The following is a 57,413-nucleotide window of genomic DNA, read 5'->3' as shown; positions in this document are numbered from 1 at the left end:
TACGATAGGGTAAAGAATCATGTGGCCTTTCAAGAAGGGGGTACGAATGAGCATTCGGTCTCTGATGTGGATACTGTGGCCTTCATTCCTGGCGGCGGGCGCGATCAGCGCCGTCGTCTTCGCCCTGGTGGATCCCTTGGATATCGTATTTCTTGGGCATTTGCAGGCCGATCGCCTGTCGGTCTATACCGCGTCCTTCTTCCTGTTCTGGCTGGCCGCCGCCGGCTCCAGCGCGCTGAGCCTGTTCATGTCTCCGGGCGGCAAGGCGGACTTGCCGGAACCGGCCGACAGCCTGGACTGAGGCGCTGCGCCCGAACCACAAAAAAAAGCACACGCATCGCTGCGTGTGCTTTTTTTGTGTACCGCGGCGCGCCGGGCGGAAACCGGGCCCTATTGCGGGCGCGCGTTCATTCGCATTCAGTGCCGGCCAGGCTCTGCAGGGCGGGCAGGTCCAGCAGGTGGACTTCGCGCTGCGATATCTTGAGCAGGCCTTCGCGCGCGAAACGCGAGAACAGGCGGCTGACGGTCTCCAGGGTCAGGCCCAGGAAATTGCCGATTTCTTCGCGGCTCATGCGCAGGATGAATTCGTAAGGGGAATAACCCAGCAGGGAAAGGCGCTGCGACAGGTTCAGCAGGAAGGCGGCCAGGCGCTGTTCGGAACGCAGGCCCGCCAGAGTCAGCATCAACTGGTGGGCGCGGTTGATCTCCTTGCTCATCAGGCGGCGGAACTGCTGCTGCAGGATGGGCAATTGAGCCGAGAGGCGATCCAGGTCGTCCAGGCGGATCACGCAGACTTCGCTGTCCTCCAGCGCGATGGCGTGCGAGACATGGCGGTTCTCGACCAGGCTGTCCATGCCCAGAATCTCGCCGGGCAGCAGAAAGCCCGTGATCTGGATGTGTCCGGTGGAGTCCTCCAGCTGCATCTTGATCGATCCCGAACGCAGGCCATAGATGCCTTCGACCGGATCGGCCAGGCGGAACAGGGCCCCGCCCTTGGGGATGCGAATACGCTCCTTGACCAGGTCGTCGAGCCTCTCCATTTCATGCTTGGGCATGCCCAGAGGAAGACACACCTCGTTCAGCATACAACTGGAGCAGCGTATGGAATCAGAGGTAACCGAGATACGTTTTTGCATAAAGATAGAGTCGGACTGCGAAACGCGGAATCCTTGAGTCAAATCAAGATCAATTGTAGCTTTTTATTGATGACTATTCTGTTGAATCCCCGAATATGTTCAGGCGCTGATTTCCGCGGGCCTGCCGTGAGCGGCATTCACGGCCCCGTTCAGCTGTCAGGCGCCTGATTTTCCCTTGTTGTATAAAAGCGATGGAAGGGCTTGAATTCGGTGCCTTCGTCCTTATCTGCATTCCATCCTGTTATTTGTTGCGAGACCCGGGCGGGCAGTGATCGGTAACTGTTGGCAGTGGGTTTCCGCATTTGTTCATAAGTGAATAATCCATGCGAATCGATAAACTGACAACGAAGTTTCAGCAGGCCCTGGCCGATGCGCAAAGCCTCGCTGTTCGCGAAGACAATCCCTACCTGGAACCGGCCCACGTGCTGGTGGCCCTGCTGGCCGACTCCGAGTCCGGCACCGGCAGCCTGCTGGCGCGCGCCGGCGTGGCCATACCGCGCCTGGACACCGAGCTGACCCGCCTGATCAACAACCTGCCCAAGGTGCACGGCGTGGAAGGCCAGCAGCAGCTCAGCTCCGCCCTGCAGGCGGCCTTGGCGCGCACGGAAAAGGAAGCCGCAAACCGCGGCGACACCTATATCGCCAGCGAACTCTTCCTGCTGGCGCTTGCCGACGACAAGGGCGAGACCGGCCGCGCACTGCGTGACAGCGGCTTGCAGCGCAAGGCGCTGGAGGCGGCCATCGACGCGGTGCGAGGCGGGGCCAATGTATCCGATCCCGAAGGCGAGAGCAATCGGGAAGCCCTGGACAAGTACACCACCGACCTGACCGAGCGCGCCCGCCAGGGCAAGCTGGATCCGGTCATCGGCCGTGACGACGAGATCCGCCGCACCATACAGATCCTGCAGCGCCGCACCAAGAACAATCCCGTACTGATAGGCGAGCCCGGCGTGGGCAAGACCGCCATCGTGGAAGGCCTGGCCCAGCGCATCGTCAACAATGAAGTGCCTGAAACCCTCAAGGGCAAGCGCCTGCTGGTACTGGACCTGGCCGCCTTGCTGGCCGGCGCCAAGTACCGGGGCGAGTTCGAGGAGCGCCTGAAGGCCGTGCTCAAGGAACTGTCCAAGGACGACGGCAAGACCATCGTCTTCATCGACGAGCTGCACACCATGGTGGGCGCGGGCAAGGCCGAAGGCGCCATGGACGCCGGCAACATGCTCAAGCCGGCTCTGTCGCGCGGCGAACTGCACTGCATAGGCGCCACCACCCTGAACGAGTACCGCCAGTACATCGAGAAGGACGCCGCGCTGGAGCGCCGCTTCCAGAAGGTGCTGGTCAACGAACCCGATGTGGAGTCCACCATCGCCATCCTGCGCGGCCTGCAGGAGCGCTATGAGCTGCACCACGGCGTGGCCATCACCGACCCGGCCATCGTGGCGGCGGCCGAGCTCTCGCAGCGCTACATCACCGACCGCTTCCTGCCGGACAAGGCCATCGACCTGATCGACGAGGCCGCGGCCCGCATCCGCATGGAGATCGACTCCAAGCCCGAGGTCATGGACAAGCTGGACCGACGCATCATCCAGTTGAAGATCGAGCGCGAAGCCGTGATCAAGGACACGGACGAAGCCTCGCAGCGTCGCCTGCAGGCCATCAATGACGAGATGGAAAAGCTGCAGCGCGAGTACAACGACTACGAGGAAATCTGGAAGGCCGAGAAAGCCTCGGTCCAGGGTTCGCAGGTGATCAAGGAAGAAATCGAGCAGGTGCGCGCCGAGATGGCCGAGCTGCAGCGCAAGGGCCAGTTCGACAAGCTGGCCGAGCTCCAGTACGGCAAGCTGCCCGAGCTGGAGGGGCGCCTGAAGGCGGCCGAGAAGGCCATGGACAGCGCCGACCAGGACAAGCCGCGGCTGCTGCGCACGCAGGTCGGCGCCGAAGAGATCGCCGAGGTGGTCTCGCGCGCCACCGGCATTCCGGTGGCCAAGATGATGCAGGGCGAGCGCGAGAAGCTGCTGCAGATGGAAGGCTACCTGCACAAGCGCGTGGTGGGCCAGGACGAGGCCGTGCGCCTGGTGTCCGACGCCATCCGCCGTTCGCGCGCCGGGCTGTCCGATCCGTCCCGCCCCTATGGCTCATTCCTGTTCCTGGGGCCCACCGGCGTGGGCAAGACCGAGCTGACCAAGGCGCTGGCCAACTTCCTGTTCGATTCGGAGGACCACATGGTCCGAATCGACATGAGCGAGTTCATGGAGAAGCATTCGGTGGCCCGCCTGATCGGCGCGCCTCCCGGCTATGTGGGCTATGAAGAGGGCGGCTACCTGACCGAGGCCGTGCGTCGCAAGCCGTACTCCGTCATTCTGCTGGACGAGGTGGAGAAGGCGCATCCGGACGTGTTCAACATCCTTTTGCAGGTGCTGGACGACGGCCGGCTGACCGACGGCCAGGGACGCACGGTGGACTTCCGCAATACGGTGATCATCATGACCTCCAACCTGGGTTCGCAGCACATCCAGCGTCTGGCCGGGGAATCCTACGATGTGGTCAAGGAAGTGGTGTGGGAAGAAGTGAAGCAGCATTTCCGCCCCGAGTTCCTGAACCGGATCGACGAGGTGGTGGTGTTCCACGGCCTGGAGTCCGAGCACATCGAGTCCATCGCCCGGATCCAGTTGCAGCGCCTGGACGAGCGCCTGGCGCAACGAGACATGCATCTGGATGTCAGCGACGCCGCGTTGGAGCAGTTGGCCAAGGCCGGCTTCGATCCGGTGTTCGGCGCCCGGCCCCTGAAGCGGGCCATCCAGCAGCACATCGAGAATCCGGTGGCGCGCCTGATTCTGGAAGGCCGCTTCGGTCCCAAGGATGTGGTGCCGGTGGACTGGAAGGACGGCCAGTTCGTGTTCGAGCGCACCATCCAGTAACACGCCTGCCGGGAAGGTGCGCCCTCCCGGCGGCCGCCGAAAAAAAAGCGCCTGGAAAAAACCAGGCGCTTTTTTGTCGTCCTTCGGTAGAGCGTCCGTTCGCCTCCGAGGGCTATGGAGCGCGTACGCGTGTCGCCAGCGGCTGGCGAGTCTCAGGCCGGGGGCGACGGGACGATCATGGCGTGCCGGCAGGCGCTGGCGGCGGATTGAGCTCCAGTTCGTCCTTGCCGTAGAACTTGACGCCGATCTGGATGCGTTCGCGGCCGTTGGCGCGGCGGTGGCGGTTGGTGTCGCGCAGCGAATAGACGCAGCCGCAGTATTCCTGCTGGTAGAAGTTCTCGCGCTTGCTGATCTCCAGCATGCGTTGCGAGCCGCCGCCCTTGCGCCAGTTGTAGGTCCAGTACTTCAGTTCGGGGTACCGGGCGGCGGCGCGTTCGCCGCAGTCATTGATCTGGTTCATGTCCTTCCAGCGCGAAATGCCCAGGACGCTGGAGATGATGTCGAAGCCGTGCTCGTGGGCATACAGCGCCGTGCGTTCGAAACGCATGTCGAAGCACACGGTGCAGCGTTCGCCCCGTTCGGGCGCATGTTCCAGGCCGCGCACCCGCTCGAACCAGTTGTCCACGTCGTAGTCGGCGTCGATGAATTCGATGCCGTGCTTTTGGGCGAAGCGGATGTTCTCCTGCTTGCGCAGCTCGTATTCGCGCACCGGATGGATGTTGGGGTTGTAGAAGAAGATGGTGTATTGGATGCCCGACGCGTGCAGCGCTTCCATGACTTCGCCCGAGCAGGGCGCGCAACAGGAGTGCAGCAGCAGCTTTTGCCGTTGGTCCGGCATGGTCAGGGGTTTGCGATCTACCGTGGTGGACATGAGCGTGAATCCGTGAAAAGGGCGCCCGCATTGGGACGCGCATGGAACTTATGAGCTTATTTTACCGCCGGGCCGCTCCAAGGTAAAAAGCGCCCCCTTGGGGGGCAGCAAGCCGAAGGCGCAGCGTGGGGGCACTCTTTTACCGCCGGGCCGTCGGAATGCCGCATCATCCAAGGTAAAAAGCGTAGACTCAGTACCCCAGCACCTGGTCCCAGAGCCGTGTGACGGCCTGGCGCTCGGCTACGAGCTCGGTGGGCGGCACGCGGGCCTTTTCGGCGCCTTCCAGCCGCAGCGCGTGCTGGCGGCGGCGCAGGCTGCGATAGGCGTCGGCCACTTCCTGCGCCAGCGTTGCGGGAATGAGCCCGGCCTGGGCGGCGATGCCCAGCAGCGCGATGTTGCCCAGATTCTCCAGCAGGCGCGGGTGGGCGCGGCTGTGGCACAGCACCAGGTACTGGGTGACGAACTCCACGTCCACCATGCCGCCGCGGTCGTGCTTCAGGTCGAAGAGATCGCTGCGGTTCGGGTGGCCGGCGCTGATCTTGTCGCGCATGTCCAGGATGTCGGCGCGCAGCTTGCGCGGGTCGCGTTCCATCAGCAGGATGGTGCGGCGGATCTGGTCGAAGCGCTCCTGTATGCCGGGGTCGCCGGTGACGAAGCGCGCCCGCGTGATGGCCTGGTGCTCCCAGGACCAGGCGCTGCGGGTCTGGTATTGCTCGAAGGCGTCCACGCTGACGGCCAGCAGGCCCGCGTCGCCGTCCGGGCGCAGGCGCAGGTCGATCTCGTATAGCCGGCCCGAGGACGTCATGGCGGACAGCCAGCTGGTCATGCGCCTTGCCAGCTTGATGTAGCGTTCCACGCTATCCTGGTCCGGGTCGTCGTAGAGAAACACCAGGTCCAGGTCGGAGGCGTAGCCGATTTCCTTGCCGCCCAGCTTGCCATAGGCGATCACGGCGAAGCGGGGCGGAGCGTCCTGCGATTCTTCCATCGTCCTGGGCCGGGTCAGGGGCCAGGTACGCCTTACGGTCTCGGCCAGCATCATGTCGGCCAGGGCGGAGAGCTGGTCCGCCAGGGCTTCCACGGTCAGGACGCCTTCCAGGTCCTGGGCCAGCAGCTGGAAGGTGATCTGGTGCTGCCAGTCGCGCATCAGATTCATCTGCTGTTCCACATCGGCGCGTCCGTCCGGCAGCAGGCAGGCGTCCAGGTCGCGCCGCATCTGGGCCGACAGCGTGCCGAAGTCGGGCATCTCCATCAGGGAGCGCCATTCGATCAGACTGTCCAGCAGCAGGGGGTACTGGGCAAGGTACTGGGCCGCCCAGGGGCTGGCGGCCACGATGCGGGCCACGCGGGCGAGCGTGTCGGGGTATTCGGCCAGCAGCGCCAGGTAGGCGCTGCGCTGGGCGATGAGCTCGATCAGCGTGAAGAGGCGGGCGGCCGTGCTTTCGGGATCTTCCGAGCGCCGCGCGCAGTCCTCGGCCAGCGGCAGCAGCCGCTGCACCCTGTCCAGGCTGACGTTGGGCAGACTGCGGATGCGGTGACTGTCCAGCAGGGCCTGGCGCCGCCGCGCGATGCGCTCCTCCAGATCCTGGTCTGGCGCCTGCGTCGGGGCGGCGGCCGGCTGCGGCGCGGGCTCGGCAGCCGATTCCTCGCCCATGCCCGCCAGGCGGAAGGCGTTGCGGAAGGTGTCGGCCACGAAGGCGCGGTGTTCGCCCAGCTGCCGGTCGAAATCGGCCAGGGACAAGCCGAGCGTACCGGCCAGGGCGGCGCGCTGTTCCTCGTCCTGGGGCAGCAGATGGGTCTGTTCGTCCTCCCGGTACTGGAGGCGATGCTCCACCTGGCGCAAAAAGGTATAGGCAGCCAGCAGCCGGTCGCAGAAGTCCTGCTCCAGCAGGCCCGCCGCGCACTGGCGCTGCAGGGCCAGGTGCAGGCTGGGTGTTTGCAGAGAGGGCTGACGGCCGCCGCGGATGAGCTGGTTCAACTGGACCACGAACTCTATTTCGCGGATGCCTCCGTCGCCCAGCTTGATGTTCTGCCAGGCTTCCACGCCGCTGCGGTTCAGGACACGGCGGTTCCAGTCCTGGCGGATGCGTTCGCGCAGGCCGCGCAGGGCCGACAGCGCGTCGAAGTCGAAGTACTTGCGATAGACGAAGGGCGTGCGCAGGGCTTCGAACTGGCGTATGTCGGCGCGGCACTGGCTGCCCTGGAAGGCGCGCGCCGTGATCGGCCTGGCCTTGATCCAGGCATAGCGCTCCCATTCGCGGCCCTGGTTGACCAGGTAGTTCTCCAGCGCCTGCATGCTCCAGGCCAGGGGGCCGACATCGCCGTCGGGACGCAGGCGCAGGTCGGTGCGAAAGACCTGCCCGTAGGCGTCGCTGTCGGAGAGCACGGGCATCATGCGCTGGGTCAGCTTGCCGTAGAACTCGTGGTGACTGATGGGCCGGCGCTCGTCGGTTTCGCCGTCCTCGTCGTAGAGCATGATCAGGTCGATGTCGGAGGAGACATTCAGCTCGCGGCCGCCCAGCTTGCCCATGCCCAGGATGATCATTTCCTGAGGCAGGCCGGTCTCGGGGTGACGGGGAATGCCGTGCACCGAGGCCAGCTGGGCCGCGACGGTTTCGTAGGCCTGCGCCACGGCCAGATCGGCCAGGGAGGACATGGCCCGCATGACCTCGTCCAGGCCCGCGCTGCCGTTGATGTCGCGCACCATGAGCAGCAGGAAGACCCGCTCGCGCAATTGCCGCAGGGCTTGCCGGACCTCGGCCAGGCGGTCGCCGCCGGGGGCGGGCAGCAAGTCCTGGTACCATTGGCGGATGAGCTCGGGCGTGACGGCCTGGCCGGCTTGCTGCTCCAGCCATTGCCCCAGTTGCGGATGGGAGTTTACTTTTCGACGCAAGGGGCCGGACCATTGCATTGCCGGCTTCAATATAATGGACGGGCTCATACGATAAGAGGCTGTTCGGAAATGGTGGGCAGGCGCGCCGGCCTGGCCCGGCGAAGCCGGAAATGGCCGAATCTAACTATACTCGGGAATTGACTGCATGGTGGTACGACGGGTCCTGCGACTGGCGCTGCTGCTCTACTTTGCGCTGATGCTGGGCCTGATCGGGGTTCGTTACCTGCTGGTCCCCCATCTCGATTACTTCCGCCCCTACATCACTCAGCAACTGAGCCAGCGCAGCGGCCTGCAGGTGAACATAGCCGAACTGCAGGGCGACTGGCAGGGCTGGAATCCCCGCCTGCTGCTCAGGGGCCTGTCGATTGCCGAAGCGGGACAGCCGCCGCTGCTGGAGCTGCCCAGGCTGGAAGCCAGCATCAGCTGGAAATCCTTGTTTCAGGCGTCGCTGCAACTGCGGCATCTGGATGTGCAGGGCCTGAATATTCCACTAAGGCGCGATGCCCGCGGCCACTTCTGGGTGATGGGCCAGTCCTTCCATCCCGACGACGACCCCGCGCCCGACGATCCGGATGCCTGGCAGGGGCCCGCGCGCTGGCTCCTGCAGCAGCGGGGCATACGCATCCAGGGCGCGTCCCTGGTCTGGGTCGACGAATGGCGCGGTGCGCCCGAGCTGCGCCTTCCCGATATCGAATTGCAGATGCGTTATGCGGACGGCTGGCACGAACTGGGTCTTCAGGCCCAGCTGCCGGCGGGTCTGGGCGAGTCCTTGCGGTTCGATGCGCGGGTGCAGGGCGAGCGCCGCCTGCCGGCCGGACTGGATCTGCGCAGCCTTCCCTGGGAAGCGGTCGTGCAGGGGCAGGGCGTGGACGTGGCGGGCTTGCGTCCCTGGGTGGACGTGCCGCAAGCCCTCTACCGCGGTTGGGCCGATCTGCGGGCCACGGCGCGGCAGGGCGGCGAAGCGGCGCCCATGCGCGTGCAGGCGTCGGCTTCGCTGCGCGACCTGGGCGTACAGACCGAGCAGGGCGAGCGTCTGCAGCTGCGGCAGGCCGCGGTGAAAGCGGGCGGTACGCTGGAGGACATCCGACGCGTGGCGCAGGGCGAGCCCAGCGGCCCGCTGGACTGGTCCGTGACCTTGGCGCAGATGAGCCTGCGGGTGCCGCAGGTCTTCGCCCGGAGCCTGGATCTGGCCCAATTCAGCGGCCGGGGACATATGCGGCGCGATGAACAGGGACGCCTGGCGCTGGAGGAAATGAATGTCGTCGTGCGCAATCGGGACCTGGAGGCGACGCTGGGCGGGCGCTGGCGGCAGGACAGCCGCTTCGAGGCCGGCGTGGCGGACTGGAGCGGCCGGCTGGACAGGCTGAACCTGGGGGCGCTGGTCCATTATCTGCCGCTGACCGTCAATCCGGACGCGCGCGACTGGATGGCGGCCGGTCTGGTGCAGGGCGAAGTCAGCCAGGGTTCGCTGATGCTGAGCGGCGGCCTGGATACCTTTCCCTATGGCCTGGCGCCCGAGGACGGGCGGTTCGAGATCAGCGGTCAACTGCACGACGCCATCATCGACTACCAGCCGGCTCGCCCCGACCGGCCGGCCTGGCCGCGGCTGGAGCAGGTCGAGGGCGCGATACGCATGCGAAACGACAACCTGGAGGTGGACGCCAGCCAGGCCCGCATGCGCATCCCGGAGCGGGACGACATCGTCATGCAGGACATCGCCACCCGCATCGAAAGTATGGAAAACCACGCTCTGCTGACGCTGGAAGGCCGCTCGCAGGCGCCTGCCGCCAGCTATCTGGGGCTGCTGCGGCATTCCCCGCTGGACCGCTTGCTGGACGGCGTGCTGTCCGAGAGTCAGGCGCAGGGAGACTGGATCGTGCCCCTGCGCTTGCAAATCCCCTTGAATGATGTGGACCAGGCCAGCGTGCAGGGCCGCATCCAGATGGAGCGCGGAACGTTCCAGTACATGCCCGATGCGCCGCCTGTGACGGCTTTGAAAGGCGAGCTGGCCTTCAGCGAGAAAGGCGTGAGCGCGCAAGCCCTGACCGGGCAGCTGCTGGGCGGCCCGGCGCGCATCAGGGGCGTGCTTGAACCCGGCAAGCCGGGCTTGCGGATCGAGGGGGAAATCACCTCCCAGGGGCTAGAGCACTACTTGAACTTGAAAGGCGCGCAGCGCCTGCAGGGTCGGACCGGCTACAGCCTGCTGCTGACCCTGGATCCCAAGGCAGCCTTCGGCATGACGCTGGAGTCCGACCTCCAGGGCCTGGCGCTGGATTTCCCGGAGCCCCTGGCCAAGCCGGCGGACCAGGCGGCGGCCCTGACGGCGCGCTGGAGCTCGGATCCGGCGGCCAAGTCCGACCTGCTGCAGCTCAGTCTGGCCGGGCGCCAGACGCTGCTGGTCGATATGCTGCGCCGCCAGGGCGTGGGCAGCGGTCCTTACTTCCAGGGCGTGGCCATGGGAACGCCCGGCCTGGTGGCCTCGCCGGAGCGCGGCACGCAGGTGCATGCGCAGTACGACAGGCTGGACATCGACGCCTGGGAGCGGGTGTTGCTGGAGTTCGAACAGACGCCGGACGGCAAGCCTGCGCCGCCGCGCGAGCGTCCCTTGTTTCCGGAACTGGAGCGGGTGCGCCTCAAGGCGGGTCAGGCTTTCTTCATCGGCATGCTGCTCGACGGGCTGGACCTGGACAGCACCCAGGATGCCGCCGGGCGCATGCGCCTGCGGCTCCAGGCCAGGCAGGTCGACGGGCTTCTGGAGGTCCAGCGCCAGCAGCGCAGCTACGTGGGCCTGATGACGGCGAAATTCTCCCGCCTGTATGTGGACAAGACTCGCGCCGACTGGGTGCAGCCCGAACCCGAGGGCCAGACGGTGGACGACAATCTGCAGTTGCCGGCGGTGTCGCTGCAGGTGGACGATTTGCGCATGTACGGCGTGGAACTGGGGCGGATGCAGGCCAGGGGGCGTCCCCAGGACGGGGGGCGCCAGTGGCTGCTGGACAGTTTTTCGCTGCAGTCCGAAGGCATGGTCATGAACGGCACGGGCAAGTGGGTCCTGCGCGGCGAGCAGCGGGGGCTGCAATTGACCGCCTTGAGCGATATCAGCAATCTGGGACGCTTCATGGACAACAGCGGGCTGCCCAAGGAAGTGCTGCGCGACGGCTCGGGCACGGTCCAGGGCGCGCTCTTCTGGCAGGACTTTCCCTGGTCGGTAGACAAGGCCAGGATCAGCGGCCAGGTCAATGTGGATCTGGCCAAGGGCCGCTTCCTGAGCGTGAATTCGCGTTCGGCCAAGCTGCTGGAGCTGCTCAGCCTGCAGTCCATCGCGCGCCTGAGCCGATTGGACGTCGACCTGTTCGGCGCGGCCCGTGAAGGTTTTCCTTTCGACAGCCTGACCGGGCGCATGACGCTGCGCGCAGGCAAGGTCGAGCTGGAAAATTACCGGGTCGTGGGGCCGGCGGGCACGATACGCCTGCAGGGGCAGGTGGACATCCAGGCGGAGACGCTGGACCTGACCGCCGTGGTGGCTCCCAATCTGGACGTCAGCGGCGCGGCCATAGCCGCCATATTCGCCGTCAACCCGGCTGTGGGCGTGGGAGCGTTCCTCACCCAATGGCTGATGCAGGCGCCCCTGAGCGAGAGCCTGTCGGTGACCTATGCCGTCAGCGGCAGCATCGACGATCCTCAGCTCAAGGAAGTGGCGGAGCCGCCCGTGCCTCGCCGCAAGCCTCGGACGCAGACCTTCATCGAACCGTGACCGCGGATCGCCGCGCACGCGCCGCCGTTCATGGCGGGGCCAGGCAAGGCCGGGGCGACGCGGCGCGCAACGCGCACCGGTATCGCGGCGGGCAAGCACCGGCTCCAAGACCGGTGTTCTTCATCAAGAGGATTCAGTCGGCCTGCCGTTCCAGCATTTCATCCAGCGTGGCGTAGTAGCACATGGAGGCATGGCGCAGATTGGAGCGCACCTGCTCGCGCGCCTGCTCGTCGTCCTTGTCCAGAAAGGCCTGCAGGATGCCGCGGGTGGCCTGCAGCGACAGCTCGCGGTAGTTCGATTCGCGCAGGGTGGCCAGGCGCACGGCCTCCACATGGTCGCTCAGGCGCATGATCATGGTGCTCAGGTGCGTATTGGGGCATAGCGTTATCCAGCTTTCCCGGAATGCGTCGTTGGCGATCATGTACTGCAGGGGATCCTGGGCGGCATGGGCTTTCTCGGCGGCCGCGGCCGCCTTGTTCATCAGCGCCAGGCCTTCCAGCCCGGCCTGCCGGCAGGCGGCCGCGGCCGCCTCGGGCTCCAGCAGCATGCGTATCTCGAAGATCTGGGCGATGTCGGCCGGCGTGAAGCGCCGCAGTACGAAACCGCGCGAGGTGCCTTCCAACAGGCCCTCGCTGGTCAGCTGCAACAGCGCTTCGCGCACCGGCATGCGCGAGACCTGGAGTTCGGCGGCGATTTCGTGATCCACCAGACGGTCGTCGTAGGCGATCTCGCCGCTGCGCATCCGGCTGCGCAGGTGACGGTACACCTGCTGGCGTATGTTCAGTTTCGGGGCGGCGGGCTTGCTTTTATTCATTGGCTCTGGGCGTGACGGTGAACAGGCAGTCGGCGTGCGAGCCCTGTGCGCAGCAGTGGCGCTCCTGCACTCGGACCTCTTGATCGTAGATCAGCGCGCCGACGGCCGTAAGCATACCAACGATAGGGCGGCACAGGGGCTCATCATGAGCGCCGAACCCCTTGGCGAAGGGGCTGTTGCGCACCTGGACGCGCAGGCTTGCGTCGGGCAGGTGTTCGATGCGCCAGGCGCCCCAGCCCAGTTGGGCGGAGATGTCGACGATGCTGGCCAGCAAAGCCTGCGGCCGGCGGCCGCAGGCTTCCCAGTAGGCCCGGGCCGACTGTCCGCCCTGTTCCATCACGGCTTCGCCCAGGGCGCGCAGGGCCTGGCCGCGCGCGGGTTCTTCCAGCCGGCGGAACAATCCCATCAGTACATCGGCGCGCAGCATGAGGTAGCGCCGGTCGGCGTCCAGGATCTGGCCGTGCTCCGCATCCCACATCAACCTGTCTTTGAATTCAGTCATTTTTAAGAAAAGTATATTGTTTTGTTTAAAGATAATATATTGATTTTTAAGAGTATAAATTATAGGGAAAACCATTATCCATTTAATTTAAGAATAAACTATATACTTTTTTGCAAGGCGGGCTGCCGCCCTCATGAAGCACATGACAAAAGGGGACACAAGGTGAAAGCGTTACGAAAAAGCGTGATGGGACTGGCCCTGGGGGCCGCGTTGATGATGGGTTGGGGGACGGCCAGCCAGGCGGCCGGGGACGAGCTGAAGATCGCCTTTCCGGTGGACATCCCGTCCTGGGATCCGACCTCGGTCACGTTTCCGGCTGGGCAGTCCATCTACAAGGCCGTATTCGATTCGCCGCTGTTCGTCGGCGACGACCTGAAGGTGGCGCCGCGCCTGATCGAATCCTGGGAATGGGCCGATGAGCAGGGGCAGGCCCTGAAGGTCAAGCTGCGCGCCAACGTCAAGTTCCACGACGGCAGCGCCATGACCGCCGAAGACCTGAAGTTCACCTTCGATCGCGCCATCAACAAGAAGACGCTGGCGCTCAACGGCATGCTGCCCACGCTCGAGTCGGTGGAGGTCATCGGCCCGCTGGAAGCCGTGATCCATTTCAGCTCGCCCACGCCCACCGCGCCCAAGGGGCTGGCATTCCTGTCGGCCTACATCCTGCCCAAGGCCTATTTCGAGAAAGTGGGCGAGGCCGAGTTCCTGAAGCGCCCCGTGGGCGCCGGGCCGTACAAGCTGAGCGATTACCAGCGCGGCTCGCGCATCACGCTGGAGGCGTTCCAGGATTACTGGCAGGGCGAGCCGGCCTTGAAGCATGTGGTGTTCGACATCGTGCCGGATTCCTCGGCGCGGGTCGCGGCGGTGGAGTCGGGACGCGCCGACGTGTCGGTCCAGATTCCGGTGCGCGAAATCACCCGATTGGAAAAGAATCCCAAGCTGGAAGCCAAGGTCTATCCCTACAGCGAGATCTACATCCTGCAGATGCCCAGCTACGTGGACAGCTTCAAGGACGTGCATGTGCGCCGCGCCATGAACATGGCCATCGACAAGGCCGGGCTGTCGCGCGCCTTCTACAAGAATGCGGCCCAGCCCTTGTCGGTGCTGGCCACCAAAGGTTCGCCGGGCGATGTGCCGGACCTGAACATCCCCTTCGACAAGAAGGCCGCGGTGGAGGAGCTGGCCAAGGCCGGCTACAGCACGCAAAAGCCCCTGGTCATCACCCTGTACTCCACCAACAACACGTTCCCGTCGGATTATGACGTGGCGCGCGCCGTGGCGCAGATGTGGAGCCAGATCGGGATCCAGACCACGGTGGAGGAAATCACCGTGGCCAAATACCTGGAACTGAGCCATTCGTCCAAGCTGACCGGGGTGATGCTGTACAGCTGGGCCAACGCCACAGGCGATCCGGAAATCTTCACCGGCCGCATCCTGGACCCGCGCCTGCGTTTTTCCACCTGGAAAGAAGAGCGTCTGGCCGGCACCCTGGACGAGCTCAATCGCCAGATGGACGAAGGCAAGCGCGTAGCGGGCTACCAGGCCCTGAACCGCGAGGCGGCCGAGCAGGCCTGGAGCCTGCCGGTGCTGCAGTCCATTTCCACCATCGCCTACAAGAAGGGCCTGAAGCTCAACACCTACCAGACCGGCTACATCCTGCCGCAGGAGTATTCCTGGCAGTAAGTGAGTAGCGCATCCCGCGGCTGCATGCCGCGGGGCTGTCCGCCGGGCCGGGTCCGGCGCTTTTCCTCCTGCGGTTCTGTTCATGAAAAACGTTTGCTTCCTGCTGGCGCGCAAGTTCGTCTTCGTGCTGGTGACGGCGTTCCTGCTGTCCATGATCGTGTTCTTCATGCTGCGCGTCATCCCCGCCGACTCGCTGGGCATGATGCTGCCGCCCTCGGCCACCGAGGCCGACGCGCAGGCGCTGCGCGTCGAACTGGGCATGGACGGTTCGGTGCTGCACCAGTATCAGGTCTGGTTCAGCGGCGCGCTGCGCGGCGACCTGGGCAATTCCATCTTCTTTCACCAGCCCGTCACCGGCTTGCTGGGCCAGGCCTTGCCGCCCACGCTGGAGCTGGCCTGCATCAGCCTGCTGATGGCCTTGCTGATCTCCATTCCGGGCGGCATCGTCCTTTACCTGCTGGACAAGAAGAAGATCGAGTTCGCCGCCGACTTCGTGCTGGTGCTGCTGCTGTCCGTGCCGTCCTTTCTGTGGGGCATCATCCTGATCGTGGTGTTCGGCGTGCTGTTTCCCGTCCTGCCTTTCATGGGCCGCATGGAGGGCACGCCGGCGCTGGACGGGGGCACCGGCTTTCTGCTGCTTGACCTGCTGGTGCGGGGGCAGTGGCAGGCCTGGTGGGACGCCTTTTCCCACTTGCTGCTGCCGGCCCTGGCCCTGGCGCTGGCCTTCAGCCCCATCGTGATCCGCGTGCTGCGCTCCAGCCTGATCGAGACCGCCAACAGCCAGTACGTGAACGTGGCCCGCCTGCGCGGCGTGCCGGAGTGGCGGGTGCTGCTGGTGCATATGCTCAAGAACGCCGCCTTGCCCACCCTGACCCTGATCGGCGTGCAGTTCGGCTTTCTGTTCGGCGGCACCTTGCTGATCGAAGTGATCTTCTCCTTTCCCGGCATCGGCAACCTGATGGTGCAGGCCATCAAGAATCACGACCTGCCCCTGATCCAGGGCGTGGCCCTGGTGTTCTGCCTGATGGTGCTGGCCGTCAATTTCTGTGTAGACGGCTTGTACAGCGTCCTGAATCCGCGTCTGAGGTCCGCATGAACACGAGTTCGCTATCGTCCCTGGGGGCCCGGCTGCGGCCGGTGCTGGCCCATCCCAAAGTCCTGGCGGGCGGCATCCTGGTGCTGATATTCGCCCTGGTGGCCCTGTTCGCCCCCTGGCTGGCGCCCAACGACCCCAATGCCCAGGACCTGCTGGCGACCTTGCTGCCGCCATCCTGGCAGGAGGGCGGGCTGGCCCAGTATCCGCTGGGCACCGACGGCCTGGGCCGCTGCATCCTGTCGCGCCTGATCTACGGCAGCCGGGTTGCCTTCCAGGTGGCGGTCACCGCCGCCGCGGGCACCATGGTGCTGGGCACCGTGCTGGCCATCCTGGCCGGCTACATCGGCGGCTGGTTCGACCGCACGGTGAGCTCCCTGGTGGTCCTGTGGATGGCCTTTCCGCCCGTGGTGTTCTCCATGATGCTGATGGTGGGCCTGGGCACGGGCTTGTTCAACGTCATCCTGGCCGTGGTGCTGGTGGACTGGACGCGCTTTTATCGCGTGGTGCGCGCCGAGGTCCTGGTGGCCCGCCAGCGCGATTATGTCTATGCCGCCCACCTGCTGGGCTTCTCGCACCTGCGCATCATGCTGCGCGAGGTCCTGCCCAGCGTGGCGCCGCTGATCGTCACGCTGTTCAGCCTGCAGATGGGCGTGGCCATCGTGGTGGAGGCCATCCTGAGTTTCGTGGGGCTGTCCGTGCCTTCGGACGTGGTGGCCTGGGGCGTCATGCTGGCCGACGGCCGGGACCAGATCTACCAGGCGGGCTGGGGCCTGATGGCGCCGGTGATGGGCATCGTATTCGCGGTGCTGGGTTTCAATTTGCTGAGCGACGGCCTGCGCACGACGCTGGATCCCAGGCTCAAGCAACGGGGAGCGCATTGATGAGCGTGCCGGTCATTGAATTCAAGCAGGTCAGCGTCAGCGTGCCTGTGCAGGGGCAGCCGGTGGAGCTGCTGCGCAAGGTGTCCTTCGCCGTGCAGGCGGGTCGCACGCTGGGCCTGGTGGGCGAGTCGGGGGCGGGCAAGAGCATGATAGGCCGGGTCATTTCCGGCATGCTGCCCAGCAATCTGCGCCTGTCCTCGGGGCAGGTCTGTTTCCAGGGCGCGCCGGTGACGGGGGCGCAGATGCGCCGCCTGCTGGGCCGCAAGATCGCCTTCGTGCCGCAGGAGCCGCTGTCTTCGCTCAATCCGGTGCTGACCATACGCCAGCAGATGATGGAGCACCTGGCGCGCCTGGGCATCGCGCGGCGCGATCGCGAGCGCTATTGCCTGGAGCGCCTGCACGAAGTGGGGCTGCCCGATCCGCCGTCCATCCTGGGACGCTATGCGCACGAGCTGTCCGGGGGGCAATGCCAGCGCATCCTGATCGCCATGGCGTTTTCGGGCGATCCGGAGCTGATCATCGCCGACGAGCCGACCACGGCCCTGGACGTGATCACCCAGGCGCAGATCATCCGCATCCTGCGCGACGTGCAGCAGCGTCACCGGACGGCGGTCATCCTGATCACGCACGACTTGCGCATGGCCGCGCACGTCTGCGACGAAGTGGCCGTGCTGTACGCCGGCGACGTGGTGGAGCAGGGGCCGGCGGCCGACGTGCTGGACACGCCGCTGCACCCCTATGCCTGGGCGCTGAAGAATGCCACGCCCGCCTTGACCGGTCCCCTGCTTGCCCTGCCTTCGCTGGCCGACATCATGCCGGGGCTCAAGGACATGCGCGAACTGCCTGGTTGCCGCTTCGCGCGGCGCTGCCCGACCCGCAATGCGCAGTGCGAACAGCGTCCGCCCGCACTGGAGAGGGTGCGTCCAGGGCACAGCGTCAGTTGCGCCGGCGCCTGCCTGGCGGGCGAGGCGGCGGCCCGCGCCGAGCTTCATGTTCCTCCCGAACCGCCGGCTCCCGAACTGGCGCCTCTGGTGGAGTTTCGTGAAGTCGAGCGCAGCTACCGGGTGACGCGCCAAGGGCGCCGCGGCCTGATGCATGCCTTGCGTCCCCTGTCGCTGAGCGTGCGTCCGGGCGAGCTGGTGGGCGTGGTGGGCGAGAGCGGCAGCGGCAAGAGCACGGTGGCGCGCCTGATGGTGGGCCTGCTGCCGCCCAGCGGCGGGCAGGTGCTGGTGCAGGGGCGGCCGCGCGAGCAATTCGCGGCGGGGCAGGGCGCCTCGCTGTCGCAAACCATACAGATGGTGTTCCAGGACCCTGATTCGGCTCTGAACCCGCGCCGCAGCGTGCAGCAGCTGGTGACCCAGGTGCTGGAGCTGCAGCCGGACATGACGCCGGAGCAACGCCGCCGCAAGGCGGACGAGCTGATGGCCCAGGTGGGCATCGCCCAGGATGCGGGCCAGCGGTTTCCGTCCGAGCTGTCGGGCGGACAGAAGCAGCGCGTCAATATCGCCCGGGCCCTGTGCGTTCAGCCGCGCCTGCTGGTGGCCGACGAGATCGTTTCCGGCCTGGACGTATCGGTACAGGCGCTGATCCTGAATCTGCTGCTGCGCTTGAACAAGGAGCTGGGCGTGGCGGTGGTCTTCATCTCCCATGACCTGTCCGTGATCCGTTATCTGTGCACGCGCGTGCTGGTCATGAAGAGCGGCGAAGTCGTCGAGCAGGGGCCGACCGCGGAGGTCTTCGCCCGCCCGCAGCATCCCTACACCCGTCTGTTGCTGGCCAGCGTACCGCCCGACGACTCCAGCCGGCCCTGGCCGGCGCCGCAGGCGGCCGAGGCGGACGCCGGTATGGCCGGCGCGAGCCTGGCGCCCGCCCTGGCGGTCTGAATCACGTTTTACTCGCATTACACAGGAATCACTATGAGGTATGCCAACAACGAGGCCGCGCTTGCCGGCCTGGCCCAGGCCAATCAGGTGCATCGGGACGCCTACCTGGACGAGGAAGTGTTCCAGCTGGAAATGGAGCGCCTGTTCAGCCGCGCCTGGCTGTACGTGGGCCACGAAAGCCAGGTGCCCAACGCCGGCGACTATATTTCGGTGACGCTGGCCCAGAGCCCGGTGATCATGCTGCGTCATGGCGACGGCTCGGTGCGCGTGGTGATGAACCGCTGTGCGCACAAAGGCGCGCGCCTGGTCAGCGAATCCAGCGGCAATGTGGGCAAGATGCTGCGCTGCCCCTACCACGCCTGGACGTACCGGCTGGATGGCTCCCTGCTGGCGGTGCCGCTGAAGAACGCCTATGAAAACACCGGCTTCGCCCAGTGCCCGGCAGCGGAAGGTCTATCCACGCCCGGTGCGGTGGACAGTTATCGCGGCTTTGTCTTCGCGCGCCTGAGCGAGCAGGGGCCGAGCCTGAAGGAGTACTTCGGCGAGGTGCTCCAGGCGCTGGACAATATGGCCGACCGTTCGCCCCAGGGCGAGCTGCAGGTGGCGGGCGGATCCATCCGCACCGTGATCCACTGCAACTGGAAGATGTACCTGGAGAACATCAACGATACGGTCCATCCGATCTCCACGCATGAGTCGGCCTCCAGTTCGGCCGCCAAGGTGGGCGAAGTCTTCAAGGACGAAGATCCCACGGCGCTGGAGCAATTGCTGCCGTTCGGCTCGGGCTACGACTTTTATTCGCGCATGGGCGTACAGACCTTTCCCAACGGCCACAGCATCCTGGGCACCAAGTTCAGCATCCATACCGACTATTCCGGCATCCCCGGCTACGAGGCCATGATGCGGGAGGCCTGGGGCGAGGAGAAAGCCGCGCGCGTGCTGGGGTTCAATCCGCAGAATGTGGTGTTCTATCCGAGCATGGCCGCCAAGGGGGCGCCGCAGATCATCCGCGTGCTGCGTCCGCTGGCAGTGGACCGCACTTTGCTGGAGGTCTGGGTCTTCCAGCCCAAGGGCGCGCCGCGCGAGATGCTCGATCGCGGCCTGACCTACAGCCGCCTGGTGTATTCGCCCATGAGCGTGGTGGCGCACGATGACGTGCATTTGTTCGAGAGCCAGCAGGCCAGCCTGAAGGCGCAGGGCAACCCCTGGGTCAACTTGCTGCGCCAGTTCGACGAGCAGGAGCTGGCGCAGGAAGGCGGCACCTTCGACGACGCCAACAATGAACGGGTGATACGCAACCAGTACCGCGCCTGGCAACAGGGCATGGCGCGGCAGGAGCAGGAATGATGAGCATGCACAGGCAGCACAGTCTGCAGGAATTCGTGTGGCAGGAAAACGCCTTGCTGGACCAGGGGCGATTTGACGAGTGGTACGAGCTGTTTGCGCCGGACGGTCTGTACTGGATTCCCGGCGAATCAGGCCAGCAAAGCCCGCAGGGCCGCATGTGCATCGCCCTGGAAAACCGCATGTTGATGCGTCTGCGTATCGACAGGCTGTCGCATCACCGCGCTTTTTCGCTGCAGCCGGGCGTGCGGGGCCTGCGCGTGATCCAGTCTCCCCGGCTCCAGTCGGAGCAGCCGGACGGGCAGGGCTGCTATACGGTCCGCACCAATCTGATCTATTCGGAGTTCCAGAAGCAGAGGACCGAGGTGCTGCCTGCCACGGCTTCGTACCGGTTGCGCGAACGCGGGCAGGGCTGGGAGATCGTGGAAAAGCGCGTGGACCTGCTGAGCGTGGATGGCTACCTGCCCACCATCCAGTTGTTCATCTAGGCTTGCCATGGACGCATCGGTTTCCTATCGCAGCCTGCCCTGCGCGGACATGGACGACACCCTGGCCTATCGCCTGCTGACGTCCCTGGTCGTGCCGCGCCCCATTGCCTGGGTCTGCACGCTGGAGGCGTCGGGCAGCGTGAACCTGGCGCCGTTCAGCTCGTTCAACTACGTGGCCCATAGTCCGCCCATGCTGGCCATCAACATCAATCGCACCGAGCGGGGCGGCCTGAAGGACACGGCCCGCAATCTGCAAGCCAATGGCGAATGCGTGGTGCAGCTATGCCGGCAGGCGGACCTGGCGGCGGTGCACGCCAGCGCCGCCGAGCGTCCGCCGGGCCACAGCGAGGCCCTGGAGCTGGGGCTGGCCCTGTCGCCCGGTCAACACGTGCGCGTGCCACGCCTGGACGGAGCGGCGGTGCAGATGGAGTGCCGCCTGGACCAGGTGGTCGACCTGGGCCGGGGCGTCAACCAGCTGCATATCCTGGAGGTGCTGGCCTTCCACGTGGATCAAGCCCTGCTGGATGCCGATGGCCGGGTGGACATGCAGGCCTACCGGCCCCTGGCCCGGCTGGCGGGACCATATTACGCCGTGCCGGGGGAGATTTTGCGGCCTTGACCTGACTTGGTTGGTTAAAGCGGCCGTGCATGGATTCAACTCTCTGAGATGCAATGGTTCCATGTATATAGGGTGGTCGATACAGCGGTCGTTGTGAGCCGTTCAAGGCTTTAGAGGGGCAAGCCGTCAGCCCAGGCTGCCCCTCTAAAGTCTTGAACGGCGTGTTCACAAGGAGCCGCTCTGCTGTCGAACAGCCTATTTGTTTCATTGGCCGGTTCGTTTGAGGGATGCTTGTGACGGCGCAAAAAAAAGACCGCCTCGTGGGCGGTCTTTTTACTACTGAGCAAGGCGCAGAATTTAATAAACACCTTGATGACGCATCGCGGTGGCCACTTTGACGAAGCCGGCGATATTGGCGCCATTGACGTAGTTGACGAAATCGCTTTCTTGACCATAGTTCACGCAATTCTCGTGGATGTCGCGCATAATGGAGTGCAGCTTGGTGTCGACTTGTTCGCGGGTCCAGTTCAGACGCTGGGCGTTCTGGCTCATTTCCAGGCCGGAGACGGCTACGCCGCCGGCATTGCTGGCTTTGCCGGGAGCATACAGGATCTTGGCATGGATGAAGGCATCCACCGCCTCGAGGGTGCTGGGCATGTTGGCGCCTTCGGCCACGCAGCGCACGCCGTTCTTGATCAGGGTCTCGGCGTCGGCGCGATCCAGTTCGTTCTGGGTGGCGCAGGGCAGGGCGACGTCGACCGGCACGTGCCATGGGCGCTTGCCTTCTTCGTAGCGCAGGCCCAGCTGGTCGGCGTATTCCTTCACGCGGCCGCGCTGGCCGTTCTTGACGTGCATCAGGACAGCCAGTTTTTCAGGCGTGAAGCCGTCCAGGTCCACCACGCAGCCATGGGAGTCGGACACGGTCACGACCTTGGCGCCCAGGTGCATGCACTTCTCGATGGCGTATTGAGCCACGTTGCCGGAGCCGGAAACGGATACGGTCAGGCCTTCGATGGACTGGCCCTTGCGCTTGAGCATTTCTTCGGCGAAATACACCGTGCCGTAGCCCGTGGCTTCGGGACGGATCAGGCTGCCGCCGAAGGTCAGGTCCTTGCCGGTGAACACGCAGGCAGCGCTGTTGGACAGCTTTTTCATCATGCCGGCCATGAAGCCCACTTCGCGCGCGCCCACGCCGATGTCGCCCGCGGGCACGTCGGTGTCAGGACCCAGGTGACGGTACAGCTCGGTGATCAGAGCCTGGCAGAAGCGCATCACTTCGCCGTCGGACTTGCCCTTGGGATCGAAGTCGGAGCCGCCTTTGCCGCCGCCCATGGGCAGGGTGGTCAGGGCGTTCTTGAAGGTCTGCTCGAAGGCCAGGAACTTCAGGATGGACAGATTCACCGAGGGGTGGAAGCGCATGCCGCCCTTGAAGGGACCGATGGCGTTGTTGTGCTGGATACGGAAGCCGCGATTGACCTGGACCTGGCCGCGGTCGTCCACCCAGGAGATGCGGAACTGGATGGCGCGTTCAGGTTCGACCAGGCGCTCGAGCAGGCCGTGATCGGCGTACTGGGGGTTCTTCTCGATGAAGGGCCACAGGCTGGTCATGACTTCGCGTACGGCCTGCATGAATTCAGGCTGATGCGGGTCACGGGCTTGGACCTTGGCGAGGAACTGTTCTAATGAGATAAGTTTCATTGCAAGCGAACTCTGTTTGCAAGACTGAGGGTTGGATTAGAACTCAGCAGATTGAAAGATAGGGTGCACGGGAATGCACCAAGGTCATACGTCCATCGCAAGCAAGCCTCTCGGATGGAGAGGCTTGCGGATGTTCGATTTACTTCTTCATCATGTCGAAGAATTCGGAGTTGGTCTTTGTAGCCCGGATCTTGTCCAGGATAAATTCCATGGCTTCGATTTCATCCATGCCGTGGATGAATTTGCGTAGCACCCAGACCTTTTGTAGAAGGTCCGGCTTGATCAGCAGTTCTTCGCGACGGGTACCTGATTTGTTCAGGTTGATGGCAGGGTAAATGCGTTTTTCGGCCAGGCGGCGCTCCAGATGGATTTCGGAGTTGCCGGTGCCTTTGAATTCTTCGTAGATGACTTCATCCATGCGGCTGCCGGTTTCGATCAGCGCGGTGCCGATGATGGTCAGGGAGCCGCCTTCTTCCAGGTTGCGGGCCGCGCCGAAGAAGCGCTTGGGCCGCTGCAGGGCATTGGCGTCCACGCCGCCGGTCAGGACCTTGCCGGAGGCGGGCACCACGGTGTTGTAGGCGCGGGCCAGGCGGGTGATGGAGTCCAGCAGGATCACCACGTCTTTTTTCAGTTCGACCAGGCGCTTGGCTTTTTCGATGACCATCTCGGCCACCTGGACGTGGCGCGTGGCCGGCTCGTCGAAGGTGGAGGCCACCACTTCGCCGCGCACGGTGCGCTGCATCTCGGTCACTTCCTCGGGGCGCTCGTCCACCAGCAGGACGATCATGGTGGCCTCGGGGTAGTTGGTGGTGATGGCGTGGGCCATGTGCTGCATCATCACCGTCTTGCCCGACTTGGGGCTGGCCACGATCAGGGCGCGCTGGCCCTTGCCGATGGGGGCGAAGATGTCCAGGATGCGGCCGGTGATGTTCTCCTCGCTCTTGATGTCGCGCTCCAGGCGCATGGGCTGGTCCGGATGCAGCGGCGTGAGGTTCTCAAACATGATGCGATGCTTGATGGCCTCGGGCTGCATGCCGTTGACCTTGTCCACCTTGACCAGCGCGAAGTAGCGCTCGCCGTCTTTGGGCGTGCGCACCTCGCCTTCGATCGAGTCGCCGGTGTGCAGGTTGAAGCGGCGGATCTGCGACGGGGAGATGTAGATGTCGTCCGTGCTGGCCAGGTAGGAAGTCTCCGGCGAACGCAGGAAGCCGAAACCGTCCGGCAATACTTCCAGCACCCCGTCTCCGAAAATCTGCTCGCCTTTCTTGGCGTGCTTTTTCATGATGGCGAACATGAGCTCTTGCTTGCGCAAGCGGTTCGCGTTGTCGATTTCCAGAGTGGCAGCCATTTCTAGCAGCTGCGAGACGTGCAGAGCTTTTAATTCGTTGAGGTGCATGAGAGGGGAAGGGATTTCAGCAGCAGACCGCGGGCCAGCGGCGGGCCCGCGTGCGGTTAATCAGAAGGATTACAGGGAGCTGTCGAGAAACGCGCTGAGTTGCGACTTGGAAAGTGCCCCGACTTTGGTTTCGGCCACTTTGCCGTCTTTGAACAGCATGAGCGTGGGAATTCCGCGAATACCGAATTTTGCAGGGGTATCGGGATTTTCATCGACATTGAGCTTGGCAATGATAACACGGCCTTTGTACTGTTCGGCAGCGTCGTCCAGCAGGGGGGCGATCATTTTGCAGGGACCGCACCAGGCGGCCCAGTAGTCGACCAGAACGGGCAGTTCTGCTTTGAGGACGTCGTTCTCGAAGGAGGCGTCCGTTACATGTTTGATGGAATCGCTCATGGCAAGATACAAAAAAGAAGAAAGGATGACCAAAAACTATACGTGTGGCGAGGCCTGAGCACAATGTATTCTACGGTGAATTGCGACGCTCTTGTTGCCAATTTTTGACAGGATGGCATTGCTCTTTGCCGATAATGGCCCGGCAGCGGCGGGGCGCGCGCCGACAAAGCGTTTCCCCCCTGGCCCATCCCCCCGTAAAATACCGTTTTTCTGATCGATCTTCCGGGAATCAAGTTGTCTACCACACGCTACGACGAATCCTCCATCCGGGTGCTCAAGGGGCTGGAACCGGTCCGCCAGCGCCCGGGCATGTACACCCGAACCGACAATCCCCTGCACATCCTGCAGGAAGTCATCGACAACGCGGCCGACGAGGCATTGGCCGGTTTCGCCCGCACCCTGACGGTCACGGTGCTGGAGGACGGCGGCATCGAGGTCGAGGACGACGGGCGCGGCATTCCGGTCGGCCTGCATCCGGACGAGCAGGCGCCGGTGGTGGAGCTGGTCTTCACCCGCCTGCACGCCGGCGGCAAGTTCGACAAGGCCGACGGCGGCGCCTATGCCTTCTCGGGCGGCCTGCACGGGGTGGGGGTGTCGGTCACCAACGCGCTCTCGCGCCGTCTGGAAGTGCTGGTCTGGCGCGATGCCCAGGCGCATGAAATCATTTTCTCCGGCGGCGAGGTCGAACGGCCCCTGACCGTGGTGGGCTCCGTGGGCAAGCGAAAATCAGGCACGCGCGTGCGCCTCTGGCCCGATCCCCAGTATTTCGATTCCGCGCAGATCCCCATGGGCCAGCTTGCGCACATCCTGCGCAGCAAGGCTGTGCTGCTGGGCGGGGTCACCGTGCAGCTGGTCAACCAGAAAACCGGCCAGCAGCAGCAATGGTGCTACCAGGACGGCCTGCGCGGCTACCTGCAGGAGGAGCTGGGCGATACCGAATTGCTGGTGCCCCTGTTCGAAGGCCGCCAGTACGCGCCCCAGGACGACGACAATTTCTCGCCGGGCGAGGGGGCGCACTGGGTGGTGACCTGGACGCCGGATGGCAACATCGTGCGCGAATCCTACGTCAACCTGATTCCCACCAGCGCCGGGGGCACGCATGAAGCGGGCCTGCGCGACGGCCTCTACCAGGCTGTGCGCAGCTTCGCCGAACTGCACAGCCTGATCCCCAAGGGCGTGAAGCTGCTGCCCGAGGACGTGTTCGCCCGCGCCAGCTTCGTGCTGTCGGCCAAGGTGCTCGATCCCCAGTTCCAGGGGCAGATCAAGGAAAAACTGAACAGCCGGGATGCGGTGCGCCTGGTGGGCGGCTATGTGCGCAACGCCCTGGAGCTGCACTTGCACGCCCACGTGGACCAGGGCCGCAAGCTGGCTGAGGTGGCCATACGCCAGGCCCAGGCGCGCACCCGCTCGGCCCAGAAAGTGGAAAAGCGCAAGAGCTCGGGGGTGGCGGTGCTGCCCGGCAAGCTCACCGATTGCGAATCGCACGACCTGGACCGCTCCGAACTCTTCCTGGTGGAGGGCGATTCGGCCGGCGGCTCGGCCAAGATGGGCCGGGACAAGGAATTCCAGGCCATCCTGCCGCTGCGCGGCAAGGTGCTCAATGCCTGGGAAGTGGAGCGCGACCGCCTGTTCGCCAACCAGGAGATCCACGACATTTCGGTCGCGATCGGCGTGGACCCGCACGATGCGGATTCCGATCCGGACCTCTCGGGCCTGCGCTACGGCCGCATCTGCATCCTGTCGGATGCCGACGTGGACGGCTCCCACATCCAGGTGCTGCTGCTGACTCTGTTCTTCCGCCATTTCCCCAAGCTGATCGAGGCCGGCCACGTCTACGTGGCGCGTCCGCCGCTGTTCCGCGTGGACGTGCCCGCGGCCGGCAAGCGCGCCGCCCGCAAGATCTACTGCCTGGACCAGGGTGAACTGGACGCCACCCTGGAGAAGCTGCGCAACGAGGCGATCCGCGTGGAGTCGCTGAGCATCAGCCGCTTCAAGGGCCTGGGCGAGATGAGCGCCGAACAGCTCTGGGACACCACCATGAATCCGGACACCCGCCGCCTGTTGCCGGTCAGCTGGGGCGCGGACGGGCTGCCGGGCACGCAGGCCATGTTCACCATGCTGATGGGCAAGGGCGAGGCGTCCCAGCGGCGCGCCTGGCTGGAAGAAAAAGGCAATCTGGCCGAAATTGATGTTTGAGCCGGGGCAAAGAGTCATTTATGGAAAGCAATCAATTGGATTTTGAGCCGGCGGGATCGGACGATCACATCACGCTGGCCACGTATGCCGAGCAGGCCTACCTGGATTACGCCGTATCGGTGGTGCGCGGCCGCGCGCTGCCCGACCTGACCGACGGGCAAAAGCCCGTGCAGCGCCGCATCCTGTACGCCATGGACGCCATGGGGCTGGGCCCGAACGCCAAGCCCGTGAAGTCCGCCCGCGTGGTCGGGGACGTGCTGGGCAAGTACCACCCTCACGGCGACCAGGCCGCCTATGACGCCATGGTGCGCATGGCGCAGGACTTCGTGCTGCGCTACCCGCTGGTGGATGGCCAGGGCAACTTCGGCTCGCGCGACGGCGACAATGCCGCCGCCATGCGTTACACGGAAGCGCGCCTGACCCCGTTTTCGCGCCTGCTGCTGGACGAGCTGGACGAGGGCACGGTGGATTTCGTGCCCAACTACGACGGCAGCCAGAAAGAGCCCGTGGCGCTGCCCGCGCGCCTGCCCATCATGCTGTTGAACGGCGCCTCGGGCATCGCCGTGGGCATGGCCACCGAGATTCCCTCGCATAATCTGCGCGAGATCGCCCAGGCCTGCGTGGCCCTGCTGCGCGATCCCAAGCTCAGCGACCAGGACCTGTACCAGCTGGTGCCGGGGCCCGACTTCGCCGGGGGCGGCCAGATCATCTCGCCGGCCTCGGACATCGCGGCCATCTATACGCAAGGCCGCGGCACGGTCAAGGCGCGCGCCCGCTGGGTCTTCGAGGACCTGGCGCGCGGCCAGTGGCAGCTGGTGGTCACCGAACTGCCCCCGGGCACCTCGGCCCAGAGGATCCTCGAGGAAATCGAGGAGCGCACCAATCCCAAGGTCAAGAACGGCAAGAAATCGCTGACGGCCGAACAGCAGCAGACCAAGGCCCTGATGCTCAACCTGCTGGATACGGTGCGCGATGAATCAGGCAAGCAGGCTGCGGTGCGCCTGGTGTTCGAACCCAAATCGCGCACCATCGATCGTGACGAATTCGTCAATACGCTGCTGGCCCAGACCAGCCTGGAAGGCAGCGTGTCCATCAACCTGGTGTGCATCGACGTGGACGGCCGGCCCGGCCAGCGCTCCTTGCGCCAGATCCTGGGCAACTGGCTGGAGTTCCGCCGGCTGACCATGGAGCGCCGCACGCGTTTCCGCCTGGACAAGGTCTCCGACCGCATCCATGTGCTGGAAGGGCGCATGGTGGTCTATCTGAACGTGGACGAGGTCATCCAGACCATACGCGAATCCGACGAACCGCGCGCCGCGCTGATGGAGCGCTTCGAGCTGAGCGAGCGCCAGGCGGACGACATCCTGGAGATGCGCCTGCGCCAGCTGGCTCGCCTGGAAGGATTCAAGATCGAAAAGGAATTGGACGAGCGCCGCAAGGAGCAGGCCGGCCTGCAGGAACTGCTGGACAATCCCAAGGCCTTCAAGCGCCTGATGATCCGCGAGATCGAAGCCGACGCCAAGACCTACGGCGACGAGCGCCGCACCCTGATCGAGGCGGCCGAGCGGGCCGTGCTGGAGAACAAGGTGGTGGACGAGCCCGTCACCGTCATCATCTCCCACAAGGGCTGGCTGCGCTGCCGCCAAGGACACGGGCACGATGCCTCCCAGTTCACCTTCAAGACCGGCGACAGGCTGTACGACGCCCTGGAATGCCGCAGCACCACGGACCTGGTGGCCCTGGGGCGCGACGGCCGGGTCTATACTGTGCCGGTCTCCAGCCTGCCGTCGGCGCGCGGCGACGGCCAGCCCATCACCTCCATGATCGAGGTCAGCCCGGCGGCGCCGATCGAGCACATGATGGCCGCGCCCGGCGACCAGCGCTACGTGCTGGCGGCCTCGGACGGCTATGGCTTCATCGCCAGCCACGCGGACATGAATACCCGTCAGCGGGCCGGCAAGCAGTTCGTCACCGTCGAGGCGGGCAAGTCGCTGCTCAAGCCGCTCGCCTTGCGGCCGGACGATCAGTACGTGGGCCTGCTCAGCGCCAAGGGCCGCTTCCTGGTGGTGGACATCAATGAACTGAAAGTGCTGGAGAAGGGCGGCCGCGGCACTATCCTGATGGGCCTGGACGAGGGCGACAGCCTGGTGCAATGGGTGGCCGTCGGCGAGGACGGCCTGGCCGTGTCGGGCATCTATCGCAAGCGCGAGTCCACCGTGCACATGGACCTGGACGCCCTGGCCGAATACCTGGGCAAGCGGGCCCGCAAAGGCAAGCAGCTGGGCGTCAAACTCAGCGATCCTGTGCTGCACCGCCCGCAGGTACAGTAAGGTTTTGCCGCCGGGCCGCCGGAATGCCGCATCACCCAAGGCAAAAGCGCCCCCTCGGGGGGCAGCAAGCCGAAGGCGCAGCGTGGGGGTGTTTTTTTGCCGCCAGCCGGGGTTGTGTGCCCCGGCCGGCTTGCTTCTTTTTTTCGAGTATTGGATATGAGTTTCAAGATCACGGTACAGCCCAGTGGGCACAGTTTCGAGGTCCAGCCCGGGCAATCCGTGCTGGATGGCGCCCTGAACGCGGGCATCGTCCTGCCGTACAGCTGCCGCAACGGCACCTGTTCGTCCTGCAAGGGCAAAGTGCTGGAGGGCGACTACGATGCCGGCCGCGCACCCGAGCAACTGCTCAGCGACGAGGACCGGGCGGCGGGCTATACCCTGTTCTGCCAGGCCAAGCCGGCCACGGACATGGTGATCGAATCGCACGAGATCCGCATGGCTTCGGACATCCAGATCCGCAAGATGCCTTCGCGCGTGGCCGGGCTGGAGAAGGTGCGCGAGGACGTCATGATCGTGCGCCTGCAGATGCCGACCTCCGAGCCTTTCCGCTACTACCCCGGCCAGTACCTGGAATTCATCCTGAAGGACGGCAGTCGCCGCAGCTATTCCATGGCCACGCCGCCGCGCGAGGACAACCAGGTTGAGCTGCACATCCGCCACATGCCCGGCGGGCTGTTCACCGACCACGTCTTCGGCGCAGGCGCCACGGCCATGAAAGAGCGCGAGATCCTGCGCGTGGAAGCGCCGCTGGGCTCTTTCTTCCTGCGCGAGGACAGCGATGCGCCCATGGTGTTCCTGGCCAGCGGCACCGGTTTCGCCCCCATCAAGGCCCTGATCGAGCGCCTGCGCCAGACGGGTAGCCGGCGCGAGATCGCCTTGTACTGGGGCGGTCGTCGTCCGGGCGACCTCTATCAGTCCGAGCTGGCCGAGCAGTGGGCGGCGGACATGCCCAACCTGCGCTACATCCCCGTGGTGTCGGATGCCAGGCCCGAAGACGGCTGGACCGGGCGCACGGGCTTTGTGCACATGGCCGTGCTGCAGGACCTGCCCGACCTGTCGGGCTGGCAGGTGTATGCCTGCGGCGCTCCGGCCATGGTCGAGAGCGCGCGCCGCGACTTCGTCGAGCAGGCCGGCCTGAATCCGGACGCCTATTTCGCGGACGCCTTCACCTCTTTGGCCGACGTCAAGTAAGCGACGCCGACTTCCACGCAGAAACGGACAGCAGACATGAAAGTAGCAGTACTGGGCGGCGGCATCATCGGAATTTCGACGGCATGGTGGTTGAGCCAGGACGGGCACGAGGTCGTGGTGGTGGACAGGCGCAACGGGCCGGCCCAGGAAACGTCCCGCGCCAATGGCGGGCAGATATCGGTCTCCTACGCCGAGCCCTGGGCCAATCCGCAGATGCCGCTGAAGCTGCTCAAGTGGCTGCTGGACGACAATGCGCCGCTGCTGTTCCGGCCGCGCCTGGACATGCGCCAGTGGCGCTGGTGCCTGGCGTTCCTGCGGGAATGCCTGCCTTCGCGACTGGCGCCCAATGTGCGCGCCCTGGTGGGTCTGGCCGAGTACAGCCGCCGCACGCTCAAGCAGATGCGGCCTTCGCTGGACTTCGACTATCGCCATCAGGAAAAAGGCATCATCACCTTCTATCGCGACGCCGCCAGCCTGGACGATTCCCTGCAGATGGCGGACCTGATGCGCGACATGGGCGTGGATCGGCGCGTGATGAGCGTGGATGAACTGGTGCAGGTCGAGCCCGCGTTAGCGGCGGCGCGCCATCTGATCGTGGGCGGGGACTACACCAAGGACGATGAATCCGGGGACGTCAATCAGTTCGCCTGCGGCCTGGCGGCCATGGCCGAAAAGGCGGGCGTGCAGTTCCGCTTCTCCACCCAGATCAACCGCCTGCAGACCGAGCAGGGCAAGGTGAGCGGGGTGGAGATCATCGCGCCCGACGGCAGCTTCGAATCCTTGCAGGCCGACGCCTTCGTGGTCGCCATGGGCAGTTTCAGCCCCGAATTGCTCGAGCCCCTGGGCATTGCATGCCCGGTCTATCCGGCCAAGGGTTATTCGGTCACCATCCCGGTGCTCGTGCCCGAGGCCGTGCCTACGGTCAGCCTGACCGACAAGGACCAGAAGATCGTCTATTCGCGCCTGGGCGACAGCTTGCGCATGGCCGGCACGGCCGAGCTTTCGGGCTACTCCCGCAGCTTGAACACAAAGCGTTGCACATCCATGCTGGCGCAAGTGGCGGAATTGTTCCCAAGCGCCCTGGATTTTGATAATGTTCATTTCTGGTCGGGACTGCGTCCCGCCACGCCTTCAAATGTTCCGCTGATCGGCCGCACCCGTATATCGAACCTGTATCTGAATACCGGGCACGGCACGTTGGGATGGACGATGGGGGTCGGCTCCGGCCGGGCCCTGGCCGACCTGATGGGCGGCCGTCAGCCCGAACCCGAATTTCCTTTTTTACGCTAAAGGATTTATGAAGAATCTACGCGGATTAGCGCTGAAGCGGTGCGTGCAGGCACTGGCGACGGCGGCGTGCGGTTCCGCCGCGCTTTTGTATGGTTCCGCTGCCCTGGCTGCGGTGGACATCCAGGTCTGGACTTCCCTGAATCCTCACAACCAGGCCGAATTCGAGAAACTGGTCAGGGACTTCAATCGCAGCCAGAAGGACGTCAAGGTCGAGGTCAAGGCGCACGACTCGGATGCCGCCCTGGACCAGGCCCTGCAGGCCGCATCCGGCGCGCAACTGCCCAACCTGGTTCAGCTGGGCGAGATGTCCGGCCTGGACGAAGTGGCGGACCGCTCCTACATCCTGCCCATGCATACGCTGCTCGCCAAGGAGAACCTGGGCAACGTGTCCTGGTTCCTGGCCTCCAACTCCTTCGTGCGCAACGGCCGCGGCCAGTTGCAGGGCTTCCCCTACATGGCGGAGATCCCCGTCATGTACTACAACCTGGACGCCTTCCAGAAAGCCAAGCTGGAACCGGCCGTTCCCAGCCGCGTCTGGCTGGACCTGCAAGGCCAGCTGGTGCAGCTGGCCAACAACGGCTCGCGCCGCTGCCCCCTGACGTCCGACCAGTCCGTCTCCATCAACCTGGAGAATCTGGCGGCGGTGAACAACCAGATCTATGGCCTGGCCCCCGGGCCCAAGGTCAAGGGCAAGGTGGGCTTCGATTTCGACGTCCTGTACATCCGCCACCTGTCCATGATGGTCAGCTGGGTCAAGTCCGAGCTGATGGTCAAGCCCGACATGCTGCCTCAGTCGCCCCAGCGTTTCGCCAAGGGCGAGTGCGCCGTCATGTTCTCGAATTCGGGACATATCGGCGAATACAGCGCCACTCGCGGCCTGAAGTACGCGGTGACCGGCCTGCCGTACTACCCTGAAGTCACCCAGACTCCCGGCAAGCCTTTCGTGACCGGCTCGGCCCTGTGGGCGACCAAGGGGCATCCGGCCGACCAGAACCAGGCCGCCGCGCGTTTCGTCAGCTGGCTGGCCCAGCCCGAGAACGCTGCACGCTGGTACCAACAGACCGGCTTCCTGCCCGTCAGCCGCGAGGCCTTCAACGCCACCGGCAGCGACTATTACAGCGGCAAGGGCGACTGGCAGCACCTGGTGGGCGCCTACGGCAGCGGCTCTTCGGGCACCGCCAAAGGCAATTTCCGCAATTACCGCCAGATTCGCGCCGTGTTCAACCAGAGCCTGGAAAGCGCCCTGGACGGCAAGCAGCCGGCCATGACGGCGCTGCGCACGGCCGCCACCGAAGCCAATCGTCTGGTGGCCCAGAAAGGACGCTGATTCATCCATTCGTACAAGCCGATCTGGCGCAGGGCCCAGGCCTGACCGAAGATGAGCTCCATGCCCCACAAGGGGTATGGAGCTTTTTCTTTGGATGTGCGCCATGCTGTCTTTTCTTCGGCTTGCCTGTGCCTGCCTGATCCTTCCCGGCCTGTCCGCTTGTCTGGCCGGACAGGGTCCGGGCGCATTTGCGCCCGAACCCGAGGCGCAGGCCTTCAATTTCGACTGGAGCCTGTCGGGCGAACCCCGTGTCGGTCCCTTGCAGGTCTTCGACAATGGCGTGCGCACCTGGTTGCACTTCGCGCCGGGCCAGATTGTGCCGGCCGTGTTCGGGCGGCGCGCGGGGCGGGAGCAGGCGCTGGTCCTGACGCCCGTGGGCCAGTTTCACCTTTCTCAGGGCGTATGGCCGGAACTGCTGTTTCGCGCCGGCCACGGGCAGGCGCGGGCCAGCCGGCACGCGGATCGGCCCGCCGGCGAGCCGCCGCCGTCCACGCTTGCCGCAGCGCCGGGGGCTGCGGTCCAGCCTGGCGCACCGTTGGTCGTCCGGGCCGCCGCTGCATTGCAGGAGCAGCCGGCTGTGCCGGCTGCGGTCCCGGCGCTTTCGCCTTCCTACGATATCCGCCCGGAGGACCAGACGCTGCGCCAGGCGCTGGCTCGCTGGGCCGGGCTGGCGGGCTGGGTGTTCCAGCCGGACCACTGGGACCTGGATGTGGATCTGCCGGTCAGCGCGCCGGCCCGCTTCCAGGGGGACTTCAAAACCGCGGTGCAGCAGTTGCTGCATGGTACCGAGCTGACCGCCTATCCGGCGCAGCCGTGCTTCTATTCCAATCAGGTTCTGCGCGTGGTGGCCTGGTCGCAGGCATGCGACCGCAGCCTGGCGTCCGGAGAGCGCTCATGAAGTCCTGGCTCATACTTGTCGCCGGTCTGCTCGCAGGATGCAGCCTGGCGCAGCAAGGCAGGGAGGTGGGCCGGCGCCATCAGGCGGCGCAGGAGCAGGTTCAGCAGCACCAGGAGCGTTTCCGGGAGGGCAATGACGCCGAGCAGCGGCGCCGCCGGCAGTCGGTGGACAGACCCTGGGTGGCCGGTTCCGCCGTTCCGCTGGGGCGGGACAAATCGCTGCCCGCAGTGTTGCGCGCCGCCCGCAAGGTCACCTTGGCGCTGGCCGAACCGTTGCCTGGCCTGGATCAACTGGCCCAGCGCATCGCCCACTTGTCGGGCCTGCCGGTCTTCGTCAGTCCGGAAGCGCTTCTGCCCGCCGCCGATTTCCTGCCGCGCCTGGCCAGCGCCGTGCCGGCGGCGGATCGCACCCACACGGAGCGGGGCCGCCTGCATCTGGAACAGCGCACGCTGGCGGATCTGCTGGATCATCTCTGCGCGGCCTATGGCGTCAACTGGCGCTATCGCCAGGGGCGGATCGAGTTTTTCCGCACCGAAACCCGTCATTTCCAATTGCGGATCCTGCAGCAGGACCTAGATGCCCAGGCCGGCATCGGCGGTTCGGGACAGGCAGGGGAAGCCTGGCAGACACGCTTGTCCGCCGCGCCCGTTTCCCTGATGGAATCACTGCGGCTGAGGGTGGAGGCCTTTCTGTCGCGCGCCGGAACGGTTGCGGCGGCGCCCGGCCCTAGCTCTTTGCTGGTGGTCACCGATACGCCCGAACGGCTGGACGCGGTAGGCCGGTATCTGGACCTGGAGAATCGCCAGCTGGCGCGCCGGGTGCGCCTGGTATTCGAGGAAATCAGCCTGTCCTTGTCTGACCAGCAGCAGATGGCGCTGGACTGGAACCTCCTGTTTCAGAAGGCCGGGCTGGCATGGGGCCTGGGCAGCCCCGGGGAGACCCTGTCCGCCGCCGTCACTCTCCAGGGGCGCAGCGAGCGCGGCGCCTGGGCGGGCACCGAGGGATTCCTCCAGGCCCTGGCCGAACAGGCCAGGGTGGTCCGGCGTCAGAGCTTCCCCATCTTTGCCTTGAACCGGCGTCCCGCCAGCCATTCCCTGCGCACGCGCTTCACGTACGTGGACAAGGTGGAGGCCGCGGCCTTGTCCGCCGGAGCCCAATTGTCGCTGCCCGCGGTCAGCGTCAGCCAGAAGGAAGAGGCCGTGGGCGCCATGCTCACCGTGGTGCCGGACATCCAGGACGACGGGCGCATCCTCCTGACCATCGCCTACGACAGCACGGTCGCCCAGCCGCTGCGCACGCTCAGCTTCGGCGACCGCAGCCATCCCTTGCAGTTGCAGCAGGTCACCATAGACGGCAACAGCCTGATGCAGCAGGTGTCGGTGCTGCCGGGCCAGACCTGGCTGATCGCCGGGCACGATCGCGTCCTGGACCAGGATGAACAGACCCGCGCCGGCCCGGACCTGCCCTGGCTGCTGGGCGGCAGCCGGCAGGTGCGCAGCCAGACCGTGCGCACTCTGCTGCTGCTGACGGCGTATCTGGAGGAGGGGAGCTGACATGACCCGCCACGAACCGCTTGTCGATTACTGTTTCGGCCTGCATTGGTTCGCCCTGGTCGATGGACCCTCGGGCCCGGGCCTGCGGCGCCTGTTGCGCAACCATCCTCGCGCCTGGTATTGCCTGGCCGGCGGAGATCTGCTGGCCGCGGGCCTGGCCGACGAAGCCTGCCTACGTGATTCCGCCGGGCTGGCGTCCGTGCGCGAGGCCAGCCCGGCCGCAAACGGTCGCCGCGCCGTGTCGTTCTACTCGGCCGCCGCCTGCGTGGCCGGCCAGCATCCGGACGGCTGCGTGCTGGCGCTGTGGCGACTTGAACAGGGGCGTTTCTGGCTGATGGCGGCCCACGACGGCGCCGTCATCGGCGGCACCGATTGCCTGTTCGACGACCCGGCGCAGGCCCATGCCGTGCATGCGGAAATGAAGCGGCGTTATTCCGGACTGCGGGAACTGCCGCAGCCCGAAGACCTGCGGGCGCACCTGGAGCAGGGCAGACAGGAATCCTGTCGCCTGCATGCCGGAGCGGGTCCGCGCTCGCGCCGGTTCGTTGTTCTGTTGGGGCCGGTGCTTGCGTTGGTCCTGATCGTCGCCGGCTGGATTCTGGGGCAGCAACGGCCTGCCGTTCAGACGGCCGCGGCCGATCTCGGCGGGCTCATGCAGGACTTTCGGCAACGGCACTGGCTGCCGGGCGTTGCGGGCTTCCAGTCTTTGCTGCGGCTTCTGGAGCGTCTTCCTTATCAGGCGGCGGGCTGGCGGCTCCAGCAGGCCGATTGCCTGCCGAACGATGGTTCCTGGCAATGCGCGGCGCTGTATGCGCGTCACGATCCGCAGGCAAGCAATCAGGGTCTGGAGCAGATTCTCGGTCCTCGGGTGGACCTGCAGTTCCTGGACCTGGACCGCGCCCGCCTGCGCGTGGCGGCAAGGCATCATGGCCAGCCTCTGGATTCGGCCCGCCTGCGGGGGCAGCGACAGAACGAACGCGACCTGTTCAGCGCACTGCAGGCCGTGCAGGCCGCCTTCGGGCAGGTGTCGATAGGGCCGCCGCAGGCGCTGGACTTTGGTCCCGGCGCTGCGCATGTGGAACATGCGCCGGGCGTGCAGCGCCGGCCCTGGCGCAGCCAGTCGCCTTTGCGCTCGGCGTATTTGTTATTGCCGCAGGCGCAGGTCCTGCGCTGGGAAAAAATCACGCTTCATGTGGCGGAGCAGGCGATTGCCTCGCTGGCCAGCAGCGTGTTGACCCTGAACCTGGAGGGCTATGTCTATGAGCGGGCCGACGAGGCGTCTTCTGATTCTGCGCAGGTGCTCGGCCATGATCTGGCTCCTGCCCATGCTGTGGCCTCCCCAGGCTCAGTCCGACACGGCGCTGCTGATCACGGTCCATGAACTGTTGCGCATGGACGCCGAGCGCGCCCGGCAGAATGCCTCGCCCCGCTCCTGCCCAGGGGATGCGCCCCTGACCAGCCAGGGGCGATCAGTAGACGGCGGCATCGAACTCAAAGCCATCTATGGCCGCGACAAGCAATTGCTGGCCGAGGTCCGGCTGGGCGAGCGTTCCCTGGTTTACCAGCAAGGCCAGCCCTGGCCCATAGGCCGGCACCGCGACCGAAGCATGCGGCTGCATTCCTTGAGCAGCCGTTGTATCGAACTTCAGGAAGGAGACCAAAAGCATGAGCTTTGCCTGGAACCTTGAACATCACGGCCGCGGCGCGGGCCGGCATCCCTGGCGGGCGTTCGGCAGGCGCCGGCGCGAACAGGCCGATCCCGGCGCGGACTTGGCCGAAGGGGATGCGCACCGGGGGCCGGGCGCGGCCCGGCTTGCGGAGGCCATTGCCAGCCTGTCCAGCCTTGAAGCGCTTCATGAAGCCTGTGAGCCCAAGCGCAGCCTGGCGGCGGAGCTGGGCGTGGAGCATCTGGCTGCCCGCCTGGCGCCCATCGTGACCAGGGACGGCGCCGCGGTGATCCTGGCCGTGGACGATATGGCGGCCTCGGACCAGGCGCAGGCATTGCTGGCCTTGCTGCGCGAACGCGGCTACCTGCTGGCCGATCCTCCCATGTACAAGGTCAGCGAGGCGCTGTTGCTCGCATTGCGCCGCGACGGCGTCCGGTTTCGTCAGAGCCTGCCGGCGCGTACGGACCGCAATGAGCTCGAGCAGCTTTTTCTGCGCCTGTTGCGCTGGGCGCTGGAGCAAGGCGCCAGCGACATCCATGTGCGTTTGCGCGAAGATCGCGCATGCTCCGATGTGCACTTCACCTTGGCGGGCCGCCAGGTGTGCCCCGACGCCTTTCAGGCGCTGGACACCCGCCTGCTGACGGACATGCTGGCACTGGTCTGGATGGATGCGCAGGGCGGCAATGGGGCCGTCTTCGATCCGGGCCAGGAGCAGCAGGCCAGCCTGCGCAGGCAGGTCGGGGGCCGCAGCGTCGCCTTGCGCTGGGCTTCCATGGCGGCCCTGCATGGCCCGGCCGTCTGTCTGAGGCTCCTGTCCACGCCCCAGGACAGCCCGCTGCCGGTGCTCGAGGAACTGGGCTATCTGCCCGAACAGGTGGCGCAGTTCAATCGCGTCATGGCCTGCGAGGGCGGGGCCATCCTGTTTGCCGGAACCGTCGGTTCGGGCAAATCCACGTCTCTGGCGGCGTTGGTGCGCAGCGTGCCGGCCACGCGCAAGATCATCACCCTCGAAGATCCGGTGGAGTACCTGATCCCCAACGCGATCCAGAGCTCACTCAGCCGCAGCCTGGACCAGGACGCGCATTCGGTCTTTGCCAGCAAGCTGCGCGCCCTGAAGCGTTCAGCCATGCAGGATGTCCTGCTGGGGGAGATACGCGACCGGGAGACGGGGCAGGCTTTCATGGATCTGGCGTCCTCGGGCGTCAGCGTCTACAGCTCCGTGCATGCCGCCGGGGCCGAGCAGATCCCGGAACGTCTGGCCTCGAGCTTCATCGGGGTGCCCAGAGAGTTTCTGGCCATGCCGGGCATGCTCAAGCTGCTGGTCTATCAAGCCCTGCTGCCGCTCCTGTGCCCGGGGTGCGCGCTGGACGGTCCGCCGAACGATGCGGCGCGCGCCAGCCTTGAGGCGCTGCGGGGCTGCGAAACCGGCTCCACGGATGGGTTGCTCTGGCGCAACAAGGCGGGATGCGCGCAATGCACGGGATCGCGCCTGCCCGAGCATTACGGCTATCAGGGCCGTACCGTGGTGGCGGAGCTGCTGGAGCCGGACCTCTTGCCTCAAGCGCACGAGCACATGCGTCGGGGCCTGCCTTTGCGCGCACCAGGCCCAGGCTTGCCCGCCGTGCTCCATTCCGCATTGTGCCAGGCGTACAGGGGCAGGCTGGACCTGCGCGACATCGAAGCCCGCTTCGGCGCTTTTGAAACCTGGCGCTTGCGCCTGAAGGCCCGTCGCCATCGCGCGGCCGGGGTCCAGGAGCTGCTTCAATGAATGAATTTGCGAGCAGCCGGCTTGTCCAGGCCTGGCGCGCCTGCCGCCTCCGGCTCGATCAATGGCGTTTCATCCGGCGGCGCGAGGCTTATTTCCAGTACTTGCTCGGGGTCCTGCAGGCGGAGCAGGGCCGTCGCACCCTGCACTCCCTGTTTGTGCAAGACAGCCTGCGCTACGGAGCAAGACATCATCGCGGCCGCCTGAGCCGGCATTGGCAGGCTGTGTACCGGCGCAGCGGCGGGGACTTGCAGGCGGTCTGGGCGGGTTGCCTGCGGCCGGATGAACTTCTGGTGTTGCGCACCGCACAGGCTGCAGGCCGGGTGCAGGACGGTCTTGCCGCCTTGAGTTCCTACCTGTCTCTGGTCGGCTGGGCGCGCGGGCAGGTTCTGCAACTGCTATGGCCCGCCGTCATGGCGGTGCTCCTGGCGGTTTTCCTGCTGGCCTGCATTCCCTGGCTGACAGTTCCGGCCCTGCAGCAGGCCTTCATGGATCTGCCGTCCGAGTTTCTCGGGGCGCGCACGGCAAGTCTGTACGCCTGGGCGCAGCGCCTGCGCACGGCGGCGCCATGGGCCGCCGTGCAGGCCGTGGCGGGGGCGGCGGGCCTTCGGCTCGTGTTGAAGAACCGCAGTCACGGACTGCGGCGCGCGATGGATCGCGTGGGTCCCGGCCTGGTCTTGCGCCGTCTGGCGGCCCTGCGCTTCTTGTCCTTGCTGGCGGTGCTCCTGCAGCCGGGCGCCGGCGCAAGCCTGCCTTTGCGCGCGGCAATCCAGCTCCTGGCCGTGGGCAGCGGCGACTGGATGCGCTGGCACCTGGACCTGATGCTGCGACGTATCGCGGCAGGGCATCGGGACGAGGCTGTTTTCGACACCGGGCTGCTGGATCGAGAGCTGCTCTGGTTCCTTTCCGACATGATCCGCGCTCACGGCATGGAACGCGCCCTGTCGCTATGCGCGCGCCAGGCCAGCGATACCCTGCGTTCGAGCCTGCCCCGGCAAGCCTTGGCGCTGCGCTGGTTCTGCCTGCTGGCCGCGGTCTTCTTCGGGCTCTGGCTGCTGGCTTGGCACTATGCCGTGCTGGACGAGCTGCGCCGTTCCTTGATGCTGTTCTTCAGTTCCTCTTCCTTGCTTTCCTGAATTCCGGAGGTTCCATGTCTTCGTATCCTCGTTCGATGCCTGTTCAGCGCCAACGCGGTTTTTCCTTGCTGGAGGTGTCGGTGGTGACCGCCATCATTTTGCTGGTGGCCATTCTGGCTGTGCCGGCCATCGGTTCCTACCTGATCGAAAGCCGCGTGCCCAAGGTGGGAGAGGAGCTCAGCCGCTTCATCGTGCAGACGCAGGTCCATGCCCCCTATGAAGGCGGCGCGCCTTATGCGGGCATGAGCACGGCGGCCCTGGCGCGGCAGATTCAGCCAGGTTCCGCCTTGACGGTGTCGGCCAATCGCCAGCAGGTGCTGCACGGCCTGGGCAGCGGCGGACAGGTCAGCCTCGAGACGCGGGAGTCGGGCTCGGCCTTCGCCATGACGCTGGACAAGGTCAATCATGCCGCCTGCCCGGCATTGCTGTCCATGATGCAGCGGCTGGCGGCGGGCATGAGCATACAGGCGGGCGGCGCGCTCAAGGAGGTCAAGTCCGCCACCCTGGCCTACAACGCCCTGGCCGCCCAGGCCAATTGCGCGCACGGGGACAGCAATACCTTCGTACTGGTGGTGCGCTGAACATGCGGCTTCAGAGCGGACAGGCCCTGCTGGAACTGCTGCTGACGCTGGCCATCAGCGCACTGGTCTCCGTCTGGGCGGTGCAGCGATGGCAAGCGCATCTGCAGGAGCAGCAATTGCAGAGCTGGGCCGGCTGGCTGCTGGAGGTCAGGCAGGGCGTGCAGCGCTACATGGATGCGCATGCAAGCAAGCTGCTGGCCGGCGCGGCGACATTGCCGGGATACGCGGACCCCTGGAGCCCCGGCTTGGCGGAGCTCGCGGCGCAAGGGTGGCTGCCCAGGGGGCTGTCGTCGATGCCGCTCAATTGGCCCGGATTGCAGATCCAGCTGACGCTCCAAGGAGAATGCCCCGGCGCATGCCGGCTGGATGCCTTGCTGCTTCTGTTCGCCAGTCAGGACTGGGCGCATCGGCCTGCCGCGCTCGGGCAATGGTTGCTGGAGACGCGCGGCTACGGCCTGGTCGTCCATCCCGACCGGTCGACCCGCCTGCAAGGGCCGGCCGGCGATTGGCCCAACCCCTTGTCCGGCACGCAGCCCTGGCCGGCGGGCACGATGGCGGTGCTGGCTTCTGGAGACCGCGATGCGGGCCTGGCAGGGGAGGACATGAGTTCCTACCTGCGTTTGCGAGATGAACGGGATCCGGACTTCCAGGCAAACCTGAGCGCCCGCGGCCAGGTGCAGGCGCATGGCAATCTGCAGACGCAGGGCGCCCTGGTCCTGGGGGGAAGCGCGTATACCTATTCCGCCTGTTCCCAGGAGGCCGCCATCGTGCGGCGCATCGAATCGCCGGGCCTTCTGACCTGCCGGCAGGGCTATTGGCGGCCCTTGGCTTCGGCTGGAGGCGGGGCGTTCATGACTCATTCCCATACGCCTTGTCCAGCCCAGCACGCCCAGGTGCAGGTCAATCCCATGACGGGGCAGTGCAGCTGCCCGAGCGGCTATCTGCCTTTGCGCATCGCCGAATACACGGTGGCCTCGGGCGTGACGCGCTCCTACCTGTGCGTGGACTGAGCGCGGGCAAGAAAAAACCCGGCATGGTTTCCATGCCGGGTTCTGGCGAGTGCGGCGCCGCGCGTTTGCGCTGCCGCAGCCGTGCAGGACGGTTTAGTCGGCCTTGCCGCTCCAGGCGGCGATGTCAGCCCGTTCTTCTTCGGTCATCTGGGTCATGTTGCCCAGCGGCATGTAGTGGGAGCCCACCACGTTCTTGACCTGTGCCGCGTGCAGCAGGGTGTTTTCCTTGGTGTCCAGCAGCATGCCGGCAGGAGCCGAAGGGAAACCGAACTGTGCGCTTGGCTTGGCGGCGTGACACTGGATACAGCGGGCGTCCATGATTTCCTGGACTCGCGCCAGGCTGATCTTGGAAGCCGAGTCATCCGCGGACACGGCGGCGTTCTGGGCTGTGGCCTTCACGCTGGCAGGAGCAGCCACCCAGCCCACGATCAGCAGCAGGATGACGCCGGCAACGGGGTAGGCCAGGTTGTTGGTTCCCGCGTGCAGCAGCACGAAGTACTGGCGGATCAGGGCGCCGGCGAAGATGAACAGCACCATGATGATCCACGCATTGGGATGGTTGTACGTGAATGAATAGTGGTTGCTCAGCATCAGCAGCAGGACGGGCAGCGTGAAGTAGGTGTTGTGCACCGAACGCTGCTTGCCGCGCTTGCCGTCCAGGGGGTTGGGTGCCTGGCCGGCCTTCAGGGCCTTGACCATGCGGCGCTGGCCGGGAATGATCCAGAAGAACACGTTGGCCGACATGCTGGTGGCCATGACGGCGCCGGTCAGCAGGAAGGCGGCGCGGCCCGAGAAGATGTGCGCGCTCAGGTAGGCGACGGCCACCATCATGATGGCCACGGCAACGCTCAGGATGCCGTCGCGTTCCATGTTGGGGCTGATGATGCGGCACAGGCCGTTGTACACGACCCAGCCCAGCACCAGGAAGGCGATGGCCACGACGTTGGCCTGGGTGCCCGTCATCTGGGCAGCCCATTCCCAGGGGCTGTTGGGATTGACCAGGTAGAACTCGGGCTTGGTCAGGTACAGCAGGGCGAACAGGCCAAAGCCCGACAGCCAGGTGGTGTAGGACTTCCAGAACGACCAGTGCAGATCGTCGGGCAGTTCGGCCGGATTGGTCAGGTATTTCTGGTTGTGGTAGAAGCCGCCGCCGTGGACGGCCCACATTTCACCGAACACACCCCGTTTCTTGCTTTCCTCGCCCTTCGGGGGCTTGAGGCTGTTGTCCAGCATCACGAAGTAGATGGATTCGCCGATCCAGGCGACAGCGGCAATCACGTGCAGCCAGCGCAGCAGCAGGTTGCCATATTCAAGTAAATACGCGTGCATAGAAGTCTCGTATCGTTTGTTGACTGGTTATGAGATCGAAAGAAGCTGTTCAGATAACCGATCAACTGCCGCGATACGTGGACCAGGACCAGGGAGTCACGACCAGGGGGACGTGGTAGTTGGCGCTGGCATCGGCGATGCCGAAGCGGATGCCGACCTGGTCGACGAAGCGAGGCTCGGGCAGGGTGCTGCCGTTGGCGGCGAAGTAGTCGCCGGCGTGGAATACCAGTTCGAATACGCCGCTTGCCATGGAATCGCCCTGCAGCAGGGGTTCGTCGCAGCGGCCGTCGCTGTTGGTGGCTGTGGTCTTGATCAGGGTGCGCTGGTCGCCGTGGATGGAATAGAGGTCGACGCGCACGCCTTGTGCAGGACGACCTTGAGTCGTGTCAAGCACATGGGTAGAGAGCTTTCCCATAAGTGTCTCCGGTTTATGGTGATCAAAAAAGGTCCAGCGAGCCCAGTTTTGAGAACCGGCCGGGGGCCAGCGGTGCAAGGATCAGTGCGCTGGGTTGAGGCCCCAAGATTGCCGCTCCGGTTGAGGTTCCGGATTGTCGACAATTTGTGTTGACGATTTTGTAGGGATGCCGAATAATTGTCAAGAGTTAATAACGAGAATTTTTATGCTTCAGATTAGGCGGCACGAGGGCGATTCGTCCGACGTCCAGGCGCCCAGCGCCTCGTCTCTGCTGGAAGGCGGCATGGCGGACAACGAGACCGGGCGTGTATACAGCCAGATCTTCGATGCCGTGGTGGACCGGCGGCTGCTGCCCGGCGCCAAGCTGACCGAAGCGACCCTGTGCACCATCTTCGACTGCTCGCGCGCCACCGTGCGCGCCGCGCTCTCGGCCCTGGCCCACGACAAGATCGTGGTCATCGAGCCCAATCGCGGCGCGTTCGTATGGAAGCCCACTGCCAAGGAAACGCAGGATGTGTTCGAGCTGCGGCGCGACCTGGAGGAGTTGATCCTGCGCAAGCTGCTGGCCCTGCCGGATCTGCCTGCGCACCTGGAAGGGCTGTATGACATGGTCGCGCGCGAACAGCAGGCCTTCGAGCAGGGCGACCGCATCAGCTGGCTGCGCCTGTCCAATGCCTTTCACGTAGTGCTGGCGCGCTGCGCCGGCAACCACGAGCTGACCGAACTGATGCACACCTTGTGCGCCCGGACCACGCTCATCATCGCCTATCACGATACGCCGGGCGAGAAGGCATGCTCCTTCTACGAGCACAAGGAAATTCTCGACCGATTGAGCCAGGGCGACGCCGTAGGCGCGCTCCGGGCCATGCAACACCACTTGAGTGATTGTGAACACCGCATGAGCGAGGCCAACGACGGCAAACCTGCCGATCCCTGGCTCGCATTCAGCGTGAAACGCTAACAGGAGACGTAATGTCACTATGCAAGTCCTATCCCCGTGACCTCATCGGTTACGGCAAGAATGTGCCTCACGCCAACTGGCCCGGCCGGGCGCGCGTCGCTGTCCAGTTCGTGCTGAACTACGAGGAAGGCGGCGAGAACTGCGTGCTGCACGGCGACCCCGGTTCGGAGCAGTTCCTGTCCGAGATCATCGGCGCGGCCGCCTACCAGGACCGCCACCTGTCGATGGAATCCATCTACGAGTACGGCTCGCGCGCCGGCGTCTGGCGCATCCTGAACGAATTCGAGAAGCGCGGCCTGCCGCTGACCATCTTCGGCGTTGGCATGGCGCTGGAGCGCCATCCAGATCTGGCCAAGGAATTCGTACGCCTGGGCCACGAGATCGCCGGCCACGGCTACCGCTGGATTCACTACCAGAGCGTCCCCGAAGAGGTCGAGCGCGAGCACATGCGCCAGTGCGTGGAGGTGCTGACCCAGATCCTGGGTCACCATCCCGAAGGCTGGTATACCGGCCGCGACAGCCCCAACACACTGCGCCTGGTGGCCGAAGAAGGCGGCTTCCTGTATGACTCCGACTATTATGGCGACGACCTGCCTTTCTGGACCGAAGTGGAACTCAAGGACGGTACCATCAAGCCGCAGCTGATAGTGCCCTACACTCTGGATACCAACGACATGCGCTTTGCCGCCGCCCAGGGTTTCAACACCGGCGACCATTTCTTCAACTACCTGAAGGATGCGTTCGACGTGCTGTACGAGGAAGGCGAAACGGCTCCCAAGATGCTGTCCGTCGGTCTGCATTGCCGCCTGATCGGCCGTCCGGGCCGTTTCAAGGCCCTGCAGCGCTTCCTGGACCACATCCAGCAGCACGAGCGCGTGTGGATCTGCCGTCGCGTGGACATCGCCCGCCACTGGGTCGAGCACCACCCCTACCAGCCGTCCAAGTAAGACGCCGGGCCGCGCCGGCCTTCAGGCCCCGCGCAGGCGGCAAGAAGGCCCCGGCCTCGCGGCCGGGGCCTTTCATTCCGGTCACAGGACCGGAATTGTTGTTTATGGCTGCTGAAAACAGTACTATTTGACGCTTGCGCGGCCTTGCTCCGCGCAGGGCTTGTGCTGCTTGCCGGGCCTGTCGGTGTTGTGCGGCCGCACCGCGCGCATGGGCCGCAAGGCCGGTCGTCTTTATAATGAGCTTTACTTTTTCATCGTGTTTCATGTAATGAAAACATCCGAAATCCGTCAGAAATTCCTATCGTTCTTTGAATCCAAGGGGCATCACATCGTTCCTTCGGCGCCTCTGGTCCCGGGCAATGATCCCACCTTGCTGTTCACGAACGCCGGCATGGTGCAGTTCAAGGATGTTTTCACTGGCAAGGAAACCCGTCCCTACCATCGCGCAACCAGCTCCCAGCGCTGCGTGCGCGCCGGCGGCAAGCACAATGACCTGGAAAACGTGGGCTACACCGCCCGGCACCACACGTTTTTCGAAATGCTGGGCAACTTCAGCTTCGGCGACTACTTCAAGCAGGACGCCATCCGCTATGCCTGGGAGCTGCTGACCACGGTCTACCGCCTGCCCGCCGAAAAGCTCTGGGTCACGGTCTACCAGGAAGACGACGAAGCCTACGACATCTGGGCCAAGGAAGTCGGCGTGCCGCGCGAGCGCATCATCCGCATCGGCGACAAGAATGGCGTGCGCTACAACTCGGACAACTTCTGGCAGATGGCCGATACAGGCCCCTGCGGTCCGTGTTCGGAAATCTTCTACGATCACGGCCCCGAGGTCTGGGGCGGCCCTCCCGGTTCGCCCGAGGAAGACGGCGACCGCTACATCGAAATCTGGAACCTGGTGTTCATGCAGTTCGACCGCTCCGCGGACGGCACCATGACGCCGCTGCCCAAGCCCTGTGTGGACACGGGCATGGGGCTGGAGCGCATCTCGGCCGTGCTGCAGCACGTGCACTCCAACTACGAGATCGACCTGTTCCAGGCCCTGATCAAGGCCGCCGCCCGCGAGACCGGCGCCCAGGATCTGGAGAACAACTCCCTCAAGGTCATCGCCGATCACATCCGTGCCTGCAGCTTCCTGATCCTGGACGGCGTCATTCCCAGCAATGAAGGCCGCGGCTACGTGCTGCGCCGCATCATCCGTCGCGCCCTGCGCCACGGACACAAGCTGGGCCAGAAAGGGCTGTTCTTCCACCGCCTGGTCAAGGACCTGGGCGAGCAGATGGGGCAGGCCTATCCTGAACTGCTGAACCAGCGCGAGCGCATCGAGCAGGTGCTGCGCCAGGAAGAAGAGCGCTTCAGCGAAACGCTGGAAAACGGCATGCGCATCCTGGAAGGCGCGCTGGCGGCGCTGCCCGCCAAGGGCAGGCTGGACGGCCAGACCCTGTTCACCCTTTACGATACCTACGGTTTCCCGGTGGACCTGACGGCCGACATCTGCCGCGAGCGCGACGTGGATGTGGACCTGGAAGGCTTCGAGGCCGCCATGGAGAATCAGCGCAAGATGGCGCGCGCCTCCGGCAAGTTCAAGGCGGCAGAAGGCCTGAGCTATTCGGGCGTGGAAACCCGCTTCGAAGGCTACGAGACCCTGGCCGGCAGCGGCAACGTCACGGCGCTGTACGTGGACGGCACGGCCGTTCAGTCCGTCGCCCAGGGCCAGCAGGCCGTGGTCGTTCTGGACGCCACGCCGTTCTACGCTGAATCCGGCGGCCAGGTCGGCGACGCCGGCGTGCTGTCGGCCGATGGAACTATCTTCGAGGTGCAGGACACCCAGAAGATCGCCGGGCAGGTGTTCGGGCATCAGGGCGTGCTTGCCAGCGGCTCGCTGTCCGTGGGCGACACCGTCCAGGCGCAGGTGTACACGGCGCGGCGCGCGCGCATCGTGCGCAATCACTCGGCCACCCACCTGATGCACAAGGCCTTGCGCGAAGTGCTGGGCGGACACGTCCAGCAGCGCGGTTCGCTGGTGGATGCCGACAAGACCCGTTTCGACTTCGCCCATGATTCGGCCATGACGGCCGAGCAGATCGCCCAGGTCGAAGCCATCGTCAATGCCGAAGTGCTGGCCAACAAGGACGTGCAGGCGCGCCTCATGTCCTTCGACGACGCCGTCAGCGGCGGCGCCATGGCCTTGTTCGGCGAGAAATACGGCGACGAGGTGCGCGTGCTGGACATCGGCTTTTCGCGCGAGCTGTGCGGCGGCACGCACGTGGCCCGCACCGGCGACATCGGCTTGTTCAAGATCGTGTCCGAAGGCGGCGTGGCCGCCGGCGTGCGCCGCGTCGAAGCCATCACCGGCGACAATGCCTTGCATTGGGTCCAGGACCAGCAGCGCCTGCTGAACGAGGCGGCCGCCAGCCTGCGCACCCAGCCTGACGGGCTGGTGGGCCGGATTTCCGCCCTGCAGGGCCAGATCAAGGAACTGGAGCGCGAACGCGAACAATTGCAATCCAAGCTGGCTTCGGCGGCCGGACAGGATCTCGTGTCGCAGGCTGTGGCCTTGAACGACACCAGCCGCCTGCTCGTGGCCACGCTGACCGGCGTGGATCCCAAGGCGCTGCGCGGCATGGCCGACCAGCTCAAGGACAAGCTCAAGTCCGCCGTGCTGCTGCTGTCGGTCGTGGCCGACGGCAAGGTCAGCCTGGTCGGCGGCGTCACGCCCGATCTGGCCGGCAAGGTCAAGGCAGGCGATCTGGTGGGCTTCGTGGCCGGCCAGATCGGCGGCAAGGGTGGCGGCCGTCCCGACATGGCCATGGGCGGAGGCACGGATGCGGCGGCTCTGCCGGCCGCCAACGCCTCGGTTCAGGCCTGGGTGCAGGAAAAGCTGGGCGCGTGATGACCGAAGCAGCCAACACCAGCCTGCCGGCCTTCGACCTCGAGGTGGACGCCTCGGGGCTGAAGTGCCCGCTGCCCATATTGCGCGCCAAGAAGGCCTTGGCGCAGATCGAATCCGGGCAGGTGCTGCTGGTCATCACGACCGACCAGCACGCCGTCCAGGACTTTCAGGCGTTCAGCCGGCAAACGGGCAACGAGCTGTTGGCCCAACAGGCGGACGCCGAAAAAACTCTGCATTTTTTACGCCGCCGTTGAGCCGGCGGCGTTAAAATAGTGCTTTGTATGTTGCGTTTTTAGGACTTAAGCCGGTATTTGGGCGCGCCATTTTTGGCATGCGGCCGGAAAAGTGCTAGAATTTTTTGTTTACCGTTTACCTTACACAATAAAGGGATTATCAATGGTGGTAATTCGCTTGGCCCGTGGTGGCTCCAAAAAGCGTCCTTTTTACAACGTTGTAGCCGCCGAGGCGCGTGATCGCCGTGATGGTCGCTTCATCGAGCGCCTGGGTTTCTACAACCCCGTCGCTGGCGAAGGCCAGGAAAACCTGCGTCTGCAACTGGACCGCGTTAAGCACTTCACCGACAACGGTGCTCAGGTTTCGCCCGCCGTGGCTCGCCTGGTCAAAGAATACTCGGCCAAGGTCGCTTCGGCAGCCTAAGCTGAATCGCCGGTTTTTTTTGCAGCGTACCGGTCCGTGAAACAGGCAGCCGCTCCCGACGATCTCGTCGAGCTTGGACGCATTGTTTCCGCCTATGGGGTGCGCGGCTGGGTCAAGGTCCAGCCGCATTCCATGCAGACCAAGGCGCTGCTCAATGCCAAAACCTGGTGGTTGAAAACGCCCCGGCCTGGAAACCAGGCGGGCGTTTTTGCGTCTGTGCCGTTCCGAAACGTCGTGGCTGCGCGCCAGCACGGCGCCACCATCGTCGCCCAGTTCGAGGGCATGGACGACCGGAACCTGGCCCAGGCCATGAAAGGGCAGACCGTCTGGGTCTCCCGCGCCGCCTTTCCCACGGCGGACGATGACGAATACTATTGGGTCGACCTGATCGGCTGTCGACTCCTGGGCGAGCAAGATGGGCAAGCCCAGCCCATTGGCGAAGTCGTCGAGGTCCTGGACAATGGCGCGCACGCCATTCTGGTGGTGCATCGCGGCTCCTGGAGCCAGGACGGCGTTTTCGCGCCCGAACTGGACGACAAGGGCCGGCCTCTCGAAGAGCTGGTGCCTTTCGTGCAGGCCATCGTGCATACGGTGGATCTGCAGGGCCGTCAGCTGCACAGCCATTGGTCGGCATGAGATCGGCGCAGGCCGTGCGCTCTTCCCGTTTTTTTTCCAGCCCAGACCCATGCGTTTTGATGCCCTGACCCTGTTTCCGGATATGTTCAATCTGGTCAGCGAATCCGGAGTGACCGGGCGCGCTCACAAGCAGGGCATCTGGCAGATGCGCACCTGGAATCCCCGCGACTACACCACGGACGTGCATCGCACCGTCGATGATCGTCCGTATGGCGGCGGTCCGGGCATGGTCATGTTGGCTGATCCGCTGAACGATGCGCTGGATCACGCCTTGGCAGACCGCGGCGATGCTCCCGCGGTCATTCTGCTCAGTCCCGCGGGCCGGCGTTTTGACCAGTCCCTCGCGCAGGGATTGGCCCAGGGGCCGGGTGCGGTGCTGGTCTGCGGCCGCTACGAAGGGATAGACCAGCGCTTCATCGACGAACGCGTCACCCTGGAACTGTCCCTGGGCGATTTCGTGCTCTCGGGCGGGGAAATTGCATCCCTGGCTATCATCGACAGCGTGGTGCGCCTGCTTCCCGGCGTGCTGAACGATGCCGACTCCGCGCGCCAGGATTCTTTCCATGCCGCCAACAGCGGCCTGCTGGACAGTCCGCATTACACCCGCCCTGAGGTCTATCGGGGACAGGCCGTGCCCGATGTCTTGATGTCCGGGCATCATGGCCGCATCCAGGCATGGCGGCGCGAACAGTCCCTGCGCCTGACGGTACTGCGTCGTCCCGATCTTATTGAGCAGGCCCGTTTGCGCGGCGAGCTCAGCAAGGCGGACGAACGCTTTCTGGCCGCCTTGGCGGAATCGGATTCCCAGAACGGGCGCTGATCGTCCGCAGGCGGGCCGGGCCGGTCTTGTCCCCAAGCCATCTATAAAAAGCTTCTTCACCTCGCGCCGGCTGATGCCTGTCCGCCGCTCTCCGAAAAGGTTTTCTTGTCTTGTCGCGGCCTCGCCATAAAAAAGGCCCTGCATCATGCAGGGCCTTTTCCTTGTCAGGGCCGCATCAGCCCAGGCGGGCGTACTGCTGCTGGACCTTGGACAGGGTTTCGCTGAATTGGGCGACCCGCTGGCGTTCCTGCTCGACCACGGCGGCCGGGGCTCGTTCCACGAAGCTGGCGTTGCCCAGCTTGCCTTCGGCCTTGCGGATTTCGCCCTGCAGGCGTTCGATCTCCTTGGTGAGGCGAGCGCGCTCCGCTTCCACGTCGATCTCCACGTGCAGCATCAGCTGGGCCGTGCCCACCACCTGCACCGGTGCGCCGGCCTCCGCGGGCAGGTGGTCCACGATCTGCACGCTTTCCAGCTTGCCCAGCGCGGCCAGGTAGGGGCTGTTGGCGCGCAGGGTGGCGGCATCGCCCTGGGCGATCAGCGGCACGCGCTGGGCGGGCGAGATGTTCATCTCGCCGCGCAGGGCGCGAATGGCGTCCACCTGGGCCTTGAGCTCGGCGACCTGGGCTTCGGCCTGTTCATCGATGGCGGCGGCGTTGGCCACGGGGTAGGGCTGCACGGACAGGCTGGCGGTTTCGCCTTCGGCGCGCTTGCCGGCCACCACGGACACTTTTTGCCAGAGCTCTTCGGTGATGAAGGGGATGATGGGGTGCGCCAGGCGCAGCACCACTTCCAGCACGCGGATCAGGGTACGGCGCGTGCCCAGCTGCTGGGCGGGCGTGCCCTGCTGGATCTGGGTCTTGGCCAGCTCCAGGTACCAGTCGCAGTACTCGTCCCACACGAAGTGGTAGATGGCGTTGGCGATATTGTCGAAGCGGTAGTCGGCAAAGCCGCGTTCGGCGTCCTGCTCCAGGCGCTGCAGCAGGCTGACGATCCAGCGGTCGGCAAAGGACAGCTCGGCCGGCGCATCCTGTTGCAGGTCGTGGCCTTCGGTATTCATCAGCACGAAGCGCGTGGCGTTCCACAGCTTGTTGCAGAAGTTGCGGTAGCCTTCGCAGCGCTTCATGTCGAAGTTGATGTTGCGGCCCAGGGTGGCGTAGGCGGCCATGGTGAAACGCAGCGCGTCCGTGCCGAAGGCGGGGATGCCGCCCGGGTAGTCCTTCCTGGTGCGCTTGGCGATGCTTTCGGCCTGCTTGGGGTTCATCAGCCCGAAGGTGCGCTTGTGCAGCAGGTCTTCCAGGCTGATGCCGTCGATCAGGTCCACGGGGTCGATGGTGTTGCCCTTGGACTTGCTCATCTTCTTGCCTTCCATGTCGCACACCAGGCCGTGCACGTACACGGTGCGGAAGGGTACCTGGCCGGTCAGGTGCATGCTCATCATGACCATGCGCGCGACCCAGAAGAAGATGATGTCAAAGCCGGTGACCAGCACGCTGGAAGGCAGATAGCGGGCCAGGTCCGGGGTCTGCTCGGGCCAGCCCAGGTCGGTGAAGGGCACCAGGGCCGAGGAGAACCAGGTGTCCAGCACGTCCTCGTCGCGGCGCAAGGGGCCGTGCACGCCGGCGGCGCGGGCCTGGGCCAGCGCGTCTTCCTCGCTGCGGGCCACGAAGAGGCGGCCGTCCTCCGAGTACCAGGCCGGGATCTGGTGGCCCCACCACAGCTGGCGGGAGATGCACCAGTCCTGGATGTTGTTGAGCCACTGGTTGTAGGTGTTGGCCCAGTTGTCGGGATAGAAGCGCACGCGGCCGTCGGCGACCACCTCCAGCGCCACTTCGGTGATGCTCTTGCCCGGATGCAGCGAGTCGGCCGGGGCGGGCTTGCTCATGGCCACGAACCACTGGTCGGTCAGCATGGGCTCGATGACGGTATTGGTGCGGTCGCCGCGCGGCACCATCAGCTTGTGCGGCTTGACGGCCTGCAGCAGGCCCAGGGCGTCCAGGTCGGCCACGATCTGCTTGCGGGCGGCGAAGCGTTCCATGCCCTGGTAGGCGGCGGGGGCGGTGTCGGCGATGCGGGCGTCCAGCGTCAGGATGCTGATCATCTCCAGCTGATGGCGCTGGCCCACGGCATAGTCGTTGAAGTCGTGGGCGGGCGTGACCTTGACCACGCCGGTGCCGAATTCGCGGTCCACATAGTCGTCGGCGATGATGGGGATCTCGCGGTTGACCAGGGGCAGGGTGACGGTCTGGCCGATCAGGGCGGCGTAGCGCTCGTCCTCCGGGTGCACCATGACGGCCACGTCGCCCAGCATGGTCTCGGGTCGCGTGGTGGCCACCACCAGGTGGGTCAGCCCGCCCCGAGGCCGGGTCAGCGGATAGCGGATCTCCCACATGTGGCCGTCTTCTTCCTCGCTGACCACTTCCAGGTCGGAGACGGCGGTGCCCAGCACCGGGTCCCAGTTCACCAGGCGCTTGCCGCGATAGATCAGGCCTTGTTCAAACAGGCGCACGAAGGTTTCCACCACGCCGCGCGACAGATTGTCGTCCATGGTGAAGTATTCGCGGTCCCAGTCGCAGGAGGCGCCCAGGCGGCGGAACTGGCCGGTGATGGTGCTGCCCGACTTCTCCTTCCATTCCCAGACTTTCTCCAGGAATTTTTCGCGGCCCAGCTCGTGGCGGCTGATGTTCTGCGCATCCAGCTGGCGCTCGACCACGATCTGCGTGGCGATGCCGGCGTGGTCGGTGCCCGGGATGTAGACGGTATCGTCGCCTTTCATGCGGTGGTAGCGGGTCAGGCCATCCATGATGGTCTGGTTGAAGGCGTGTCCCATGTGCAGCGTACCGGTGACGTTGGGCGGCGGCGACTGGATGACGAAGGGCTCGGCCTGGCGGCCGGCCTGCGGCTGGACGTGCTGGCCGCCCTTGAAATGGCCGCCTTGCTCCCAGCGCGCATACCAGCGCGATTCGATTTCCTGGGGTTCAAAGCTCTTGGATAACTGGTCGTCGGAGGTCGTTGCGGATGAGTTGGTCATGGTGATGCTGTCTGTCTTGTGCGCGCGGGCGGTGCGTAGGCCGCTTGCTTCCTGGGCAAAATTCGAATTCAAAACGCACTATTTTAAGATGTAGCCGTGCGTCTTTGGCGTGGTAAAATGCCGGGTTGCCGTAAATACGACGAAAGTGCTTGTTTTCATTCGGGAAATTGGCGCGACCCGTCGGATGTGCATTTTGCTTTACGCAGCAAAGACTACACTATATTGTTCTTATTTGGATTTTCACATGGCTATTGAACGCACTCTGTCCATCATCAAGCCCGACGCCGTCGCCAAAAACGTGGTCGGCCAGATCATCTCCCGCTTCGAAGGCGCCGGCCTGAAGGTCATCGCCGGCCGCATGGTCCACCTGTCCCGCGGCGAAGCCGAGCGCTTCTACGCCGTGCACGCCGCCCGTCCTTTCTTCAAGGACCTGGTGGACTTCATGGTGTCCGGCCCCGTGTTCGTGCAGGTCCTGGAAGGCGAAGGCGCCATTGCCAAGAACCGCGAACTGATGGGCGCAACCGACCCCAAGAAGGCCGAACCCGGCACCATCCGCGCCGACTTCGCCGACAGCATCGACGCCAACGCCGTGCACGGTTCCGACGCCCCGGAAACGGCCGCCGTCGAAATCGCCTTCTTCTTCCCCGAGTGCAACGTCTACAGCCGTTAATCCGGTCGCCCGCGTTTTACTCAAACAGTTTCAGCCATGTCATCGCTCGAACCAATCAATCTCCTGGGCATGGGCCCGGAGCAACTCATTGATCTCGTCGCCCAGTGGGGAGGCAAGCCCTTTCGCGCGCGGCAGCTGCAGCGCTGGATACACCAGCGCCAGCAGGACGATTTCGGGCAGATGACGGACCTGGCGCGCGAGTTCCGCGAACAGCTGACGGCGCATTGCGTCGTCAGCGCGCCCAGCATGTCCCACGAACACCTGTCCGCCGACGGCACGCGCAAGTGGCTGTTCGACGTCGGCGGCGACAACGCCGTGGAAGCGGTCTTCATTCCCGAGGACGACCGCGGCACCCTGTGCATCTCCAGCCAGGCCGGCTGCACCGTGGCCTGCCCGTTCTGCTCCACCGGCTACCAGGGCTTCAACCGCAACCTGACCACCGCCGAGATCATCGGCCAGTTATGGTATGCGCGCCGCGCGCTGCTGGACGCGCCCGAGACGGCCCGCATCGGCGAAGGCGCCGGCGAGAACTCCCGCGTCATCAGCAATGTGGTGATGATGGGCATGGGCGAGCCGCTGCTCAACTACGACCAGGTGCTGGGCGCTCTGCGCCTGATGCTGGACGACAATGCCTACGGCTTGTCGCGCCGCCGCGTCACGGTCTCCACCTCCGGGGTGGTGCCCATGATGGACCGGCTGGCGCGCGATTGCCCCGTGGCTCTGGCGGTATCGCTGCATGCGCCCAACGACGCGCTGCGCGACCGGCTGGTGCCGCTCAACAAGAAGTATCCGCTGGCAGAACTCCTGGCGGCCTGCAACCGCTACCTGGAGCACGCTCCGCGTGACTTCATCACTTTCGAATACATCATGCTGGACGGCATCAACGACACCGACCAGCATGCCCGGGAGCTGCTGGACATTGCGCGCGAGGTGCGCTGCAAGTTCAACCTGATCCCCTTCAATCCCTTTCCGCAATCCGGATTGAAGCGCTCCACCCATGCGCGGGTCAAGCAATTCGCCCAGATGCTGATGGACGGCGGAGTCGTGACCACGGTGCGCAAGACGCGCGGCGACGACATCGCCGCGGCCTGCGGCCAGTTGGCGGGCGATATCCGCGACCGCACCCGCATCGAGCAGCGCCTGCCGGATCGCGCGGTCATTCAAATCAAACAGGAACGTGCATGAGCGATAACCTGTCCTCCTCCAGCCAGTCTCCATCGTCGCCGGCCGCGGCGGGCGTGGGCCCCGCCTTGCGCGAATTGCGCCAGGCCCGGTCCTATTCCCTGGCCGAAGTATCCGGGCGCCTGAAGTTCTCGGTCCGCCAGCTCGAAGCGCTGGAAGCCGAGGAATGGGACCAGCTGCCCGGCGGACAGTCCTTGCGCGGCATGGTCCGCAACTACGCCCGGTTTCTGGACGCCGACGTCGCCGCCTTGCTGACCATGCTGGAGAGCCAGGTCAGCGGCGTGGGCGCGCCCAAGCCCGTGCCGCGCAGCACACCGGGCGGCGGGCTGGCGGGCGCCGACCTGTCCCTGTACACCGAATCCCGCTCCGGTTTTTCCTGGGGCTGGCTGCTGATCATCGTGCTGTTCTTGCTGGTCGCCGGCTTCTACGCCATCGATCGGGGCTGGGTCCCCGATTCCTGGCTTGTCTTCGACTGGCTCAAAGGACTGAAGTCATGACAAACGAAACCCTTGTTCCATCGTCCTGCCAGCCCCTGCCCGTGGGCGCCAAGCCCAAGCGGGTCACCCGCGGCGTGGACGTGCGCTGGGGAGACCACGTGGTCCGTCTGGGCGGTTCGGCCCCGGTCGTCGTGCAGTCCATGACCAACACCGATACGGTCGACGCCATCGCCACCGCGATCCAGGTCAAGGAGCTGGCGCGCGCCGGCTCGGAGCTGGTGCGCATCACCGTCAACACCCCGGAGGCGGCCCGCGAGGTGCCGGCCATCCGCGAACAGCTGGACCGCATGGGCGTGGACGTGCCGCTGGTGGGCGATTTCCACTACAACGGCCACAAGCTGCTGACGGACTACCCCGAGTGCGCCCAGGCGCTGTCCAAGTACCGCATCAATCCCGGCAATATGGGCGGCGGCAAGCGGCGCGACGACAATTTCGCCAAGATGATCGAGGTGGCCTGCCGCTACGACAAGCCCGTGCGCATCGGCGTGAACTGGGGCAGCCTGGACCACGAATTGATGGCGCGCATGATGGACGAGAACAATGCGCGCGCCCACCCCTGGACGGCGCAGGCCGTCATGCGCGACGCCCTGGTGGTGTCGGCCATCAGCAATGCGCGCCGCGCGGAGGAGCTCGGCCTGTCCGGCAATCGCATCGTGCTGTCCTGCAAGGTCAGCCACGTACAGGACCTCATCACCGTCTACCAGGACCTGTCGGCCCGCTGCGATTACGCGCTGCACCTGGGACTGACCGAAGCCGGCATGGGCAGCAAAGGCATCGTGGCCTCCACGGCCGCGCTGGCCGTGCTGCTGCAGCAAGGCATAGGCGACACCATCCGCATCTCGCTCACCCCCGAGCCGGGCGGCGACCGCGCTCGCGAAGTCGTGGTCGCACAGGAGATCCTGCAGACCATGGGCCTGCGCGCCTTCACTCCCATGGTGGTGGCCTGTCCGGGCTGCGGGCGCACCAGCAGCACGGTGTTCCAGGAGCTGGCCAACGACATCCAGAGCTATCTGCGCGACCAGATGCCGGTCTGGAAGGACTTGTATCCCGGCGTGGAAACCATGAACGTGGCCGTGATGGGCTGCGTGGTCAACGGCCCGGGCGAAAGCCGCCATGCCGACATCGGCATCAGCCTGCCCGGTACCGGGGAGGTTCCCTCGGCGCCCGTCTACGTGGACGGCGAGCGTGTCGTGACCCTGAAGGGTGATACTATCGCTCAGGAATTCCAGGCCATCGTGCAGAATTACGTCGAACGCCGCTACGGCAAGGCGTCGGCGGCTTGATCAACAGACCTGTCATCCAGACGGCGGGCAAACCACTAGAACTATGACGCAGCAGTTTCAGAAGCTCCGCGCCCTGACGGGCATGAAAGACACCTTGCCGGGCGAAAGCGCCCAATGGGAGGCCCTAGAGGGCCTGGTGCGCGACTGGCTGGCCAGTTACGGCTACCGCAACATGCGCACCCCCGTACTCGAACACACCCAGCTCTTTGCCCGCGGCATCGGCGAAGTCACCGACATCGTCGAGAAGGAAATGTACTCCTTCACCGATTCGCTCAATGGCGACAAGCTCACCATGCGGCCCGAGTTCACCGCCGGCATGGTGCGCGCCACCATCGAGCACAACCTGCTCTACGATCGTCCGCACCGGGTCTACGCGCTCGGTCCCGTGTTCCGCCATGAGCGCCCGCAACGCGGCCGCTACCGCCAGTTCCACCAGATCGACGTCGAGGCCCTGGGCCTGCCCGGACCGGACATCGATGCGGAGCTGATCGTCATGCTGGCCCGCCTGTGGAAGAAGCTCGGCCTGACCGACATCCGCCTGGAACTCAACTCCCTGGGCCAGGCCCAGGAGCGCGCCGCGCACCGCGCCGCCCTGATCCAGCACCTGGAAGCCCACGTGGACGTGCTGGACGAGGAAGCCCGCCGCCGCATGCACACCAATCCGCTGCGCGTGCTGGACACCAAGAATCCGGCCATGCAGGATATGGCCAATTCGGCCCCGCGCCTGTTCGACTTCCTGGGCGAGGAGTCGCGCGCCCACTTCCAGGGCGTGTGCGATCGCCTGGACGACGCCGGCATCGCCTACACCCTGAATCCGCGCCTGGTGCGCGGCCTGGACTACTACA

Annotated in this window: 46 protein-coding genes (1 of these 46 running past the window's edge); 35 read left to right on the top strand and 11 right to left on the bottom strand. The window is 65.2% G+C overall.

Features of this window, described 5'->3' with window-relative positions; genetic code table 11:
- Positions 1-46: 46 nt before the first annotated feature.
- Entirely contained in the window at positions 47-301 is a 255-nt protein-coding gene (locus tag ACF3ND_RS11240) for a hypothetical protein (protein WP_394060451.1), read from the top strand.
- Positions 302-407: 106 nt separating this feature from the next.
- On the opposite strand, the gene ACF3ND_RS11235 is transcribed toward ACF3ND_RS11240, so the two are convergent.
- On the bottom strand, positions 408-1,136 hold the full coding sequence (locus ACF3ND_RS11235) for a helix-turn-helix domain-containing protein (RefSeq protein WP_394060450.1): 729 nt from the start codon (positions 1,134-1,136) through the stop codon (positions 408-410).
- A 323-nt stretch (positions 1,137-1,459) separates the two neighbouring features.
- On the opposite strand from ACF3ND_RS11235, the gene clpB reads away from it, so the two are divergent.
- Positions 1,460-4,051: an ATP-dependent chaperone ClpB gene (gene clpB, locus ACF3ND_RS11230; protein WP_394060448.1), complete on the top strand. Its 2,592-nt coding sequence runs from the start codon at positions 1,460-1,462 to the stop codon at positions 4,049-4,051.
- 175 nt (positions 4,052-4,226) lie between these two features.
- On the opposite strand, the gene ACF3ND_RS11225 is transcribed toward clpB, so the two are convergent.
- A complete protein-coding gene (locus ACF3ND_RS11225) occupies positions 4,227-4,922 on the bottom strand; it encodes an epoxyqueuosine reductase QueH (RefSeq protein ID WP_394060446.1) in 696 nt (231 codons plus the stop codon).
- Positions 4,923-5,112: 190 nt separating this feature from the next.
- Entirely contained in the window at positions 5,113-7,860 is a 2,748-nt protein-coding gene (glnE, locus tag ACF3ND_RS11220; protein ID WP_394060444.1) for a bifunctional [glutamate--ammonia ligase]-adenylyl-L-tyrosine phosphorylase/[glutamate--ammonia-ligase] adenylyltransferase, read from the bottom strand.
- 97 nt (positions 7,861-7,957) lie between these two features.
- Here glnE and ACF3ND_RS11215 point away from each other — a divergent pair, with 97 nt between their 5' ends.
- Positions 7,958-11,566, top strand: coding sequence for a YhdP family protein (locus tag ACF3ND_RS11215; protein ID WP_394060442.1), 3,609 nt, complete (start codon positions 7,958-7,960; stop codon positions 11,564-11,566).
- Positions 11,567-11,699: 133 nt separating this feature from the next.
- Here the strand turns inward: ACF3ND_RS11215 and ACF3ND_RS11210 are convergent, their stop codons facing one another.
- Positions 11,700-12,380, bottom strand: a complete 681-nt coding sequence (locus tag ACF3ND_RS11210; RefSeq protein WP_394060440.1) for a GntR family transcriptional regulator — start codon at positions 12,378-12,380, stop codon at positions 11,700-11,702.
- A complete protein-coding gene (locus ACF3ND_RS11205) occupies positions 12,373-12,882 on the bottom strand; it encodes a V4R domain-containing protein (protein ID WP_394060438.1) in 510 nt (169 codons plus the stop codon). The genes ACF3ND_RS11210 and ACF3ND_RS11205 overlap by 8 nt, the downstream gene beginning before the upstream one ends.
- A gap of 162 nt (positions 12,883-13,044) precedes the next feature.
- Here ACF3ND_RS11205 and ACF3ND_RS11200 point away from each other — a divergent pair, with 162 nt between their 5' ends.
- From ACF3ND_RS11200 to ACF3ND_RS11170, 7 genes are all read left to right on the top strand, one after another.
- Positions 13,045-14,565, top strand: coding sequence for an ABC transporter substrate-binding protein (locus ACF3ND_RS11200; protein ID WP_394060436.1), 1,521 nt, complete (start codon positions 13,045-13,047; stop codon positions 14,563-14,565).
- An 82-nt stretch (positions 14,566-14,647) separates the two neighbouring features.
- The gene (locus ACF3ND_RS11195) at positions 14,648-15,661 is read left to right on the top strand and encodes an ABC transporter permease (protein ID WP_394060434.1); all 1,014 of its coding nucleotides are present in this window, start codon (positions 14,648-14,650) and stop codon (positions 15,659-15,661) included.
- On the top strand, positions 15,658-16,542 hold the full coding sequence (locus ACF3ND_RS11190; RefSeq protein ID WP_394060432.1) for an ABC transporter permease: 885 nt from the start codon (positions 15,658-15,660) through the stop codon (positions 16,540-16,542). The genes ACF3ND_RS11195 and ACF3ND_RS11190 overlap by 4 nt, the downstream gene beginning before the upstream one ends.
- A complete protein-coding gene (locus ACF3ND_RS11185) occupies positions 16,542-18,425 on the top strand; it encodes a dipeptide ABC transporter ATP-binding protein (RefSeq protein WP_394060430.1) in 1,884 nt (627 codons plus the stop codon). The genes ACF3ND_RS11190 and ACF3ND_RS11185 overlap by 1 nt, the downstream gene beginning before the upstream one ends.
- Positions 18,426-18,458: 33 nt before the next feature.
- Positions 18,459-19,772: an aromatic ring-hydroxylating dioxygenase subunit alpha gene (locus ACF3ND_RS11180; RefSeq protein ID WP_394060428.1), complete on the top strand. Its 1,314-nt coding sequence runs from the start codon at positions 18,459-18,461 to the stop codon at positions 19,770-19,772.
- The gene (locus ACF3ND_RS11175; RefSeq protein WP_394060426.1) at positions 19,769-20,257 is read left to right on the top strand and encodes an aromatic-ring-hydroxylating dioxygenase subunit beta; all 489 of its coding nucleotides are present in this window, start codon (positions 19,769-19,771) and stop codon (positions 20,255-20,257) included. The genes ACF3ND_RS11180 and ACF3ND_RS11175 overlap by 4 nt, the downstream gene beginning before the upstream one ends.
- Before the next feature lie 7 nt (positions 20,258-20,264).
- A complete protein-coding gene (locus ACF3ND_RS11170; RefSeq protein WP_394060424.1) occupies positions 20,265-20,876 on the top strand; it encodes a flavin reductase family protein in 612 nt (203 codons plus the stop codon).
- A 297-nt stretch (positions 20,877-21,173) separates the two neighbouring features.
- Here ACF3ND_RS11170 and gdhA read toward each other — a convergent pair whose 3' ends face one another.
- The 3 genes from gdhA to trxA form a co-directional block, all read right to left on the bottom strand.
- A complete protein-coding gene (gdhA, locus tag ACF3ND_RS11165; protein WP_394060422.1) occupies positions 21,174-22,514 on the bottom strand; it encodes an NADP-specific glutamate dehydrogenase in 1,341 nt (446 codons plus the stop codon).
- Positions 22,515-22,653: 139 nt separating this feature from the next.
- Positions 22,654-23,910, bottom strand: a complete 1,257-nt coding sequence (gene rho, locus ACF3ND_RS11160) for a transcription termination factor Rho (protein WP_394060420.1) — start codon at positions 23,908-23,910, stop codon at positions 22,654-22,656.
- A 69-nt stretch (positions 23,911-23,979) separates the two neighbouring features.
- Positions 23,980-24,306 carry a thioredoxin TrxA gene (gene trxA / locus ACF3ND_RS11155; protein ID WP_394060418.1) on the bottom strand — a complete coding sequence of 109 codons (327 nt, stop codon included), beginning with the start codon at positions 24,304-24,306 and terminating at the stop codon, positions 23,980-23,982.
- 234 nt (positions 24,307-24,540) lie between these two features.
- Between trxA and ACF3ND_RS11150 the strand changes: the two genes are divergently transcribed.
- The 13 genes from ACF3ND_RS11150 to ACF3ND_RS11090 all read left to right on the top strand — a co-directional run bounded on the left by ACF3ND_RS11150 (position 24,541) and on the right by ACF3ND_RS11090 (position 41,250).
- A complete protein-coding gene (locus ACF3ND_RS11150) occupies positions 24,541-26,502 on the top strand; it encodes a DNA topoisomerase IV subunit B (protein ID WP_394060416.1) in 1,962 nt (653 codons plus the stop codon).
- Positions 26,503-26,522: 20 nt separating this feature from the next.
- Complete coding sequence (gene parC / locus ACF3ND_RS11145) at positions 26,523-28,832, top strand: DNA topoisomerase IV subunit A (RefSeq protein WP_394060414.1); 2,310 nt, start codon at positions 26,523-26,525, stop codon at positions 28,830-28,832.
- A gap of 156 nt (positions 28,833-28,988) precedes the next feature.
- Positions 28,989-30,023 carry a CDP-6-deoxy-delta-3,4-glucoseen reductase gene (locus ACF3ND_RS11140; protein ID WP_394060412.1) on the top strand — a complete coding sequence of 345 codons (1,035 nt, stop codon included), beginning with the start codon at positions 28,989-28,991 and terminating at the stop codon, positions 30,021-30,023.
- Between the two features lie 36 nt (positions 30,024-30,059).
- Positions 30,060-31,313, top strand: a complete 1,254-nt coding sequence (locus ACF3ND_RS11135; RefSeq protein WP_394060410.1) for a D-amino acid dehydrogenase — start codon at positions 30,060-30,062, stop codon at positions 31,311-31,313.
- A gap of 7 nt (positions 31,314-31,320) precedes the next feature.
- On the top strand, positions 31,321-32,640 hold the full coding sequence (locus ACF3ND_RS11130) for an extracellular solute-binding protein (RefSeq protein ID WP_394060408.1): 1,320 nt from the start codon (positions 31,321-31,323) through the stop codon (positions 32,638-32,640).
- Between the two features lie 103 nt (positions 32,641-32,743).
- Positions 32,744-33,538, top strand: coding sequence for a TcpQ domain-containing protein (locus ACF3ND_RS11125; protein WP_394060406.1), 795 nt, complete (start codon positions 32,744-32,746; stop codon positions 33,536-33,538).
- Positions 33,535-35,091 (top strand): hypothetical protein, encoded by a 1,557-nt coding sequence (locus ACF3ND_RS11120; RefSeq protein WP_394060404.1) that lies wholly within the window; start codon positions 33,535-33,537, stop codon positions 35,089-35,091. The genes ACF3ND_RS11125 and ACF3ND_RS11120 overlap by 4 nt, the downstream gene beginning before the upstream one ends.
- A gap of 1 nt (position 35,092) precedes the next feature.
- Positions 35,093-36,472, top strand: coding sequence for a hypothetical protein (locus tag ACF3ND_RS11115; RefSeq protein ID WP_394060402.1), 1,380 nt, complete (start codon positions 35,093-35,095; stop codon positions 36,470-36,472).
- The gene (locus tag ACF3ND_RS11110; RefSeq protein WP_394060400.1) at positions 36,399-36,779 is read left to right on the top strand and encodes a hypothetical protein; all 381 of its coding nucleotides are present in this window, start codon (positions 36,399-36,401) and stop codon (positions 36,777-36,779) included. Before ACF3ND_RS11115 ends, ACF3ND_RS11110 begins: the two co-directional genes overlap by 74 nt.
- Positions 36,757-38,526, top strand: a complete 1,770-nt coding sequence (locus ACF3ND_RS11105) for an ATPase, T2SS/T4P/T4SS family (protein WP_394060398.1) — start codon at positions 36,757-36,759, stop codon at positions 38,524-38,526. Before ACF3ND_RS11110 ends, ACF3ND_RS11105 begins: the two co-directional genes overlap by 23 nt.
- Entirely contained in the window at positions 38,523-39,659 is a 1,137-nt protein-coding gene (locus tag ACF3ND_RS11100) for a hypothetical protein (RefSeq protein WP_394060396.1), read from the top strand. The genes ACF3ND_RS11105 and ACF3ND_RS11100 overlap by 4 nt, the downstream gene beginning before the upstream one ends.
- Positions 39,660-39,673: 14 nt before the next feature.
- Positions 39,674-40,240, top strand: a complete 567-nt coding sequence (locus tag ACF3ND_RS11095; protein ID WP_394060394.1) for a type 4 pilus major pilin — start codon at positions 39,674-39,676, stop codon at positions 40,238-40,240.
- A gap of 2 nt (positions 40,241-40,242) precedes the next feature.
- Positions 40,243-41,250, top strand: a complete 1,008-nt coding sequence (locus tag ACF3ND_RS11090; RefSeq protein ID WP_394060392.1) for a hypothetical protein — start codon at positions 40,243-40,245, stop codon at positions 41,248-41,250.
- 93 nt (positions 41,251-41,343) lie between these two features.
- Here ACF3ND_RS11090 and ACF3ND_RS11085 read toward each other — a convergent pair whose 3' ends face one another.
- Positions 41,344-42,579 carry a urate hydroxylase PuuD gene (locus ACF3ND_RS11085; RefSeq protein WP_394060390.1) on the bottom strand — a complete coding sequence of 412 codons (1,236 nt, stop codon included), beginning with the start codon at positions 42,577-42,579 and terminating at the stop codon, positions 41,344-41,346.
- A gap of 61 nt (positions 42,580-42,640) precedes the next feature.
- Positions 42,641-42,994 (bottom strand): hydroxyisourate hydrolase, encoded by a 354-nt coding sequence (uraH, locus tag ACF3ND_RS11080; protein WP_394060388.1) that lies wholly within the window; start codon positions 42,992-42,994, stop codon positions 42,641-42,643.
- Positions 42,995-43,199: 205 nt separating this feature from the next.
- On the opposite strand from uraH, the gene ACF3ND_RS11075 reads away from it, so the two are divergent.
- From ACF3ND_RS11075 to trmD, 7 genes are all read left to right on the top strand, one after another.
- Positions 43,200-43,955, top strand: coding sequence for a GntR family transcriptional regulator (locus ACF3ND_RS11075; RefSeq protein WP_394060387.1), 756 nt, complete (start codon positions 43,200-43,202; stop codon positions 43,953-43,955).
- 11 nt (positions 43,956-43,966) lie between these two features.
- Positions 43,967-44,902 carry an allantoinase PuuE gene (puuE, locus tag ACF3ND_RS11070; protein WP_394060385.1) on the top strand — a complete coding sequence of 312 codons (936 nt, stop codon included), beginning with the start codon at positions 43,967-43,969 and terminating at the stop codon, positions 44,900-44,902.
- A gap of 268 nt (positions 44,903-45,170) precedes the next feature.
- Positions 45,171-47,795: an alanine--tRNA ligase gene (gene alaS / locus ACF3ND_RS11065; protein WP_394060383.1), complete on the top strand. Its 2,625-nt coding sequence runs from the start codon at positions 45,171-45,173 to the stop codon at positions 47,793-47,795.
- Entirely contained in the window at positions 47,795-48,049 is a 255-nt protein-coding gene (locus ACF3ND_RS11060) for a sulfurtransferase TusA family protein (RefSeq protein ID WP_394065825.1), read from the top strand. Before alaS ends, ACF3ND_RS11060 begins: the two co-directional genes overlap by 1 nt.
- 142 nt (positions 48,050-48,191) lie before the next feature.
- Positions 48,192-48,452: a 30S ribosomal protein S16 gene (rpsP, locus tag ACF3ND_RS11055; RefSeq protein WP_341669388.1), complete on the top strand. Its 261-nt coding sequence runs from the start codon at positions 48,192-48,194 to the stop codon at positions 48,450-48,452.
- A 36-nt stretch (positions 48,453-48,488) separates the two neighbouring features.
- Positions 48,489-49,088: a ribosome maturation factor RimM gene (gene rimM, locus ACF3ND_RS11050; RefSeq protein WP_394060380.1), complete on the top strand. Its 600-nt coding sequence runs from the start codon at positions 48,489-48,491 to the stop codon at positions 49,086-49,088.
- 49 nt (positions 49,089-49,137) lie between these two features.
- Positions 49,138-49,908 carry a tRNA (guanosine(37)-N1)-methyltransferase TrmD gene (trmD, locus tag ACF3ND_RS11045; RefSeq protein WP_394060379.1) on the top strand — a complete coding sequence of 257 codons (771 nt, stop codon included), beginning with the start codon at positions 49,138-49,140 and terminating at the stop codon, positions 49,906-49,908.
- A 175-nt stretch (positions 49,909-50,083) separates the two neighbouring features.
- Here the strand turns inward: trmD and ACF3ND_RS11040 are convergent, their stop codons facing one another.
- Complete coding sequence (locus tag ACF3ND_RS11040; RefSeq protein ID WP_394060377.1) at positions 50,084-52,936, bottom strand: valine--tRNA ligase; 2,853 nt, start codon at positions 52,934-52,936, stop codon at positions 50,084-50,086.
- A gap of 244 nt (positions 52,937-53,180) precedes the next feature.
- Between ACF3ND_RS11040 and ndk the strand changes: the two genes are divergently transcribed.
- The 5 genes in view from ndk to hisS are tightly spaced (at most 43 nt apart) and all read left to right on the top strand, a layout consistent with a single transcriptional unit that may run on beyond the window.
- Complete coding sequence (gene ndk / locus ACF3ND_RS11035) at positions 53,181-53,606, top strand: nucleoside-diphosphate kinase (RefSeq protein WP_394060375.1); 426 nt, start codon at positions 53,181-53,183, stop codon at positions 53,604-53,606.
- 36 nt (positions 53,607-53,642) lie between these two features.
- Positions 53,643-54,791, top strand: coding sequence for a 23S rRNA (adenine(2503)-C(2))-methyltransferase RlmN (rlmN, locus tag ACF3ND_RS11030; protein WP_394060373.1), 1,149 nt, complete (start codon positions 53,643-53,645; stop codon positions 54,789-54,791).
- Positions 54,788-55,285 carry a helix-turn-helix domain-containing protein gene (locus ACF3ND_RS11025; RefSeq protein WP_394060371.1) on the top strand — a complete coding sequence of 166 codons (498 nt, stop codon included), beginning with the start codon at positions 54,788-54,790 and terminating at the stop codon, positions 55,283-55,285. The genes rlmN and ACF3ND_RS11025 overlap by 4 nt, the downstream gene beginning before the upstream one ends.
- The gene (gene ispG, locus ACF3ND_RS11020; RefSeq protein ID WP_394060369.1) at positions 55,282-56,568 is read left to right on the top strand and encodes a flavodoxin-dependent (E)-4-hydroxy-3-methylbut-2-enyl-diphosphate synthase; all 1,287 of its coding nucleotides are present in this window, start codon (positions 55,282-55,284) and stop codon (positions 56,566-56,568) included. Before ACF3ND_RS11025 ends, ispG begins: the two co-directional genes overlap by 4 nt.
- Before the next feature lie 43 nt (positions 56,569-56,611).
- Positions 56,612-57,413, top strand: the 5' portion of a protein-coding gene (gene hisS, locus ACF3ND_RS11015; RefSeq protein WP_394060367.1) for a histidine--tRNA ligase. Its footprint extends 482 nt past the window's final position; only the first 802 of its 1,284 coding nucleotides appear in the window; its start codon is at positions 56,612-56,614; the stop codon falls past the right edge of the window.

The organism is Alcaligenes sp. WGS1538, from assembly GCF_043187505.1.
In the GTDB taxonomy this organism is placed as follows: Bacteria; Pseudomonadota; Gammaproteobacteria; order Burkholderiales; family Burkholderiaceae_B; genus Alcaligenes.
The sequence above is the reverse complement of the archived record's forward strand: the minus strand, read 5'-3'. Positions and strand labels throughout refer to the sequence as shown.

Bases quoted from the DNA above. Each gene is read 5' to 3' on its own strand.
- ACF3ND_RS11240 (WP_394060451.1), top strand. From the start codon at position 47: ATGAGCATTCGGTCTCTGATGTGGATACTGTGGCCTTCATTCCTGGCG.
- ACF3ND_RS11235 (WP_394060450.1), bottom strand. From the start codon at position 1,136: ATGCAAAAACGTATCTCGGTTACCTCTGATTCCATACGCTGCTCCAGT.
- clpB (WP_394060448.1), top strand. From the start codon at position 1,460: ATGCGAATCGATAAACTGACAACGAAGTTTCAGCAGGCCCTGGCCGAT.
- ACF3ND_RS11225 (WP_394060446.1), bottom strand. From the start codon at position 4,922: ATGTCCACCACGGTAGATCGCAAACCCCTGACCATGCCGGACCAACGG.
- glnE (WP_394060444.1), bottom strand. From the start codon at position 7,860: ATGAGCCCGTCCATTATATTGAAGCCGGCAATGCAATGGTCCGGCCCC.
- ACF3ND_RS11215 (WP_394060442.1), top strand. From the start codon at position 7,958: ATGGTGGTACGACGGGTCCTGCGACTGGCGCTGCTGCTCTACTTTGCG.
- ACF3ND_RS11210 (WP_394060440.1), bottom strand. From the start codon at position 12,380: ATGAATAAAAGCAAGCCCGCCGCCCCGAAACTGAACATACGCCAGCAG.
- ACF3ND_RS11205 (WP_394060438.1), bottom strand. From the start codon at position 12,882: ATGACTGAATTCAAAGACAGGTTGATGTGGGATGCGGAGCACGGCCAG.
- ACF3ND_RS11195 (WP_394060434.1), top strand. From the start codon at position 14,648: ATGAAAAACGTTTGCTTCCTGCTGGCGCGCAAGTTCGTCTTCGTGCTG.
- ACF3ND_RS11190 (WP_394060432.1), top strand. From the start codon at position 15,658: ATGAACACGAGTTCGCTATCGTCCCTGGGGGCCCGGCTGCGGCCGGTG.
- ACF3ND_RS11185 (WP_394060430.1), top strand. From the start codon at position 16,542: ATGAGCGTGCCGGTCATTGAATTCAAGCAGGTCAGCGTCAGCGTGCCT.
- ACF3ND_RS11180 (WP_394060428.1), top strand. From the start codon at position 18,459: ATGAGGTATGCCAACAACGAGGCCGCGCTTGCCGGCCTGGCCCAGGCC.
- ACF3ND_RS11175 (WP_394060426.1), top strand. From the start codon at position 19,769: ATGATGAGCATGCACAGGCAGCACAGTCTGCAGGAATTCGTGTGGCAG.
- ACF3ND_RS11170 (WP_394060424.1), top strand. From the start codon at position 20,265: ATGGACGCATCGGTTTCCTATCGCAGCCTGCCCTGCGCGGACATGGAC.
- gdhA (WP_394060422.1), bottom strand. From the start codon at position 22,514: ATGAAACTTATCTCATTAGAACAGTTCCTCGCCAAGGTCCAAGCCCGT.
- rho (WP_394060420.1), bottom strand. From the start codon at position 23,910: ATGCACCTCAACGAATTAAAAGCTCTGCACGTCTCGCAGCTGCTAGAA.
- trxA (WP_394060418.1), bottom strand. From the start codon at position 24,306: ATGAGCGATTCCATCAAACATGTAACGGACGCCTCCTTCGAGAACGAC.
- parC (WP_394060414.1), top strand. From the start codon at position 26,523: ATGGAAAGCAATCAATTGGATTTTGAGCCGGCGGGATCGGACGATCAC.
- ACF3ND_RS11140 (WP_394060412.1), top strand. From the start codon at position 28,989: ATGAGTTTCAAGATCACGGTACAGCCCAGTGGGCACAGTTTCGAGGTC.
- ACF3ND_RS11135 (WP_394060410.1), top strand. From the start codon at position 30,060: ATGAAAGTAGCAGTACTGGGCGGCGGCATCATCGGAATTTCGACGGCA.
- ACF3ND_RS11130 (WP_394060408.1), top strand. From the start codon at position 31,321: ATGAAGAATCTACGCGGATTAGCGCTGAAGCGGTGCGTGCAGGCACTG.
- ACF3ND_RS11125 (WP_394060406.1), top strand. From the start codon at position 32,744: ATGCTGTCTTTTCTTCGGCTTGCCTGTGCCTGCCTGATCCTTCCCGGC.
- ACF3ND_RS11120 (WP_394060404.1), top strand. From the start codon at position 33,535: ATGAAGTCCTGGCTCATACTTGTCGCCGGTCTGCTCGCAGGATGCAGC.
- ACF3ND_RS11115 (WP_394060402.1), top strand. From the start codon at position 35,093: ATGACCCGCCACGAACCGCTTGTCGATTACTGTTTCGGCCTGCATTGG.
- ACF3ND_RS11110 (WP_394060400.1), top strand. From the start codon at position 36,399: ATGATCTGGCTCCTGCCCATGCTGTGGCCTCCCCAGGCTCAGTCCGAC.
- ACF3ND_RS11105 (WP_394060398.1), top strand. From the start codon at position 36,757: ATGAGCTTTGCCTGGAACCTTGAACATCACGGCCGCGGCGCGGGCCGG.
- ACF3ND_RS11100 (WP_394060396.1), top strand. From the start codon at position 38,523: ATGAATGAATTTGCGAGCAGCCGGCTTGTCCAGGCCTGGCGCGCCTGC.
- ACF3ND_RS11095 (WP_394060394.1), top strand. From the start codon at position 39,674: ATGTCTTCGTATCCTCGTTCGATGCCTGTTCAGCGCCAACGCGGTTTT.
- ACF3ND_RS11090 (WP_394060392.1), top strand. From the start codon at position 40,243: ATGCGGCTTCAGAGCGGACAGGCCCTGCTGGAACTGCTGCTGACGCTG.
- ACF3ND_RS11085 (WP_394060390.1), bottom strand. From the start codon at position 42,579: ATGCACGCGTATTTACTTGAATATGGCAACCTGCTGCTGCGCTGGCTG.
- uraH (WP_394060388.1), bottom strand. From the start codon at position 42,994: ATGGGAAAGCTCTCTACCCATGTGCTTGACACGACTCAAGGTCGTCCT.
- ACF3ND_RS11075 (WP_394060387.1), top strand. From the start codon at position 43,200: ATGCTTCAGATTAGGCGGCACGAGGGCGATTCGTCCGACGTCCAGGCG.
- puuE (WP_394060385.1), top strand. From the start codon at position 43,967: ATGTCACTATGCAAGTCCTATCCCCGTGACCTCATCGGTTACGGCAAG.
- alaS (WP_394060383.1), top strand. From the start codon at position 45,171: ATGAAAACATCCGAAATCCGTCAGAAATTCCTATCGTTCTTTGAATCC.
- ACF3ND_RS11060 (WP_394065825.1), top strand. From the start codon at position 47,795: ATGACCGAAGCAGCCAACACCAGCCTGCCGGCCTTCGACCTCGAGGTG.
- rpsP (WP_341669388.1), top strand. From the start codon at position 48,192: ATGGTGGTAATTCGCTTGGCCCGTGGTGGCTCCAAAAAGCGTCCTTTT.
- trmD (WP_394060379.1), top strand. From the start codon at position 49,138: ATGCGTTTTGATGCCCTGACCCTGTTTCCGGATATGTTCAATCTGGTC.
- ACF3ND_RS11040 (WP_394060377.1), bottom strand. From the start codon at position 52,936: ATGACCAACTCATCCGCAACGACCTCCGACGACCAGTTATCCAAGAGC.
- ndk (WP_394060375.1), top strand. From the start codon at position 53,181: ATGGCTATTGAACGCACTCTGTCCATCATCAAGCCCGACGCCGTCGCC.
- rlmN (WP_394060373.1), top strand. From the start codon at position 53,643: ATGTCATCGCTCGAACCAATCAATCTCCTGGGCATGGGCCCGGAGCAA.
- ACF3ND_RS11025 (WP_394060371.1), top strand. From the start codon at position 54,788: ATGAGCGATAACCTGTCCTCCTCCAGCCAGTCTCCATCGTCGCCGGCC.
- ispG (WP_394060369.1), top strand. From the start codon at position 55,282: ATGACAAACGAAACCCTTGTTCCATCGTCCTGCCAGCCCCTGCCCGTG.